This window comes from Streptacidiphilus pinicola, from assembly GCF_003258295.1.
In the GTDB taxonomy this organism is placed as follows: Bacteria; Actinomycetota; Actinomycetes; order Streptomycetales; family Streptomycetaceae; genus Streptacidiphilus; species Streptacidiphilus pinicola.
The window spans coordinates 1-47,594 of sequence record NZ_QKYN01000041.1 but is presented as its reverse complement, the minus strand read 5'-3'; the positions used below and the strand labels follow the sequence as shown (position 1 = coordinate 47,594).

The following is a 47,594-nucleotide window of genomic DNA, read 5'->3' as shown; positions in this document are numbered from 1 at the left end:
GCAGGAGTCCTTCCACCCCAACGCCTACGGCCAACAGGCCCTCGGCCAGTGCCTCGCCGACATCTCCGCCCAACCCTCCGGCGACTGGTCCTGCACCGGCACCCCCGCCCAACCCCCGTCCGCGATGACACTCAGTCAACTGCCCTGAGCACACGAAAGGGCGGCCCGGTCGGATGACCGGGCCGCCCTGTGCGTGCGACGCGCGCTACTGGTTGACGACCGTCAGCGGCAGCAGCTTCTTGCCCGTGGGGCCGATCTGAATCTGCGTGTCGAGCTGAGGACACACCCCGCAGTCGAAGCACGGGGTCCAGCGGCAGTCGTCGACCTCGACCTCTTCGAGGGCGTCCTGCCAGTCCTCCCAGAGCCAGTCCTTGTCGAGGCCGGAGTCCAGGTGGTCCCAGGGGAGGACCTCCTCGTACTGGCGCTCGCGGGTGGTGTACCAGGCCACGTCCACGCCGGTGCCGGCGAGGGCGGTCTCGGCGCAGCGGATCCAGCGGTCGTAGGAGAAGTGCTCGCGCCAGCCGTCGAAGCGGCCGCCGTCCTCGTAGACGGCGCGGATGACCGCGCCGACGCGGCGGTCGCCGCGGGAGAGGAGGCCCTCGATGAGGCCGGGCTTGCCGTCGTGGTAGCGGTAGCCGATGTTGCGGCCGTACTTGCGGTCGCCGCGGATCGCGTCGCGGAGCTTGAGCAGGCGCGCGTCGGTCTCCTCGACGCCCAGCTGCGGCGCCCACTGGAACGGCGTGTGCGGCTTGGGCACGAAGCCGCCGATGGAGACCGTGCAGCGGATGTCGTTGGTGCCGGTGACCTCGCGGCCCTTGGCGATGACGTTCTTCGCCATCTCGGCGATCTGCATCACGTCCTCGTCGGTCTCCGTGGGCAGACCGGCCATGAAGTACAGCTTCACCTGGCGCCAGCCGTTGCCGTACGCGGTGGCGACCGTGCGGATGAGGTCCTCCTCGGACACCATCTTGTTGATCACCTTGCGCAGGCGCTCGCTGCCGCCCTCGGGGGCGAAGGTCAGGCCCGAGCGGCGGCCGTTGCGGGAGAGCTCGTTGGCGAGGTCGATGTTGAACGCGTCGACACGGGTGGACGGCAGCGAGAGGCCGACCTTGTCCTCCTCGTACCGGTCGGCCAGGCCCTTGGCGATGTCGCCGATCTCGGTGTGGTCGGCTGAGGAGAGCGAGAGCAGGCCGACCTCCTCGAAGCCGGTGGCCTTCAGGCCCCGCTCGACCATCTCGCCGATGCCGGTGATGGAGCGCTCGCGGACCGGGCGGGTGATCATGCCCGCCTGGCAGAAGCGGCAGCCGCGGGTGCAGCCGCGGAAGATCTCCACCGACATGCGCTCGTGGACCGTCTCCGCCAGCGGCACCAGCGGCTGCTTCGGGTAGGGCCACTCGTCGAGGTCCATCACGGTGTGCTTGGACACGCGCCACGGCACGCCCGGACGGTTCGGCACCACGCGGGCGATGCGGCCGTCGGCCAGGTACTCGACGTCGTAGTAGCGCGGGACGTAGACGTTGCCGGTGCGCGCCAGGCGCAGCAGCAGCTCGTCCCGGCCGCCGGGGCGGCCCTCCTCCGCCTTCCAGGCGCGGATGATGTCCGTGATGTCGAGGACGGCCTGCTCGCCGTCGCCGACGACGGCGGCGTCGAGGAAGTCCGCGATCGGCTCCGGGTTGAACGCGGCGTGGCCGCCGGCCAGGACGATCGGGTCGTCCTCGGTACGGTCGGCCGCGAGCAGCGGAATGCCGGCCAGGTCGAGGGCGGTGAGCATGTTCGTGTAGCCGAGCTCCGTGGAGAAGCTCAGGCCGAACACGTCGAAGGCCTTGACCGGACGGTGGGCGTCGACCGTGAACTGCGGGACGCCGTGCTCGCGCATCAGCGCCTCGAGGTCGGGCCAGACGCTGTAGGTGCGCTCGGCCAGCACACCCTCGCGCTCGTTGAGGACCTCGTACAGGATCATGACGCCTTGGTTCGGGAGACCGACCTCGTACGCGTCCGGGTACATGAGGGCCCAGCGGACATCGGAGGCGTCCCAGTCCTTGACGGTCGAGTTGAGCTCGCCGCCGACGTACTGGATCGGCTTCTGGACGTGCGGGAGGAGGGCCTCCAGGCGCGGGAAGACCGACTCGACAGGCATCAGAGGTAGGGACTTTCGTGTGGACACCGGGGTGACCCTCAAGGTTACCGCAGGGTCTAGGGTGTGTGGTTTGACCCGATTGTCCGCACCACACCAGAGGTAGTCGCGCTGTGTCACCGATCCCCAAGGCGGAACTGCACCTGCACATCGAGGGCACGCTGGAGCCCGAGCTGGCCTTCGAGCTGGCGCACCGCAACGGGGTGGACCTGCCCTACGCGGACCCGGAGCAGCTGCGGTCCGCCTACGCCTTCTCCGACCTGCAGTCGTTCCTTGACCTCTACTACCAGCTGATGGACGTGCTGCGGACCGAGGACGACTTCACCGCGCTGGCCGAGGCCTACCTCGCCCGCGCGGCGCGCGAGGGCGTCCGGCACGCGGAGATCTTCTTCGACCCGCAGGCGCACACCTCGCGGGGCGTGGAGCTGGACGCGGTGGTGCGCGGCCTGCGGCGGGCGCTGGACGCGGCGCCGGAGCGGCACGGCATCAGCACGAAGCTGATCATGTGCTTCCTGCGGGACCTGCCGCAGGAGTCGGCGCTCGCGACCTTCGAGGCCTGCCGGCCATACTTCGGCGTGGCCATCGCGGGTGTGGGCCTGGACTCGGCGGAGGTCGGGAACCCGGCGTCGAAGTTCGCGGACGTCTACCGGCTGGCCCGCGAGGCCGGCCTGCGCCTGGTCGCCCACGCGGGCGAGGAGGGCGGCCCCGAGTACGTGCGCGAGGCGCTGGACGTGCTGGGGGTCGAGCGGATCGACCACGGCATCCGGGCCATAGAGGACCCGGAGCTGGTGGAGCGGCTGGTGCGGGAGCGGATCCCGCTGACCGTCTGCCCGTTCTCGAACGTCCGGCTGCGGTGTGTGGACACCCTCGCCGACCACCCGCTGCCGGCGATGCTCGCGGCCGGGCTGCTGGTGACGGTCAACTCGGACGACCCGGCGTACTTCGGCGGCTACGTGGACGAGAACTTCGCCGGGATCCGCGAGGCGCTGGACCTGACGGACAGCCAGCTGCGGGTGCTGGCCCGCAACTCCTTCGAGGCCTCGTTCCTGGAGGACGACGAGGAGCGGCGCAAGGCACTGCTCGCGGAGGTCGACGCGTACCGCTTCCCGGGGCAGGGCTGATCGCACGCCCCGCCCTGCCCCGCACAGACGCGGGGCAGGGCGGGGCGTGCGGAGCGCCTCGTCACTCCACGGGGCGGGCCGCCGGCAGCTCCGGCGGGATGTGCCGGACGGTCATCGGCTGCGCCGTGATCTCCGTCCAGCCGTTCGGGCAGGACACGTCCTTCGCCGGGTGCCCGGGGCTCGCGCCGGTGGCGAAGTCGCAGGTGGTTCCGTAGACGGCGCCACCGGTGGTGTAGGCCTCCACGAAGAGCGTGTTGCCGTGGTCGGACAAGCCCACGCCGCAGGGCGTGATGTTCGTCCCGATGGCCTGGGTCTGGACCCACACAGTGGCACCGCCGGGAGGCGCGTCCTTCATGTCGCCGACATCGATGTGACCGTTCTTGACGACACCGGTGTAGAGGATGGACCCGTGCACCCAGGTGTCGATGTTCTGGCAGGTGCCGGATGCACCCGTCGCGCCGGTGGCGCCCGTGGCACCCGTGTTTCCGGTCGGGCCGGTGGCGCCGGTCGCGCCATTGTTGCCCGTCGGGCCGGTGGCGCCGGTCGCACCGTTGTTGCCCGTCGGACCCGTGGCACCGGTCGCACCGTTGTTGCCCGTCGGACCCGTGGCACCCGTCGCGCCGTTGCCAGTCGGACCCGTGGCACCCGTCGCGCCGTTGTTGCCCGTCGGACCCGTGGCACCCGTCGCACCGTTGTTACCCGTCGGACCCGTGGCACCCGTCGCGCCGTTGCCAGTCGGACCCGTCGCACCCGTCACACCGTTGTTACCCGTCGGACCCGTCGCACCCGTCGCACCCTTGGGGCCGGTGGCGCCCTTCGCGCCGGGTGGGCCCTTGGGGCCGCGGGCGCCGGGCGGGCACTTGCAGTGCTTCTCGTGCTCGTGGCACTTGTGCTTCTTGGGCGGCGGCTTGCCCCAGTCCGGCGCAGGCGCAGGGACCGCCCGGTGCACGAGGACGGGCCTGGCGGGCGCGGGGGCCTTCAGGACGACGGAGGTGTGCGTCGCCGCGACTTCCGCGGCGATCGCCGTCACCTGCGGAGTCAGCAGCGCGCCCGTGAGCGCGGCGACGCCGCCGACTCCCACGGCCACTCGTGCGAACGTCCGCGGCACGGGTCTGGAGCCCTGGTGATCCGAATTCACTTCTGCCTCGCATTCACTGGTTCCGCGATGTCGAGGCGTCAGATCCCACCCGGGGCACCATCCGTATCACTATCCGATGACCACACCATTCGGTCGGGGTACAGCGGACGACCAAAGGGCCCTAGGAAGTTGAATCCGACACAGGAAGCTCGCTGACGAACCATCCGAGGTTGGCGCGCACCCTCTCCGCCTGCGGGTTGTCGCGCAGCGCGCGCACGCCTGCCTGCAGCGCCTCCTCGTGGCGGCCCGAGTTGCCGAGGCAGACGGAGAGAAAGTCCCAGGGAGCCCAGCCGTGGTCGCGGTCGCGGACGAAGCCCTCGGACGGGCGCGACCGTGCCGCCGCCGCCGCGCTGAAGAACGGCACCGCGCGGGCCCAGTCACACTGCTCGTAGGGGATCATGCCGGCCACCATCCATGCCTCGGGGCGGGTCGGGTCCAGCAGCACGGCCTGCACCGCCACCTCCCCGGCCTCCGCGCTGCGACCGACGGCCTGCAGGCACTCCGCCCGCGACATCAGCGCGAAGTACCGCTCCCAGGCGGGTTGAGACAGCGTCAGGACTTCCGCGTAAGCCACCTCCGCCTCCTCGTGGCGGCCCAGATCGCGCAGCTCGTTGGCGCGGTAGTAGAGCGTGCGGGGGGAGCGGTCGCCGCCCGCGTAAAGCTTCTCCAGGATGCGCAGATTGCGCCCCTCGTCCGCGGCGGCCTGCGCCTCGGTCCGACGGTGCTCGACCACCAGCTGCGGGACCTCGCGGATACGGGCCTGCGTGATGTCCACGACCTCGTGGATCGCCCCGGCCCAGCGCAGGCCGGCGGCACGGCGCAGCACGCGTTCGCGCAGGGTGGTGAAGGTGGGCGCACCCGTGTTCTCGTCGAAGGCGCAGTGGTACGGCGAGATCAGCGCGTCGACGTCCTCCTCCAGCTCCGCGAGCACGCGCACGAACGCCTGCTGCGCGGCCGGAGGGACGCGGTCGTCGGCGTCGAGCCAGATGATCCAGTCGCCGCCGCAGGCGTCGAGGCTGGCGTTGCGCGCGGCGGCGAAGTCGTCCGTCCACGGGACGTCGACGACGCGGGCGCCGGCGGCGCGGGCGAGCTCCTGGGTGCCGTCGGTGCTGCCGGTGTCGGCCACCACGAGTTCGTCGCAGAAGACGGAGGCGTCGGCGAGGACGGCGGCGATCGACTCCGCCTCGTCCTTCACGATCATGGAAAGCGAAACGCGGGCCATGGGACCGATTCTCGGTCGCATGGCCCGCGTGGGGTCCGGAGGCGAGGCCCGACGTCGCCGGATTCGCTCCGTTGCACTATCCCGCTATCGACCGCTGTATCTTCACCGACTGCAGCAAGCCGATCCCGATCCAGATCGCGAACATCGACGAGCCGCCGTAGCTGACGAACGGCAGCGGGATGCCCGCGACCGGCATGATGCCCAGCGTCATGCCGATGTTCTCGAAGCCCTGAAAGGCGAACCAGGTCACCACGCCCGCCGCCAGGATGGTGCTGTAGAGGTCCGTCGCCTCGCGGGCGATGCGGCAGGCGCGCCACAGGATGATGCCGAGCAGACCGATGATCACCATGCAGCCGACGAAGCCGAGCTCCTCGCCCGCGACGGTGAAGACGAAGTCGGTCTGCTGCTCGGGGACGAACTGGCCGGTGGTCTGGGTGCCGTGGAAGAGGCCCTTGCCGAGCAGGCCGCCGGAGCCGATCGCGATGCGGGCCTGCGCGGTGTTGTAGCCGACGCCGGCCGGGTCGAGCGTGGGGTCGGCGAAGGCCGCGAAGCGGGCGATCTGGTACTGCTTCAGGATGTGCAGCTGGACCACCGCGGTGGCGCCGATCGTGCCGACCACGGCGAGGCCGGCCAGCCAGCGCATGGAGGCGCCCGAGGCGAGCAGCAGGCCCAGGATGATGACGACCATGACCATGGTCGAGCCCAGGTCCGGCATCATCAGCACGATGCCCATCGGCACCGCGGCCAGGCCGAGCGCCTGGAGGATGGAGCGGCTGTTGGGCCGCTGCATCTCCCCCGCGTCGACGCGCGCGGACAGTATCGTCGCGACGATCAGGATGATGGAGATCTTGCAGAACTCCGAGGGCTGCATGGAGAAGCCGCCGCCGAGGACGATCCACGAGTGCGCGCCGTTCACCGTCGAGCCGAGTGGGCTCAGGACGGCGAGGACGCCGAGGATCGACAGGCCGTAGAGGAACGGCACGGCGGTGCGCAGCCGGTGGTGGCCGAGCAGCACGATGCCGGCGGTGAGGCCGATGCCGATCGCGAGGTTCACCAGGTGGCGAACCAGGAAGTACTGCGGGTCGCCGTGGTTGATCTCGACCCGGGAGCGCGTCGCGGACCAGACCAACAGCGAGCCGATGCCGGAGAGCGCCAGCGCGGCCAGCACCAGGACCCAGTCCATCCGCCGCAGCGGTGAGTCGCGTTCGAGCAGCCGCGCCATCCCGTCCCGTTGGGGCCGGTAACGCGGCGCGGACCAGGAGGGGTTCAGGCCTGCCATCCGTCGGCCCTCCGCTCAGGTGCGAGGGCGGCGATGTCCAGCGCGGCGAGCAGCGGCGCCTGCCGGTCGGGCTCGGTCGCCTGCGGCAGCTGCGGCACGCTGTAGTCGACCGGGCTGGTGACGGTGCCGTCGGCGTGGAAGGCCGGCAGCTGGTTCAGCGCCGGCGGGTGGATCGCCTTGCTCGGGTCGATCGAGTTGTTGGCCTGGATGCCGTAGAGCGCGTTGTAGATGTTGCGCACCGCCGGACCGGAACCGCCGGAACCCGTACCACCCTGAGAGATCGTCATCACGATCGCGTAGTCCTTGGTGTACGTGTCGAACCAGGACGTGGTCTGCTTGCCGACGACCTCCGCGGTACCGGTCTTGGCGTGCAGCTGGATCTTGTCCTGCGGCCAGCCCTGGAATTTCCAGGCGGCGGTACCGCTGGTCACGACGTTGGCGGTGGCCTGGTCGATGTAGCTGATCATCGCCGGGGTGTCCGGCAGGTGGCCCTGGACGACCGGCTGGACCGTCTGCACCTGCTTGCCGCCAGGGCTGACGATGGCCTTGGTCAGCTCCGGCTGGTAGATCGTGCCGCCGTTGGCCAGCGCCGAGTAGATCCGGGCCATCTGGATCGGGGTGACCAGCGTGTCACCCTGGCCGATCGCGTAGTTGACCTCGTCACCGGCTCGCAGCGTGGCGAAGTCGGCGCAGTCCTCGGTGGCGATGGCCTTCAGGTACGCGTCGGTCTCCGTCTTGGCCTGCTTGCACCAGGTGTCCTTCATGGCGTTGTAGTAGTCGATGTGCCACTGACGGTCCGGGACGCGGCCCTTGACCTCGCCCGGCAGGTCGATGCCGGTCACGGCGCCGAGACCGAACTGGTGCGCGGTCTTGAACAGCCAGTCCTTCGGGGCCTTCGGCTTGGTGCCGCCGTCGGAGAGCCACTGCTGGTAGGCGATGTTGTAGAAGACGGTGTCGCAGGAGACCTCGAGCGCCTTCGACAGGTTGATGGCGCCGAAGTTCTCGCCCTCGAAGTTCTTGAAGACACGCCCGCCGATGGTCATCGACGAGGTGCAGGGGAACGTCGAGTCGAAGTTGTAGCCCGCGTTGAGGGCGCCGGTCGTGCTGACCACCTTGAAGGTCGAACCCGGCGCGCTCTGGCCCTGGATCGCCCGGTTCAGCATCGGGTAGTCCGAGGACGTGCTGTTCAGGTTGGCGTAGTCCTTGGCCGAGATGCCGCCGGACCAGATGTTCGGGTCGTAGGTCGGCGCACTCGCCATGGCGATGATCTTGCCGGTGTGCACGTCCATCACCACGACCGCGCCGGAGTCGGCCTTGAAGTTCTCGTGGGTGACGGTGTCGTAGGTGCCGCGCAGGGTGATCAGCGCCTGCTGCAACTGCTGCTCGGCGATGGCCTGGACGCGGGCGTCGATGCTGGTGACCACCGAGTCGCCCGGGACCGCGGCGTTGCCGCCGGCGGTGCCGATGACCCGGCCGAGGTTGTCCACCTCGAGGTTGCTGGTGCCGTTGGTGCCGCGCAGCGCCTTGTCGTACTGGTACTCCAGACCGGCGCGGCCGACCTGGTCGGACGGGGCGAGCGACGACTTGCCGCTCGGGTCGGTGGCGGCGTTGATCTCGTCCTGGGTGACCGGGGAGAGATAACCCAGTATCTGCGCCGCGTTGGCCTTGTCGGGCGCCGGGTAGGTGCGCACGGCGGCCGGGGTGGCGGTGACGCCGGGGAAGTCCTCCTGGCGCTCCATGATCTGCATGGCCTGCTGGGTGGTGGCCGTCTGCGTCACCGGGATCGGCTGGTAGGGCGAGCCGTTCCAGCACGGCGCCGGGGTCTTGGCGTCGCAGAGCCGGACCTTCTCCTCCACCTGCTGGTAACCGAGGCCGAGCACCTGTCCGAGCCGGGTCAGCACGGCCTTGCCGCCGTCCTTCTGCCCTATCAACGAGGTGCGGGAGACGGAGACGACCAGCTTGGTGGTGTTGGTGGCCAGCGGCACTCCGTTGGCGTCGAGGATCTCGCCGCGCACGGCCGGGACGACGACGGTGCGGATGTGGTTGGACGAGGCCTGCTGGACGTACGAGGCGCCGTCACGGATCTGCAGGTACCAGAGCCGGCCACCCAGCGTGCCGAGCAGGGAGAGGACCAGCACCTGGAGCACCAGCAGCCGGCCGGTGATCTTCCGGGTGCGGCCCGTCTCCGGGATGTTGCCCACGTCGGTTCCCCTCCTGGTTCCGCGGTTCCGCTCGGACTAGTTCTTGAGTGCCTTGCCGGCCAGACGGCTGAGCCGGCCGCCGCGGCCGGGCTTGCTGCCCGTACCGGAGCCCGAGCCGAAGCCGGGGACGGTGCCGAGGCCGGAGGTGCCGCCGGTGCGGGTACCGCGGTCGGCGAAGAAGGTGCCGCGCCGGTTCAGGCCGATCCGGCGCATCTTGGGCGCGGGTCCCTGCCCGGCGCCGCCCGCGGCCGGGTCGGTGACGGTGCGTCGGGCCAGCGCCATGACGCCGGGCACGACGAACGGCGCGAGCAGCACGTCGTAGATCAGCGAGGAGAACAGCAGCCCGGTCAGCCCGACGTGCCGGGCGGCGGTGTCACCGACGAGCGCCCCGACGCCCGCGTAGAGCAGCGTGGAGCCGACGGCCGCGGCGGCGACCACCATCAGCGGCGTCAGCACCGAGCGCAGCTGGCCGTTCTCCGGCTTGAGCAGACCCGCGACGTAGCCGACGACGCAGAGCACCAGCGCGTAGCGGCCGACCGCGTGGTCGGACGGCGGGGCGAGGTCGATGAACAGGCCGCCGAAGAAGCCGATCAGGCAACCGGTGACGTGCCCGTAGACCAGCGCGAGGCCGATCACGACGAGCAGCAGCAGGTCCGGCACGGCGCCGGGCAGGCCCAGCCGGGCCAGGATGCTGACCTGGACGACCATCGCGGCCACGATGAGCGCCGCGGAGAGCAGGAAGCGCTGGATCATACCGTCACCTCTTCTTCTTCGCGGTGCCGGACGGCGTGGCGGTCGCCGACGGGGTCGGCGTGGGGGACGGCGCGGGCGGGGCCTGCTTCGGCGGCAGCACCGCGAAGCGCGGGTCCGTCGCCGGCGGCTGCACCACGACGCCGACCAGGTCCAGCTTGGTGAAGCTGACGAACGGCTGGACCAGCACCGTCTTCGTCAGCTCGCCGGGGGTGTTGACGATCTGGGTGATCGTGCCGAACGGAACGCCCGGCACGAACGGCTTGTCGTTCTCGGAGCCGAAGGTGACCAGCCGGTCCCCCACCTTGGCGGCGGCGTGGCCGTTGAGCAGCTCCACCCGCATCGGGGCGTCGCCCTCACCGGTGCCGAAGCCGACCTCGCCGCTGCCCTCCAGTCGGGCGCCGACGGTGAACCGCGGGTCCACCGCGAGCAGCACCGTGGCGGTGGTCGGCGCGACGGTGGTGACCCGGCCGACCAGGCCGTCGCCGTTGATGACGGTCTGGTCGCGCTGGATGCCGTCGTTGCTGCCGATGTCGATGGTGATGGTCCAGGAGAAGTTCTGACTGGACCCTATGGCCACGACCTGGGCGACCTTGATCGTGTACTGGCCCGCCCCCGCCAGCCCCAGCAGCTTGGACAGCTGGCCGTCGCGGGACTTCACCAGGTCGGAGGAGGACAGCTGCTGACGCAGCAGCTCGTTCTGCTGCTCCAGCGCGCGGATCCGGTCGGCCTGGCTGCCGGAGTCCCGCAGCGAGTGCAGGCCGTCGGCGACCGGGCTGACCAGCCGTGACACGCCGCTCTCCACCGGCCCGAACACCGAGGCGGCGGCGGAACGCGGCCCGTTCAGCGGCGAGTCGTCACCCCCGCGGATGTCCACGGTGATCAACGCGAACGCGACCGCCACCAGCAGGATCAGCAGGAGTCGGCTCTCTCGTGTGTCCCTCACGGTTCTCGGCGGAGCCCTTCAGGTCGTGACGCGAAGTGAGCGGATTGGCCTTGCTTGGGTTCAGCGGCGCGGCTGGGCGTCGAGGACCTGCTGGAGCGCCTCGAACTCCTCGACGCACTTGCCGGAGCCGAGCGCGACGGAGTCCAGCGGGTTCTCGGCGATGTGCACCGGCATGCCGGTCTCGCGGCGCAGCCGCTCGTCCAGGTTGCGCAACAGGGCGCCACCACCAGTGAGAACGATGCCGCGGTCCATGATGTCACCGGCGAGTTCCGGCGGGCACTGGTCCAGGGTGGTCTTGACGGCGTCGATGATGGTGTTGACCGGCTCCTCGATCGCCTCGCGCACCTCGGCGGCGGAGATGACGACCGTCTTGGGGAGTCCGCTGACCAGGTCGCGGCCGCGGATCTCGCTGTGCTCCTCCTTGTCCCCGTCGCTGGGGTAGGCGGAACCGATGGTCATCTTGATCTGCTCGGCGCTGCGCTCACCCAGGAGGAGCGAGTACTCCTTCTTGATGTGCTGGATGATCGCGTTGTCCAGCTCGTCGCCGGCCACCCGGATGGACTGCGCGGTGACGATGCCGCCCAGCGAGATCACCGCCACCTCGGTGGTGCCGCCGCCGATGTCGACGACCATGTTGCCGGTGGCCTCGTGGACCGGCAGGCCCGCGCCGATCGCGGCCGCCATGGGCTCTTCGATGATGTGCACCTGGCGCGCGCCGGCCTGCGCCGACGCCTCGATCACGGCGCGGCGCTCGACCCCGGTGATGCCGCTGGGCACGCAGACCACGACCCGCGGACGGGCCAGGTAGCGGCGGCGGTGGATCTTCAGGATGAAGTAGCGGAGCATCCGCTCGGTGATCTCGAAGTCGGCGATAACGCCGTCCTTGAGCGGGCGGATCGCGACGATGTTGCCGGGCGTGCGCCCGATCATCTTCTTGGCCTCGGCGCCCACCGCGAGGATGCCGCCGGTATTGGTGTTGACGGCCACCACTGACGGTTCGTTGAGGACGATCCCTCGGCCCCTGACGTACACCAACGTATTGGCCGTACCGAGGTCCACAGCCATGTCACGGCCGATGAACGACATGTTGTTCGCCATGGGGTGGGGGCCTTCCCGGGCTCGCGGTTTTCGGGTGCGACGGCGGCGGATGCAGGCGGAACGCCGACTCACTGGCCGTCAGTTACTGACCATGAACGAAGCTGCCGTCGGGCAGTCACCATGGTAGCGACGGGACCTTTATCGCCATTGTCCGTGCAGACGATCGGATATCCCGCCATTGGGACGCCGTGTGTCGGCGTTCGGTTCTCCACGGTCCGGGTACGGACCGTGGAAATTCCGTGAGAAAGGTGTGCGGTGACGCGGCTCAGGCGTGATCAGGCGCGATCAGGCGCGATCAGGCGTGAGCGGGAAAGAAAATCTTGATCTCGCGCGCGGCGGACTCCTCGGAGTCCGAGGCGTGGATGAGGTTCTCCCGGGTGATCGTGGCGAAATCCCCGCGAATGGTGCCGGGGCCGGCCTCGAGCGGGTTGGTCTTGCCGGCGAGGACCCGAATGCCCTCGATGACGCTCTCACCCTCGACGATCATGGCCACCGACGGACCGGAGGACATGAAGCCCATCAGCGGCTCGTAGAACGGCTTGCCGACGTGCTCGGCGTAGTGCTGCTCCAGCGTCGCGGTGTCCAGGGTGCGCAGCTCCATGGCCGCGATACGCCAGTTCGCCTTCCGCTCGATCCGGGAGACGATCTCGCCGATCAGGCCCCGGGCCACGGCGTCGGGCTTGAGCAGGACCAGCGTGCGCTGGGACGTCGAGGACATGGGACGACTCCCGGGAGTTCGTGATGTGATGATCGACACTGAGACTACCGGAGGGGTGTCACAACTTTCGCGGCGGGAGTCCTTTTGGATTCACCCGCGCGGGGTGCTGTGCTACGCCTGTGCGGCTTGGGCCGCACGGGTGGCCTTGATCGTGTCGATCTTCCGGCCGTAGTGGACGGACGCCCACCACAGACCGGCGAAGATCACGCCGAGTCCGTACATCATTCCGACAATCGCGCCACTGGCGATCAGCGCGATCTGCAGCGCCCACCCGACGGCCACCGCGCCGCGCCGACCGAGCACGCCGCACAGCAGCACGCAGAGCAGCATCGCCGCGCCCGACACCGACCACAGCGTCGCCGCGGACACATGCGAGAGCCGCATCGCGACGAGCGCGGCGAAGCCGATGACCATGGCTTCGCTGATCAGCGTGGAGGAACAGAGGGTACGCACGGAGACAGCTTAGACGCCGCCGTTCGGAGGGCGGACGCCAGGGGCGCGAGGCTCTACTTCTTGCCGAGCAGGATGCGGGCCTCGCCGACGGTGATGATGGAGCCGGTGACGAGGACGCCCGCGCCGCCGAGGTCGCCCTCCTCCTCGGCGAGGGTGACCGCGGCTTCGATGGCGTCGTCGAGGCGGGGCTCGACGTGGACGCGGTCGGCCCCGAAGACGTCGACGGCGATCTCGGCGAGGCGGTCGACGTCCATCGCACGCTGCGTGGAGTTCTGGGTGACCACGATCTCGGCCAGGACCGGCTCCAGGGCCTCCAGGACACCGCTGACGTCCTTGCCGCCCGACGGCGAGAACACGCCGACCAGCCGGGTGAAACCGAAGGACTCGCCGATCGCATCGGCCGTTACCCGGGCTCCGCCCGGGTTGTGGGCGGCGTCCAGGACGATGGTGGGGCTGCGGCGGACGACCTCGAGGCGGCCGGGCGAGCTGACGCCGGCGAAGGCCGCACGGACCTTGTCGATGTCCAGCGACCCGTGGTGCGCGGCGCCCACGCCGAAGAAGCCCTCGACCGCGGCCAGCGCGATCGCCGCGTTCTGCGCCTGGTGGGCGCCGTGCAGCGGGAGGAAGACGTCCTCGTACTCGTGACCGCCGATCCCCCGGAGGGTGACCAGCTGGCCGCCGACCGCGACGTCGCGCCGCAGCACGCCGAACTCCATGCCCTCACGGGCGACCGTCGCGTCGACCTCGACGGCGCGACGCAGGATCACCTCGGCGGCGTCCAACGGCTGCTGGGCGACGACGGCGAGGCCGCCCTCCTTGACGATCCCGGACTTCTCGCCCGCGATCGCGGCGTGGGTGTCGCCGAGGTGGTCGGTGTGGTCCAGCGAGATCGGGGTGATCACGGAGACGACCGCGTCGATGACGTTGGTCGCGTCCCAGGTGCCGCCCATCCCGACCTCGACAACGGCGACGTCGACCGGGGCGTCCGCGAAGCAGGCGTACGCCATGCCGGTGACGACCTCGAAGAAGGACATCGGGATCGGCTGCTGGGCGTCGACCATGGCGATGTACGGCTTGATGTCCTCGTACGTCTGGATGAACAGCTCGGGGCTGATCGGCTCACCGTCGAGGCTGATGCGCTCGGTGATGGACTCGACGTGCGGGCTGGTGTAGCGGCCGGTGCGCAGCTCGAAGCTGCGCAGCAGCTGCTCGATCATGCGCGCCGTGCTGGTCTTGCCGTTCGTGCCGGTGATGTGGATGGACGGGTAGGACCGTTGAGGCTGGCCCAGGATGTCCATCAGGGCCGTGATCCGCTCCAACGAGGGATCGATCTTGGTCTCCGGCCACTTGCCGGTCAGTTCCGCGGTTACCGCGTTCAGCTCGGTGTCGCTCACGTCGCAAGTTTACGGACGTCCCCGCACCTTTCCGACCAGGTGTACCCGCAGCACGCAAAAGCGCGGGGTGCTGCCGGCCGGCAGCACCCCGCGCCCTGACGGCTACGCCTTCGGGAGAGCCGCCAGCTGCGCCGTGAGGCGCTCGATGTCCTCGGTCGCCTTGGCGAGGCGGCCGCGGATCTTGTCGACCGCGGCCGGGGCCGCCTTGGCGAGGAAGGCCTCGTTGGAGAGCTTCGCGTTGGCCTGGGCCAGCTCCTTCTCCGCCGCCGCCAGGTCCTTGCCGAGGCGCTTGCGCTCGGCCTCGACGTCGATCGCGCCGGAGAGGTCCAGCGCGACCGTCGCGCCCGCGATCGGGAGGGTGGCCGTCGCGTGGAAGCCCTCCTCCGCCGGGGTGAGGCGGGCCAGCGACCGCAGCGCGCCCTCGTGGGCGACCAGCGGGGTGCCGGACAGCGTCAGCTGGGCCGCGACCTTCTGGCCGGGCTTGAGGCCCTGGTCGGAGCGGAAGCGGCGGACCTCGGTGATGACCTGCTGCAGCAGCTCGATCTCCTTCTCCGCGTCCTTGTCACGGAAGCCGCTGTCGGCCGGCCACGGGGCGATGACGACCGACTCGCCGCCGGTGAGCGTGGTCCACAGCGCCTCCGTCACGAACGGCGTGATCGGGTGCAGCAGACGCAGCGTCACGTCCAGCACCTCGCCCAGCACGCGCCGCGTGGCGTCGGCGGCAGGGCCACCGGCCGCCAGCGTGGACTTGGTCAGCTCGACGTACCAGTCGAAGACCTCGTCCCAGGCGAAGTGGAACAGCGCGTCGGACAGCTTGGCGAACTGGTAGTCGTCGTAGAGGCCGTCCACCTCGGCGACGGTCTCGTTGAGCCGCGACAGGATCCAGCGGTCGGCGGCGCTCAGCTGCTCCGCGGCCGGGAGCGGGCCCTCCACGGTCGCGCCGTTCATCAGCGCGAAGCGGGTGGCGTTCCAGACCTTGTTGCAGAAGTTGCGCGAGCCCTGGACCCAGTCCTCGCCGATCGGCACGTCCGCGCCGGGGTTGGCGCCCTTGGCCAGGGTGTAGCGGACCGCGTCCGCGCCGTAGGCGTCCATCCAGTCCAGCGGGTCGACCGCGTTCGGGTTGGACTTCGACATCTTCTTGCCGAACTCGTCGCGCACCAGGCCGGTCAGGGCGATGGTGTGGAACGGCGCCTGACCGTCCATCGCGTACAGGCCGAACATCATCATCCGGGCGACCCAGAAGAAGATGATGTCGTGGCCGGTCAGCAGCACGTCGGTCGGGTAGAACTTGGCCAGGTCCGGCGTCTGCTCGGGCCAGCCCAGCGTCGAGAACGGCCACAGGCCGGAGGAGAACCAGGTGTCGAGGACGTCCTCGTCCTGACGCCAGCCCTCGCCCGTCGGCGGCTCCTCGTTCGGGCCGACGCAGACGACCTCGCCGTCCGGGCCGTACCAGATCGGGATCCGGTGGCCCCACCACAGCTGGCGCGAGATGCACCAGTCGTGCATGTTGTCGACCCAGTCGAAGTAGCGGCGCTCCAGCTCCTTCGGGTGGATCTGGACGCGGCCGTCACGGACCGCGTCGCCGGCGGCCTCGGCCAGCGGGGCGACCTTGACCCACCACTGCATCGACAGCCGCGGCTCGACGACCGTGTGGCAGCGCGAGCAGTGGCCGACGGCGTGGACGTACGGGCGCTTCTCGGCGACGATGCGACCCTGCTCGCGCAGCGCGCCGACGACGGCCGAGCGGGCCTCGAAGCGGTCGAGCCCGAGGAAGGGGCCGTGCACGGTGATCAGGCCGCGCTCGTCCATGACCGTGAGGTTGGGCAGGTCGTGGCGACGCCCGATCTCGAAGTCGTTCGGGTCGTGGGCGGGGGTGACCTTGACCGCGCCGGTGCCGAACTCCGGGTCGACGTGCTCGTCGGCGACGACCGGGATGGTGCGGTCGGTGAGCGGCAGCTTGATCTGACGGCCGATCAGGTGCGCGTAACGCTCGTCCTCCGGGTGGACCGCCACCGCGGTGTCGCCCAGCATCGTCTCGGCGCGGGTGGTCGCGACGACGATGCTGTCGTCCCCCTCGCCGTAGCGGATGGAGATCAGCTCGCCGTCGCGGTCCTCGTGCTCGACCTCGATGTCGGACAGCGCGGTGAGGCAGCGCGGGCACCAGTTGATGATGCGCTCGGCGCGGTAGATCAGCCCGTCCTCGAAGAGCTGCTTGAAGATGGTGAGGACGGCCGCGGACAGCCCCTCGTCCATGGTGAAGCGCTCACGGGACCAGTCCACGCCGTCGCCCAGGCGCTTCATCTGGCCGAGGATCCGGCCGCCGTACTCCTGCTTCCACTGCCAGGTGCGCTCGACGAAGGCCTCGCGGCCGATGTCGTGGCGGGACAGGCCCTCCTCGGCGAGCTGCTGCTCGACCTTGTTCTGGGTGGCGATGCCCGCGTGGTCCATGCCCGGCAGCCACAGGGCCTCGTAGCCCTGCATGCGCTTGCGGCGGACGAGGGCGTCCATCAGCGTGTGCTGGAAGGCGTGGCCCAGGTGCAGCGAACCGGTGACGTTCGGCGGCGGGATGACGATCGTGTACGGCGGCTTGTCGCTCTTCTCGTCGGCCCGGAAGTAACCGCGCTCTACCCAGCGCTCGTACAGCGGCCCCTCTACCTGAGCCGGCGCGTACTGCGTCGGCAATGTCTCGAGGGCGCTGTCGACCCCGGCGTCGGCGGGGTGCTGGTTCATTTCGGTCACGACGGCAAGTTTAGAGTGCGGCGGCCCATGGTCACGAACGCTTTCGTTCGGCGAAACGGCGGCCCCTTGTGCGTGCCCCACGCCCCGCACCGGCCACACTTGTGCCCTGACAGACAGGCAAGGTCGAGAGGAAGCACACGTGAGCGAGGACCCGGGCGCCGCTCGGCGGGCGCGGATGGAGGCGCTGCGCGCCCAGGAGAAGGCCAAGGCGCGGCAGCGCAGGACGCTGGGCATCGGCGCGGCGGTGCTGGTGGTGCTGCTCGCCGTCGGCGGCATCCTGTGGGCGACACTCGGCTCGTCGAAGTCGTCGTCCAGCACGGCCGGTGGGGCGTTCTGCGGCAACGTCGCCTCGGGCAGCCCGAGCAACAAGCAGTGGCCGCAGCCCCCGGCGATGAGCATCGACACCAAGGCGACCTACACGGCCACGTTGAAGACCTCCTGCGGTGACGTCGGCCTGAAGCTGGACGCCACGCACGCGCCGAAGACGGTGAACAACTTCGTCTTCCTGGCCCAGCAGGGCTTCTTCGACCACAGCCACTGCCACCGGCTCACCACCGCCGGCATCTACGTGCTGCAGTGCGGCGACCCGACGGCGACGGGCACCGGCAGCCCGGGCTACAAGTTCGACGACGAGTACCTGAACGACCCGGCGATCCAGGGCGGCACCTACCCGGCAGGCACCCTGGCCATGGCCAACTCGGGCCCCAACACCAATGGTTCGCAGTTCTTCCTGGTCTACAAGGACAGCCAGCTCTCGGCGAACTACACCCCGTTCGGCACCATCACCTCGGGGCTGGACATCCTCAACCACATCGCCCGGGACGGGAGTGACAACTCCAACGGCCAGGGCGACGGCAAGCCGAACGACAACGTGGTGATCAACTCGGTCGCCGTCGCGAAGTAACGCGAAAGGGGGCCCGGGGCGAAGCCCCGGACCCCCTTCGGCTGCGTTCTCAGGCGCTCTTCTCGCGGCGCTCGCGCTGGGCGCGCAGGTCGCGCGGGACCAGCGTCGGGTTCACGTGCTTGAGGACCACGTCGTCGTCGACGACCACGCGGGCGACGTCCTTGCGCGAGGGCACCTCGTACATCACGGACATCAGCACCTCCTCCATGATCGCGCGCAGACCGCGGGCGCCGGTGGAGCGCTTGATCGCCTGGTCGGCGATGGCCTCCAGGGCCTCGGTGGTGAACTCCAGCTCCACGCCGTCCAGCTCGAACAGCCGCCGGTACTGCTTGACCAGCGCGTTCTTCGGCTCGGTGAGGATCTGCAGCAGCGCGTCCCGGTCGAGGTTGTGCACCGAAGTGATCACCGGCAGACGGCCGATGAACTCGGGGATCATGCCGAACTTGACCAGGTCCTCCGGCATGACCTCGCGGAACAGGTCGCTGGAGTCGATCTCGTGCTTGGAGCGGATCGGGGCGCCGAAGCCGATGCCCTTCTTGCCCGCGCGGCCCTCGATGATGCGCTCCAGGCCGGAGAAGGCGCCACCCACGATGAACAGCACGTTCGTGGTGTCGATCTGGATGAACTCCTGGTGCGGGTGCTTGCGCCCGCCCTGCGGCGGCACCGAGGCCGTCGTCCCCTCGAGGATCTTCAGCAGCGCCTGCTGCACGCCCTCGCCGGAGACGTCACGGGTGATCGACGGGTTCTCGCTCTTGCGGGCGACCTTGTCGATCTCGTCGATGTAGATGATCCCGGTCTCGGCCTTCTTGACGTCGTAGTCGGCCGCCTGGATCAGCTTGAGCAGGATGTTCTCGACGTCCTCGCCGACGTAGCCGGCCTCCGTCAGCGCCGTGGCGTCCGCGATCGCGAACGGCACGTTCAGCATCCGGGCCAGGGTCTGCGCCAGCAGCGTCTTGCCGGAGCCGGTGGGGCCCAGCAGCAGGATGTTGGACTTGGCCAGCTCGATGCCGTCGTCGCGGCCGTGCTTGCCGTTCTCGCCCGCCTGCACGCGCTTGTAGTGGTTGTAGACGGCGACGGAGAGGGCCTTCTTGGCGACCTCCTGGCCGACGACGTAACCGTCGAGGAACTCGTAGATCTCGCGGGGCTTGGGCAGCTCCTCGAAACGGACCTCGGAGGTCTCCGCGAGCTCTTCCTCGATGATCTCGTTGCACAGGTCGATGCACTCGTCGCAGATGTACACGCCGGGCCCGGCAATGAGCTTCTTCACCTGCTTCTGGCTCTTGCCGCAGAACGAGCACTTGAGCAGGTCGCCACCGTCACCGATGCGTGCCACGAGGTGCTTCCCCTTCGCCAAAGGCTCCCTAAGGGGCGGGAGCCTGGTGCTTGGTATCCGACGGTACTCCGTCAGGAGCCGCGATTCGCCGTGTTCGACGGCTTCCCACTTCCGCCCTGGGCGAATAAACGAATCGGCCGGATCAGGATGTCGGTACTGACGATGGTGCCAGGCGCCGCCCCCGGCTCCAAGAGCGGGGGGCGGTCTGGCTGCGTGGTACTGGTCTCAGCTGGGCGCCGGCGATCAGACCGCTTCGGTCTTGCGGGTGGTGATGATCTGGTCGATGAAGCCGTACTGCAGGGACTCCTCGGCGGTGAGGATCTTGTCTCGCTCGATGTCCTCGGAGATCTCCTGCTGGCTCTTGTGCGAGTGCTTGGAGAGCAGCTCCTCCAGCAGCTCGCGCATGCGCTGGATCTCGTTGGCCTGGATCTCCAGGTCCGAGACCTGGCCGCGGCCGGTCTCGGTGTACGGCTGGTGGATCAGCACGCGGGCGTTCGGCAGCGCCATGCGCTTGCCCGGGGTGCCGGCCGCCAGCAGCACGGCCGCGGCGGAGGCCGCCTGGCCCATGCAGACCGTCTGGATGTCGGGCTTGACGTACTGCATCGTGTCGTAGATCGCCGTGAGCGCGGTGAAGGAGCCGCCGGGCGAGTTGATGTACATGGAGATGTCCCGGTCCGGGTCCATCGACTCCAGGCACAGCAGCTGGGCCATGATGTCGTTCGCCGAGGCGTCGTCGACCTGGGTGCCCAGGAAGATCACGCGCTCCTCGAAGAGCTTGGCGTAGGGGTTGTACTCGCGGTAACCCTGCGAGGTGCGCTCGACGAAGCTGGGCAGGATGTACCGGCCCTCGGCGATCATGTTGTCGACGCGCGACTGCGCGGCGGACAGGCTGGGGATGTTCATCGGGTTCTTCCGTCCTCCGGGACGATGGTCGACTGGGGGGCGACTGGGTGGTGGTGCAGAGGGGCTCAGGCGCCCGTGCCGCCGCCACCGGGGACGTCCGAGGCGCTGTGCATGATCTGGTCGATCAGGCCGTACTCCTTGGCCTCGACCGGGGTGAACCAGCGGTCGCGGTCGGAGTCCTTGGTGATCTGATCCACCGTCTGACCGCTGTGCTCGGCGATGAGTTCGGCCATCCGGTGCTTCATCCGGACCAACTGCTGGGCCTGGATGCGGATGTCGGTCGCGGAGCCGCCGAGGCCGGCCGAGGGCTGGTGCATCAGGATCTCGGCGTTCGGCAGCGCGAATCGCTTGCCCTTGGCACCGGCCGTGAGGAGGAACTGGCCCATCGAGGCGGCCATGCCCATCGCGATGGTGACCACGTCGTTCTTGATGTACTGCATGGTGTCGTAGATCGCCATGCCGGCCGTCACCGAGCCGCCCGGGGAGTTGATGTAAAGGAAGATGTCCTTTTCCGGGTCCGCGGCGAGCAGCAGCAGCTGCGCGGTGATCTTGTTCGCGATGTCGTCGTCGACCTGCTGGCCGAGGAAGATGATGCGCTCGTTGAGCAGACGGTTGTAGACCTGGTCTCCCAGACCGCCACCGCCGATGTCGCCGGCGGCACGCGGGGTCACAAGCCCGGGCATGGAGATCTGCGGAATCGTCACGTATCCACCTGCTCGTTGTTGACACGACGGCTGGTCGTCGAGGGCCGCCGTCACAGCGTTTCCACCGACCCTAACGCGCGGCCCTGGTCCGGCCATCCCTCAAAACCGACCTGTTCGCTTTGAGCGTCACGCGTCGTGCTCTGCGCGAACACGCGCATACACGACAGGGCCCGGACCGCGTGGAGCGGTCCGGGCCCTGTTTCAGGTCAACGCGGGGAGGCTCAGGCCTCCTCGGTCTCCTCGGCGGCGGCCTCGACCTCGACGGTCTCGACGGCCTCGGAGACCTCGCCGTCCTCGTCCTCGTCGTCGGCGAAGTCGACGACGTTGCCCTCGGTGTCGACGACCTTGGCGGCCTCGACGACGGACGCCAGGGCCTTTCCGCGGACGACCTCACCGACGAGCAGCGGCACCTGGCCGCCCTGGACGACCTGCTGGGCGAACTGGTCCGGCGTCATGCCGGAGCCGGCGGCGCGGCGCAGCAGGTGCTCGGTGAGCTCCTCCTGGGAGACACCCAGCTCCTCCTTGGCCGCGATGGCGTCCAGCACGAACTGGGTCTTGATGCCCTTCTTGGCCTGCTCCTCGAGCTCGGCGTCGAACTCCTCGGCCGTCTTCTCCTGAAGCTTCAGCCAGGCGTCCATGTCGATGCCCATCTGGGGCAGCTGGTGGTGCTCCAGGTTGTGCTTGCGGGTCTCGATCTCGTCCGCGAGCAGCTTCTCCGGGTAGGGCATCTCGACCAGCTCGAGCAGCTTGTCGAGGACGCGCTCCTGGGCCTGGGTGGCCTGGTCGAACTCCTTCATGCGGGCGAGCCGCTTGCGGGAGTCGTCCTTCAGCTCGTCCAGGGTGTCGAACTCGCTGGCCATCTGGGCGAACTCGTCGTCCAGCTCCGGGAGCTCCTTCTCCTGCACCGCGGTGACGGTGACGGTGACCTCGGAGTCCTGGCCCGCGGCGGAGCCGCCCTTGAGCTCGGTGGTGAAGGTCGCCGTGCCGCCGGCCTCCAGGCCGATGACGGCCTCGTCGATGCCGTCCAGCAGGCGGCCGGAGCCGATCTCGTAGGTCACGCCGGTGGCGGTGCCGTCCTCGGGGACCTCACCGTCGACCTTGGCCTCGAGGTCCACGACCACGACGTCGCCCTCGGCGGCGGCGCGCTCGACGGCCTTGACCGAGGAGAAGCGCTCGCGCAGCTGCTCCAGGCTCTTCTCGACGTCCTCGTCGGTGACCTCGATCGGGTCGACCTCGATCTCGATGCCGTCGAACTCGGGCAGGGTGATCTCGGGACGGATGTCCACCTCGGCGGTGAACTTCAGGTCGCCGCCGTCGGCGAGCTTCTCGACACCCTCGATCTCGGTGATCTCCGGCTGGCCGAGGACGTCGATCTTGCCCTCTTCGACCGCCTGGCCGTAGAACTTCGGCAGCGCGTCGTTGACGGCCTCCTCCAGCACGGCACCGCGGCCGAAACGCTGGTCGATGACGCGAGCCGGGATCTTGCCCTTACGGAAACCCGGAACCGTGACCTGCTGGTTGATCTTCTTGTACGCCGCGTCGAGGCTGGGCTTGAGCTCCTCGAAGGGCACCTCGACGGTGAGTCGAACCCGGGTCGGGTTCAGAGTCTCCACGGCGCTCTTCACGGTTGGGTCTCCTTGGGGGCTTTACGGTCGGGTTGTCCGCCACGGCCCGGTCTTCGGGCACACGGCGAGACGGGTGATGCGTCCTTGTGACTAATCGCCCGCCGGGCTGGTCGGTGGACCCCGCGCACCCGCGATCTCGCCGCGGTGCGCAGACGCCACCAGCGACCCATCCTACCGGTACCACAATCAGCCTTCGCCCCGACGGCCCCGGCCGCTGTTCTCGCAGCTCAGGACGGGTGCGTTCGCCCGTGAATGGTCGGGGTGACCGGATTCGAACCGACGACCTTCCGCTCCCAAAGCGGACGCGCTACCAAACTGCGCCACACCCCGTTCGTCTCGCGAGACGTAGCGTACATGCTGCACGGGCGCCACCCATGCGAATTCTGCTTCGACGCCGCCCAGGTCAAGTGGTGTGCATCCGGCGGCCTGCGTCCGCTACCCTGATCCCCGGCGCAAGCCCCGCGGGCGTAGCTCAATGGTAGAGCCCTAGTCTTCCAAACTAGCTACGCGGGTTCGATTCCCGTCGCCCGCTCCAACAGTCCGGCCCCAGCTCAGCGACTCGGTCGCAGAGCTGGGGCCGTTCTGCGTTCCGGCGGCGTTCGGCGCCCACCCGGGGGCGGCCCCGGGAGTGGGGGCAGACCTTAGCGCTCCATCAGGGTCCGTGGGGACGTATGCGCGGTACGCTCAGCGCGGCTTCACAGGGGCTTCACGAGAGGCGGCAGGGTGCGGGCCGAGCAGCGGCTGGACGTGATTCGGCGCAGCGTGGTGCGGGAGATGGCCGCGCTCGGGCGCCGGTTCCGGGTCGAGGAGCAGGTCGTGCGCGGCCCCGGGAGCACCGCCGTGGCCGTGCGCGAGCACCGCGATCCCGGCTCCGCCCCGCACCTCGACCTCGGCTACGTGCTGCGGCTGGGCGACGGCGAGGGGCCGGTCGTCTGGGACTGCGTGAGCGGGCTGGGCCGCACCGAGGAGCAGCGGCTGGAGAACGGCGTCCGGATGTGGCGCACCACGACCGCCGGCGCGGTCGTCGAGCTGCTGGAGCGGCGCGGCGTGCACGGTGACGTCTTTCCGCCCGGGGTGCCCGCGGGGGTGCCCGAATGGCATTCGGTGCAGGGCCCGGCGGCGGTCTTCGGCTTCCGCAGCGAGCCGCTCAGTGCCTGGGTGGAGGGCAACCACCTGCTGCCCGCGCTCGCCGCGGAGGTGCTGCCGCACCTGGGCGCGCACTCGCTGCACGGGGTGCGGGTCTTCTTCGGGGGACGCGAGGGCGACGAGGTCGCCGAGGTACGCGTCGACGGCGAGCCGGCGCCCGCCGCCTCCGCCGCGCTGCGGGCGCTCGGCTGGCCGCGCGGGCAGCACCTCGCCTGGGCGCGGTGCTTCCTGCTGCTCACCCGGGACCCGGACGCGTTGCGGGACGCAGAAGCCGCGCCGACGGCGACGCCCTCCGTTCCGGCGCCCCCTGCGGGCGCACGGACGCGGAGTCAGTCGCCCGCGCCCATGGCCCTGCTGCGCCGGCTGCTCTGACCGCTCTGACCGCTGCTCAGGTGGTCAGTGCGTGATCTGGTTGACCGTGTTGGCGATCTGGGTGAGGAAGGTCTGGATGGGGGCCGCCGCCGAAGTCTTCGCCAAGAAGAAGCCGAAGAGTATGGCCAGAACCGTGTAGCCCAGTTTCATGCTCTTGTTCCTGATGAACACGATGAGCAGAATCCCCAACAGGACCACAGCGGAGATGGAGAAGGTTGTCACGGGCCCCACTTCCTCGCTTCGAGCGTGACGACGGCTACGTCAACAGCTGAGGGACGCCCGGCGCCGGAGCCACACCGCGTCACCACGGCATCACCCCCAGCTCACGCTCGCCCGCTTAGTCAGTCTCTCCGGATCAACGGGCTCCGTAAAGCGGTTCTGGCTCACAGTGCACTGCCGGAGTGCACTATCAGCCGAGATTGTCCGAAGATCGTGTGACGGATGGTACAAGTGCGCCCTGGGATACGCCTATTCGCGCCAGAGGAGCAGGAGGGCGCGGTCGTCGCTGCGGTCCTTGGCGACGCGCTCGATCAGCCGCCAGGCGGAGCCGGCGAAGGCGCTGCCCACCAGGCGGTCGGCCTCTCCCATGAGGCGGTCCATGCCCTCGGAGAGGTCCCGGCCGGGTGCCTCGACCATGCCGTCCGTGCACAGCATCAGCACGTCGCCGTGGGCCAACACCCCGCGTACGCCCTCGAACTTGGCGCCGTCGTAGATGCCGAGCAGCGGGCCCTCGGCCTCCTTGGTCTCCCAACGGCCGGTGCCGTGCACCCGCTGCATGCCCGGCAGGTGGCCGGCCGACAGCAGCTCGTACTCGCCGGTGTCGAGGTCCAGCACCAGGTGCACGGCGCTGGCGAAGCCCTCCTCCCAACCCTGGCGCAGCAGGTAGCCGTTGGCGGCCGGGAGGAAGTCGTGCGGGGGCAGCGAACCGAGCAGTCCGCCGAACGCCCCGGAGAGCAGCAGGGCACGCGAGCCGGCGTCCATGCCCTTGCCGGAGACGTCCGCGAGCACCGCCTCCAGCACCCGCTTGCCGGTGCCGGTGCGGGCGGCCACGACGAAGTCGCCGGAGAAGGACTGGCCGCCGGCGGGCCGCAGCGCCATCTCGACGTACCAGCCGGCCGGGAGGGCCGGGATCCGGCTCTGCACCTTGAGCCGCTCGCGCAGGTCGAACAGCATCGAGCCGCCGCGCCGCCAGGGCACCCCGACGCGGCTGCGGAACTGCGCCAGCACCAGCCCGACGGCCGCGACCGCGCCGACCGTCAGCACACAGCCGGGTGTCACCCGCGCGGGGTCGCCGCTGCCGGACGGCCCGAGCAGCACGCCTTCGACGGCGAGGGCGGAGGCCGTGGCGGCGTAGAGCAGCACCAGACTGCTGGGGCGCAGCAGCAGCGCACCGGAGATCACCGGCAGCACCAGCGCCGTCGGCGGGAACCACATCGGCAGCGAGACGGTGGCCAACGTGAGCAACGGCACGAAAATCAGCAGCACGACGAAGGCGATCCAGTCGGCGCCGTCACCACGGAAGTAGTCGACGGCGGCCCGGCGCACCCCTCGCCAGGCCCGCAGCTGCGCCCGGCGCAGGCGGACCACAGGGGTGTCGTCCGGGTGTCCCCCGGCGTCGCGGCGTGCCATGTTCCGGAGACCCTACCGAGCGTCCCGGCCACCCGTCGACGTGTCGCGGATGCGCGCTGCAACGATCGCGCCAAATTGCGCGTGCCTCGCGCCCCCGCGGGTAGGTGGCCCTGATGACCGTTCCGCACCTGGTTCGGGATAGCGTCGGCGCATGTCTACCGCGACCGACCGGACGGCCCGTCCGGCACAGGTGAGGGCCGGCCTGCCGCTGCTGCTCGTGATCTCCGTCATCGGGCTGGGGCTGCTCGTGCTGGGCGGCTACCGCGGCGCGTACGCCGCCGGGCTGGCCGGGACGCCGGGGACGCTGACGGTGGTCTCCTGCGGGCAGCCCGCGGGCGTCGACGGTTGCGTCGGTGTGTTCCGTGCCACGGACGGGTCGGTGACCGACCCGGGGGCGTCCGTCGCGACCTCCGCGCGTCCGGCGGCGGGCAAGAAGCTGGACGTGGACCGCCGGGGAGCCGGGGACTACGGCCCGATCAGCCTCGCGCACTCGGTGGGCTGGCTCGCGCTGATCCTGTTCGCGCTGATGCTGACCTGCTCGCTGCCCTCCGCCCTGCTGGGCCGCCGCGCCGCCGACAGCCCACGCGCCGCACGGGCCGCGGGCCGGCTCGGGTTCGCGGTCTTCGCGCTGTGCACCGGCGCCGGCGTGTTCGGCCTGATGGCGCTGGTGCTCTCCTTCACCTCGTCGTAGCCCGACCGCCGGGGCTGACCAGGCCGGACTCGTAGGCCGCGATCACGAGTTGGGCGCGGTCGCGGGCGGCCAGCTTGGTCAGCCTCCGCGACTTCGGCCGCCGCGCGCTGCGCTGTCCGGTCCCGCAGCACGGCCGCGTAGCGACGCTGCTGCCCGACCACCAGGCCGAGCGCCCAGGCTGCGGCGGCGAGGCTGAGCTGCGCGAGCGCCGGCCCGGGACTGGAGAAGACCGCCCGGTGCGGTCGGAACGACAGATGCCCCGTCAGTCCGGTGGCCGCGATCGCCAACGTGCCGGCGAGCAGCCACGCGGACTCCCGCAGCGGCAGCCGCTGCGCCGCCAGGTACAGCACGAAGGCGAGCGCGACCAGCTGCAGCACGAAGATCGTCAGTGCCGTCGTCAGGGCCAGCAGCAACGCGCCCCAGATCAGCATCGGTTCCGGCCAGAGCCGCCGGGTGGCGATCGCGCCCGTGCCGAGCAGCACGGCGAGGGTGACGCTCCACGGCGGACCCTCCAGCATGCCTCGTCCCCGGAGGGAGACGAGGCACGCAAGGACGGCCACGGCGCAGTCGAGCGCGATCCGGTGGCGGGGTGTCAGCCGTCTGAGCAGGGGCGGTCGCGGGGGGTTCATGACCGAAACGGTAGACAGCTGCTCGTGCCCCCCGCGTCGGACCACGGTCCGACTCCCGACGTCGTACCTGGGTGCGCTCAGGCCTGGCAGCGGGGGCACCAGAAGAGGTTGCGGGCCGCGTGCTCCTCGGTGCGGACCTCCGTGCCGCAGACCAGGCAGGGTTGACCTGCGCGGCGGTAGACGTAGACCTCGCCGCCGTGGTCGTCGACGCGGGGCGGGCGGCCCATCGCCTCGGGCGTGTGCTCGGGACGGACGGTGTCGATGCGGTTCAGGCGGACGCCCTCGCGCATCAGCGGGCGCAGGTCGTCCCAGATCGCGTCCCATTCGGCGCGCCGCAGGCTGCGGCCCGCGCGGTGCGGGTCGATGCCCTGACGGAACAGCACCTCGGCGCGGTAGACGTTGCCGACGCCGGAGAGGACCTTCTGGTCCATCAGCAACGCGGCCACCGTGGTGCGGCTGCCGCTGATCCGCTTCCACGCGGCGTCGCCGGTCTCCTCCGCGCGCAGCGGGTCGGGGCCGAGCCGCGCCTCGACCTCCAGCTTCTCGCCGGGGGTGATCAGCGCGCACTTCGTGGGCCCGCGCAGGTCCGCGTGGGCGTCGTCGGTGGCGAGCCGCAGCCGGACCTGGCCGACCGGCTCGGGCACCGGGCCGTGGCCCCAGAAGACCTTGCCGTAGAGGCCGAGATGGATGTGCACCCAGCCGGCCCCGGCGAAGCCGAGGAAGAGGTGCTTGCCCTTGGCGTCGGTCCCGGTCAGCTCGCGGCCGTCCAACCGCGCCGCGGCCTCGGCGAACGGGCCCTGCGGACTGGAGACGCCAACAGCCTGGCCGCCGAACACCCGGTGGTATTCGGCGGCCAGTCGGTGGATGGTGTGACCCTCGGGCATCGGCTGCGGCGTCAGCCCTGCGGGTGGTGGGCCGGGACGGGCGGCAGCTCGCCGGTCATCTCGTACTCCGTCAGCATGTCGATGCGGCGGATGTGCCGCTCGCCCTCGGAGAACGGCGTGGCGAGGAAGGCCTCCAGGAAGGAGGTGGCGTCCTCGAGGCTGTGCATCCGGCCGCCGATGGAGACGACGTTGGCGTTGTTGTGCTCGCGGCCCAGCTTGGCCGTGTCCACGCTCCAGGCCAGCGCGGCGCGAACGCCCTTGACCTTGTTGGCGGCGATGGCCTCGCCGTTGCCGCTGCCGCCGATGACGACGCCGAGCGCCTCCGGGTCCGCGGCGGTGCGCTCGGCGGCCCGCAGGCAGAACGGCGGGTAGTCGTCGTCGGCGTCGTAGATGTGCGGGCCGCAGTCGATCGGCTCGTGCCCGGCCTCGGTCAGCCACTTCACGAAGTGCTGCTTGAGCTCGAAACCGGCGTGGTCGGATCCCAGGTAGACGCGCATGGCGCGATTATGTCAGCCCGGCCGCCGCCCGGCGCGTCAGCCCTCGTGCGAGCCCCGGCCCGCCGAGGCGGGGTGACCTGCGAGCCTCCAGGCGGCGGGCAGCAGACCCGTCGCGAGAGCGATCTTGACTGCGTCACCCAGCAGGAAGGGGTACAGGCCGGCCGAGGCGGCCTGCGACAGGTTGAGGTGCGCGGCGACCGCCAGCCACGGCACGCCGACGGCGTAGATGACGAGGTTGCCGAGCACCATCGCACCGGCCGTGCGCAGCGGGCTGCGGTCCGCGCCGCGGCGGGCCAGCGCGCCGACGAGGGCGCCCGCGACCACGAAGCCGACGGCATAGCCGATGCTGACGCTCAGTCCGGAGGCACCGCCCGCGAGCCACGGGACACCCGCCAGGCCGGCCAGCAGGTAGAGCGCCATCGACGCGGCGCCGCGGCGCGCGCCGAGCGCGGTGCCGACGAGCAGTGCGGCCAGCGTCTGTCCGGTCACCGGCACCGGCGAGCCGGGGATCGGCACGGACAGCTGGGCGGCGAGCCCGGTGAGCGCGGCACCCCCGAGGACCAGCGCGGCGTCGCGGACCAACGCGCGCCCGCGGGTCGCCCCGGCGGCGGGCAGCAGGTCGGCGAGGACGGCCCCGGGACGGACGATGGGTGCGGCGAGACTCACGGCGGGCTCCTGTGGGTGAGGGAGTGAACGATCGTGAACCTATCCGCCCGACGATCCGTCCGTTGTGCGTGCTTTCCACAAAACCGCAGATCAAGGCTTAGGCGAGCCCGACTGCGCGGCAACGGAGCGCAGTCGGCGCGCTGCGCTTGGTGATCCGGTCGTTCGCATGGTGACCGCGCGGGCCGGGTTCTCTGCGGACGCAGGCACCATTGCCCGAATACTGAGCACGCCGGTTCAGTATCCGAACACCACCCGCAGGACAGATGAGCACCACGACGTCACCTCAGCCCCCGCATTCGACCGCGCCGTCGACCGCGCCGCAGACCGAGCAGCCGCAGGCTGCGGGCCTCTCCCACGGCCTGCGGCCGCGGCACCTCTCGATGATCGCCCTCGGCGGCGTCATCGGCGCCGGCCTCTTCGTCGGCTCCGGCGCCGGCATCGCCGCCGCCGGGCCCGCCATCGTGCTGGCCTTCGCCGTCTCCGGCGTGCTCGTCATGCTCATCATGCGGATGCTCGGCGAGATGTCCGCCGCGCGCCCCGCCTCCGGCTCGTTCTCCGTGCACGCGGAGAAGGAGATCGGCGTCTGGGCCGGCTTCACCTCCGGCTGGCTCTTCTGGCTGCTGCTCTGCGTCGGCGTCTCCGCGGAGGCGACGGGCGCCGGCGGCATCATGACCAGCTGGCTGCCCGGCACGCCCACCTGGATGTGGGTCGCGCTCTTCATGACCTTCTTCTGCGTCAGCAACCTGGCCGCGGTGAAGAACTTCGGCGAGTTCGAGTTCTGGTTCGCCGCGATCAAGGTCGCCGCGATCGTCGGCTTCCTGGTGCTGGGCGTGTTGGCCGTCCTCGGCGTCATCGGCAAGGGCGCACCCGGCCTCACCAACCTGACCGGCCACGGCGGCTTCCTCCCCCACGGCGTCAACGGCCTGGTGACCGGCCTGCTCGCCTCCGTCTTCGCCTACGGCGGCCTGGAGACGGTCACCATCGCGGCGGCCGAGTCCAAGGACCCCGTCCGCAGCGTCGGCAGCGCGGTGCGCACCGCGATGTGGCGGATCGCCGTCTTCTACGTCGGCTCGATGGCCGTCATCGTCACCCTGCTGCCGTGGAACAACCCGTCCGTGGTGAAGCACGGTCCGTACGTCGAGACGCTCAGTCTCATCGGGGTGCCGGCGGCCGCGCAGATCATGAACGTGGTCGTCCTGATCGCCCTGCTGAGCGCGATGAACGCGAACATCTACGGCTCGTCACGGATGGCGTACTCCCTGGTCCAGCGCGGCCTCGGCCCGAAGGCGCTGGCGCGGGTGAGCGGCGGCGTGCCGCGGATCGCGGTGCTGGCGTCCTCGGCCTTCGGCTTCTTCGCGGTGCTGCTCAATTTCTGGTGGCCGACGACGGTCTTCGCCTGGTTGCTGAACGCCGTCGGCGCGGCGGTCCTGGTCGTCTGGGCCTTCGTCTGCGTCGCCCAGCTGCGGATGCGCCGGCGCTTGGAGCGCGAGGCGCCGGAGCGGCTCACCGTACGGGTGTGGGCCTTCCCGTACCTGACGTGGGTCGCCCTCGCGGGCGTCCTCGCCGTCCTCGCACTGATGCTGCTGAGCCACGGCAACCGCGTGCAGTTGGCGACGACACTGGGCGCGACGGCCGTCCTGGCCGTGCTGGGCCTGGCCTGGTCCCGCAAGCGGTAGGGGCGCGGGCAACCACCTGCGGCAGCTCAGCCCACGGTGGTCGCGCCCGCAAAGCGGGCACAGCCTCGCGCCCCTCCGTAGGGCAACTGACCGTCAGTCGAAGATCGGACCCTCGGTCCTGGTGCGCTTGATCTCGTAGAAGCCCGGGGTGGAGGCCACCAGGAGGGTGCCGTCCCAGAGGCGGGCCGCCGCCTCGCCCTTCGGGGCGGGGGTGACGACGGGGCCGAAGAAGGCGACGCGCTCGCCCGTCGTGCCGGGGACGGCGATGACGGGGGTGCCGACGTCCTCACCCACGAGGCTGATGCCTTCCTTGTGGGAGGCGCGCAGCGCGTCGTCGTACTCGGTGGAGTCCATCGCGTCCGCCAGCGACGTCGGCAGGCCGGCTTCCGTCAGCGCGGCCTCGATCGTGGCCCGGTCCCGCGGCTGGCCGCCGTTGTGGAAGCGGGTGCCCAGCGCGGTGTAGAGCGCGCCGAGGACCTCGTCCCCGTGCTCCTGCGCAGCAGCGATGCAGACGCGGACGGGGCCCCAGGCCTCCTCCATCAGCTTGGCGTAGTGCTCCGGCAGCTCGCGGCCCGAGTTGAGCACCGCGAGGCTCATCACGTGCCACTTGACCTTGACGGGGCGCTGCTTCTCGACCTCCAGCATCCAGCGGGACGTCATCCACGCCCACGGGCACAGCGGATCGAACCAGAAGTCTGCGGTGACGGGCGCTGCTGCTGCGTCTGCTGCGTCCACGGACATAAAACATGCTCCCTTGTCCTGCCTTGTCCTGGTCGGTCCAGGACCCGATTCCCCTCACCACGAACGTGCGGACCCACGTCGCCATTCCCAGCACCCCGCGCCGTGACAAGATGCGAGGACAAGCGATCCACGGTTCAGCGGCGCGACCACCCACACCGCGCCCCGTCTGCACGAGGAGTACCGACGTGCCCGGCACCAATCTCACCCGTGACGAGGCCCGCGAGCGGGCAGGCATCCTCGCGGTCGACGGGTATGCCGTCGAGCTCGACCTGCGCAGCGCGCTCGGCGACGGCGGCACCTTCCGCTCCCGGACGACCCTGCGGTTTCGCTGCTCCGAGCCGGGCGCGGACTCCTTCGCGGACCTGCTCGCCCCGCATGTCCGCACGGTCACCCTGAACGGACGCGAGCTCGACCCGGCCGAGGTCTTCGACGGCTCGCGGGTCGCGCTGCCGGGCCTGGCCGCCGAGAACGAGCTGGTCGTGGACGCCGACTGCGCCTACAGCCACACCGGCGAGGGCCTGCACCGATTCGTCGATCCGGTCGACGGCGAGGTGTACCTCTACACCCAGTACGAGCCGGCCGACGCGCGCCGCGTCTTCGCCAACTTCGAGCAGCCGGACCTGAAGGCGCCGTTCACGTTCACGGTGACCGCGCCCGCGCACTGGGAGGCGTTCTCCAACTCCGCCGCCACCGGCGCGCCGCAGCGCAACGAGGACCGGTCGCTGACCTGGTCGTTCGCGCCGACGCAGCGCATCTCCACCTACATCACCGCGATCGTCGCCGGCCCGTACCACGTGGACCGCGACCACTACACGCGCGAACTGCCGGACGGCACCACGCTGGAGATCCCGCTGGGCGCGCTCTGCCGCAAGTCGCTGGCGCAGTACTTCGACTCGGACGAGATCTTCACCGTCACCAAGCAGGGCCTGGACTTCTTCCACGAGGAGTTCGACTACCCGTACCCGTTCGGCAAGTACGACCAGGCCTTCGTGCCCGAGTACAACATCGGCGCGATGGAGAACCCGGGCTGCGTCACCTTCCGTGAGGAGTTCATCTACCGCTCCAAGGTGACCGAGGCCGCGTACGAGAGCCGGGCCAACGTCATCCTGCACGAGATGGCGCACATGTGGTTCGGCGACCTGGTCACCATGCAGTGGTGGGACGACCTGTGGCTGAAGGAGTCCTTCGCCGACTTCATGGGCGCGTTCTCGCAGGTGGCCGCGACCAAGTACCAGTCCGGCTGGATCACCTTCGCCAACCGCCGCAAGGCGTGGGCCTACCGCCAGGACCAGCTGCCCACCACGCACCCGATCACCGCGGACATCCGCGACCTCGAGGACGCCAAGCTCAACTTCGACGGCATCACCTACGCCAAGGGTGCGGCCGTGCTGAAGCAGCTCGTCGCGTACGTCGGCCGGGACGCCTTCTTCGAGGGCGCGCGCCGCTACTTCAAGCGCCACGCCTTCGGCAACACCACGCTGAACGACCTGCTCGTCGTGCTCGCCGAGACCAGCGGACGCGGGGACGAGGCGATGGCGGGCTGGTCGCGCGCCTGGCTGGAGACAGCGGGCGTGAACGCGCTCACCCCCGAGCTGACCGTGGACGCCGAGGGCCGGATCACCGACTTCGCGGTACTGCAGGACGCCGCCGAGGGCTACCCGACGCTGCGTCCGCACCGCGTCGCCGTCGGCCTGTACGAGCGGATGGAGGACGGCCGGCTGGTGCGCAGCAAGCGCGTCGAGCTGGACGTGCGCGCGGAGGCGCGCACGTCGGTCCCCGAGTTGGTCGGGCTGCCGCGCCCGGCCCTGGTGCTCGTCAACGACGACGACCTGACGTACTGCAAGATGCGCTTCGACGAGCAGTCACTGGAGACGCTGCGCACCGCGCTCGGCGACGTCCAGGACCCCCTGGCGCGTGCGCTGTGCTGGTCGGCCGTGTGGAACATGACGCGTGACGGCCTGATGCCGGCCCGCGACTACCTCGACCTGGTGGTGCGCTTCGCCGGTCGGGAGAGCGACATCGGCGTGCTGCAGCAGCAGCACGCCCAGGCCAAGCTGACGCTGGAGCAGTACGTCGCCCCCGAGGGGCGCGAGGCCGCGGCGCTGGCACTCGCCGAGGGCGCGCTGATCGAGCTGCGGGCGGCCGCGCCCGGCAGCGACCACCAGCTGGCGTGGGCGCGCTTCTTCGCGCAGGCCGCGCACGGCCCGTCCGACCTGCAGCTGGTCGGCGGGCTGCTGGCCGGCACCGCCCGGATCGACGGCCTCGACGTGGACCAGGAGCTGCGCTGGGCGCTGCTGCAGACCCTCGTCGCGGCGGGGCTGGCCGGGGACACCGAGCTGGCGGCGGAGCTGGAGCGCGACAACACCGCCAGCGGCAAGCGCCTGGAGACCGCGGCCCGGGCAGCCGCGCCCAACGCCGAGACGAAGGCCCGCACCTGGCACGTCGTCGTCGAGACGGACGAGCTGCCGAACGCCCTGCTGGAGGCGGAGATCGTCGGCTTCCAGCAGGCCTCGCAGCGCGAGCTCGTCGCCCCGTACGCGGAGCCGTACTTCGAGGTGCTGGAGAAGGTCTGGGCCGGGCGCTCGATCGAGATCGCCATGCGCATCGTCAACGGCCTCTTCCCGCGCCTCGTCAGCACGGACGCGACGCTGGCCCGGACGGACGTCTGGCTCGCCGAGCACGAGGACGCGGCCCCCGCGCTGCGCCGCCTCGTGCGCGAGTGCCGCGACGACCTCGCCCGCGCGCTGCGCGCGCAGGCCTGCGACGCGCGCTAGTCCCAACTTGCGGAGGGGTTTCGCCCCCGTCTGTCCGGCCCCGCTAGGCTGGCCGGTCGGGGGCGTGGCGCTGCATGCTCCCGCGTTGGCTGATCGTCAGTCGACGGTGGTGGAGAGGCGCGGGGATGACTGACCACAGTTCGGGCTCGGACGACAGAGACGACTACCGCCTGTCCGCGGGCACGCCGCAGGACGCGGTGCCGCCGGGCGCGCAGGCCGCGCAGGGCGGCGCGGGCACGGGGAACGGCGGCACGGACGGGCCGCCGCCGCAGCTCTCCGGGCAGCCGGGCTGGGCGTACTCGCCGACGGAGATGGCGGCGCCTCAGATCCCGCAGCCGGGTGGGCCGGGCGTCGGCTACTCCCCCACGGAGTTCGCCCCGCAGGTCCCGCAGGTCCCTCAGCCCGGCGGTGCGGGTGGGCCGGGCGTCGCATACTCGCCCACGGAGTTCGCTCCGCAGGTCCCTCAGCCGGGTGGCCCGGGCGTCGCGTACTCGCCCACGGAGTTCGCTCCGCAGGTCCCGCAGCCGTCAGCCGGTCAGACGCCGCAGCCCGGGTACGGCTACCCGCAGCCCCCACAGCCGGCGCAGCCGGCACAGGGCTACGGCTACCCCAGCCCGCAGGCCGCCGCTCCGGCTCCGGGCGACGGCGCGGCGCAGGCTCAGCCGTACCCGCTGCCGCCGATGGCCCAGCCGGTCCCCGGCCTCATGCAGCAACCGATGCAGCCGATGCCGGGACAGCCTTACGGTTCGGGGCAGGCGCCCTACGACCCGCAGCAAGCCGCCTACGCGCAGCAGCAGCAACCCTTCCCGCAGCAGGCCCCGTACGGGCCGCAGCCCGACGCCCAGGGCCAGTGGCCGCAGATGCCGCCGCTGCCGACGGAGGGTCAGCCCGGCTACCCCTACCCGGGCGCCTACCAGCAGCCGACCCCGCCGCGCAGCGGCCTCAGCCGCGGCGCGATCGGCGGCATCATCGCGGGCGCCGTCGCCCTCGCGATCGTCGCGGTGGTCGCGATTCTGCTCATCCCGGGTGGTGGCGGCAGCAACGGCGGTGGCGGCGGTGGCTCCGTGCCCACGCTGGCAGCCAGCTGGTCGGTCAAGGGCAAGACCACCGACCAGCAGGTCGGCACCTGGGTCACGGACAAGTACTTCGTCCGCGCCAGCTCGTCCGGCGTCCAGGCCTACAGCCTCACGGACGGTTCCGTGGCCTGGACGGCGCAGCCGCTCTCCGGCCCCGGCGTCCCCTGCGCGATGTCGCCCACGCTCTCCTCGTCCGGGATCGGCACGATCGGCTTCGGACCTGACACCACCAGTTGCACCACGCTCGTCGGCGTCGACACCCACACCGGCAAGACGCTGTGGTCGACCGCGCTGACCAACTCGACGCGGAGCATGGCGTCCGGCACGACGACGTTCATCGACGGCAGCGTCGGTGTCATCGTCAACGGCACCGTCCTGGGCGGCGTCGACCTGACGACGGGCAACGCCGTCTGGGGTTACAAGGCCCGCGGCCAGTACTGCGACGCGTACCCCTACGGCGGCGCGGGCGTCGTCCTCGTCGACGACTACTGCGCTGACGTCCAGCCCTCCTACACGCTGAGCGCGCTCGACGGGGCGACCGGCAAGCAGCTGTGGCAGAAGACCGAGACGGACAACGTCCAGTTCAACAGCGTGCTGAGCGGCTCGCCGCTGATCGCCACCACCGAGGACAGCGGAGACCCGGTCGCGCAGCGCTTCGACAGCTCCGGCAACGAGACCCCGATCTCGCTCACGGACAAGATCCAGCTCACGACGAACGGCAATCCCGGCACGCAGCTCCTCGGCTCGTCCGCGCTGCTGATCCCGACCAGCAACAGCAGCTCGAAGCCGGACGTCAGCGCGGTCAATCCGAGCACGGGTTCGCCCCTGTGGACCTACGACGGCACCACGCACGGCGGCGGCGCTCTCCTCCGCGACGCGACGCAGAGCGCCGCCTCGGGCGGCACGAGCGGGGGCAGCAACATCTACGCCATGTCGCTCGTCCCGGGCTACAGCTCGTCGAACGGCCCGACGGTCGTCTCCCTCGACCCCTCGACAGGCAAGCCGACCGACATCGCCCACCTCCCCGCCTCGGCCAACACCATCGAGTACGGCGAGGGCGAGGTCTACCTGCTGCCCAACCACGAGGTCCTGATCGCCTCCATGGACTTCATGAGCGGCAAGGTGATCCAGCTCTTCAAGTAGCCCGTCGGGGCGGCAACATGAGCGAGGGCTCCAGCGGGCATGGCCCGCTGGAGCCCTCGCTCATGTTCCGGCGCGTCGGGTTATCGACCCTGCTGGCCGCCGCCGTAGCCCTGCTGCGGCGGGTACTGCTGCGGGTTGGGCGCGCCACCGTAGGGGTTCTGCTGCTGCGGAGGCTGCTGGCCGTAAGGGCTGCCTCCCTGACCGTACTGACCCGTCGGCGGCTGGTACGCCTGCTGCGGCGGCTGCGCCTGCGGGTACGCCGGGTACGCCGGCTGCCCGCCACCGCCACCGTTCCCGCCGCCACCGCCACCACGACGACGGCTGCGGATCACGACCACGATGATGATCACGACGATCACGACGCCAGCGAGAACACCGAGGATGAGCCCCATCGAGCTGCCGCCGGAGGAGGAGCTGGAGGCGGTGGTGGTCGTGCTGGGCGCAGAGCTGCTGGTGCTTCCGCCGGTCGTTGAGGCAGAGCCGGCCGTCGCCTGCGGCAACGGTCCGGCAGCGGGGCCCGGGGCAACCGACATGTTGAGGTCAGGAGACGCGATCCCATAGCCCAGACCGGGGTCCGGGGCGGTGTGGCCCTTGGGCATAATCGCCGTCTTGATGATGTAGTTGACGATCTGCCCCGCAGTCAGATTCGGGTGAGCAGATCGGTAGAGCGCGGCGATGGCGGAGACGTAGGCACAGGCGAGGCTGGTCCCGTCGCCCATCCGGTACCCGGTGTCGCCGTCGGCGAGGACCTGAACCCCCGGGGCAACAACGGTGACCCCCCCGGTGTTCGAATTGCTCCAGAGCTTGGCGTTCTGGTCGACAGCGCCAACCTTGATAACTCCCGGATACGAGGCCGGGTACTGCGGCACGCTGACGCCGTCGTTCCCGGACGCCGCCACCAAGACGACGTTGTGCTCTTCGGCGTAGGCCATGTCCGCTTCGGTTACCGCATCGTTGTCCGGCCCACCGATGGACATGTTGATGACCTGCGCACCGTGGTCGACGGCCCAGCGGACGGCCTGGCCGGTGTAGTCAGTACCGGCGACCGCAAGGCCCGGACCGACCCCGACAGGGAGAATCTTCGCTCCAGGGGCAAGCCCCATGATGCCGTCCTCGCCGTTGGGACCGTGCCCGTGTCCGGCGATCAGGCTTGCGATGCCCGTTCCGTGATATTCGGGCGAATGATCGGTCTGACCATTACCGCCGAACTGGAAGTCCTTGCCAGGCAGCACCTGGCCCGTCAGGTCGACCTGGGTAGCCCGCACCCCGGAGTCAATGACGGCAACGATCACGCCCTTGCCAGTGCTCTTCGGCCAGACGGCATTCGTTGCCTGGTAGTCCTTGAGTGCCCACTGAGTGTTCCGGGCGTCGTCGGCGTGCGCCACGGGGGTCACGCCAACGACAAGGGCTCCAGCGAGCGCTGCCCCTCCCAAACTTCGCAGTGCTCGACTGAAGCCCATACCGTCACCCCGCTCGTCTAAGTTCGTTCGACGAGCAGGACACTACTTGACTCTCAGAACTCAATCACGCCCGGGTTGGACGCGCCCTTGTCGGTCCAGGTCTCCTCATCCTCGACCAGGTAGCCCGCGCGAGCCTTGCGCTCCTTCTTCTTCTTGTTGCCGGAACCCAGGCCGCCGGCACCGCCCATGCCCATGCCGCCCTCGCCCTCACCGGCGCCGGCACCTTCACCCTCGCCCAGGCCGGCCTTTTCCTTCAGGCCGCCTTCGCCCGAGCCGGTGCCCTTGCCGAGAGCGCCTGCGCCCAGACCGCTCATGCCGCCCATACCACCGGCGAGACCGCCACCGCCGAGGCCGCCACCGCCAGCACCGAGGCCGCCCAGACCGCCGGCACCACCGCCGCCGAACCCGCCGCCGCCACCGCCGACCCCGCTGTGCAGGCCGCCGACGCCGTCGAGCTTGCCGTGACCGATGGGCGTGACGGGGCCGCCGGTGTGAATCGGCCCAGGGTTGTGGATCGGGCCGGTGTGAATCGGCGTCGGGCCATGGATCGGGTTGATGTGGATGGGGTGCGGTTGCGGGTTGGTGCCGCCGCCGATCGGCTTGATGGGGACGTTGCCGCCACCGTTCGGGCCGGTGGGCGTGGGGCCGGTGGGACCGACCGGGTTGGGGTTCACGTTGCTCGGCGGCGGCGGCCAGACAGTGGAATGGTCCTGGGAGCCGGGCACATTCTTCATCTCGGAGGCAGACGCGTTGTACTGCGTACCCAACTGCTGCATGGCGACGACAGCCTGCTGGTGCACTCGCTCCCACGCGCTGAGCTGGCCGCCGTCCATCTGCACGGCCTGCTCCAGGCCGTACTTCAGTGCGTCCTGGTGGAACTGGGCGTCGCTGCCGCCCGTGTGCTCCAGCTTGTCCATGTTGCTCGGCGGGTGCGGGAAGTTGTCCAGGGTCTCGGACAGCGCGGTGCTCGCCGTGCTCATCGCGTTCTGGGCGATCGTGGCGTACGACGAGCCATTCGACAGGCTGGTGAGGAGGTCGTTCGCGTTCTGCCGGAAGGCATCCGCGCTCTGGCCGCTCCAGTGCCCCAACATGTTGGTGACGTGAGTCTTGAGCTCGTCGGCGGTTTCCGAGAGCATCGTGGAGATCGAGCCCCAGTGCTGGGAGACGGTCATCATCGCCGCAGGATCGGTCGACTCGATCATCTGCTTGAGGTTGTAGTAGCCCGGCACCTCCTCCCAGGCCGTGGTGCCCTGGCCGCCGGACTGGCCGCCGTTGGTCTGGTCGAGGTAGGTCTTCCAGTCCTTGTTGCCCTGAGCCTGCGAACTCTGCTGCGCCTTGTTCGAGTCCTGAGCGTCCTTGCGGTCCTGCTTCGCGTCAGCCATCAGGAAGCCGCTCCCCTCGAGAAGTCCTGGCTCGTCTGGGTGTCCTGCGCCGAGTACGAGTCGTGAGCCGCACCGGTCTTGTCGGTGAACTCCTGGATCATCGTCTGCAGCGTCTTGATCATGTGTGCGAGCTGCGTCTTCATGTTGTCGTGGGCGGTGTGCAGGTTTCCGGACTCGATGAACTGATCGCCACCGAGCTGCGTACGCGACAGGTTCGTCTGGTACTGCGCCTTCGCGTTCGTGTCGTCCATGCCGTCCGCGACACCCTGCAGTTTCTTGACGGTGTCCCGCAGGTAGTCCAGATCTACATCGTATCCACTCATCGAGTGCCTCCCCGTTATGGCTGACAGCCCGTACACATCATAGGGATGACCACGGACAAGGTCCCTACCGGATCTGCCCTTGCAGCCAATCCGAGACAGCACGGACGACTTCTGGCAACACGTCAGGTTCCAACTTCCTTACCGCAAAAGCATGGTTGCCCGCTTCGAGCCCCACAAGACGGTGCGTCCGACGCGGCAGCGCAGGGAACTCCGACGGGGCCCCGAAGGGGTCGCGGGCGCCCTGCACGACCAGCGTCGGGAGGCCGGATTCGAGCAGCTCATCGACTCGCGAACGCTCGGGCTTGCCCGGCGGGTGGAGCGGGAACGCCAGTGCGACGACGCCCGCCGCCCCCGACTGACTCCCCGTCCGGCACGCCACGCGTGCCCCCGCGCTGCGGCCGCCGACGAAGAGCGGCGTCGACTCCCCTACCGCGGCCCGCACATGGGCCACGACGGGGAGCCAGCCGACGTCCAGCGTCTTCGGCGCGGGCGCGAGCCGCTTGCCGGCCACCCGCCAGGGCTGTTCGACCAGCGCGACCGCCACCGCGTCGACCCCGGCCGCGATGGCCTGGAGGTCGGGAGCCTCGATGCCGCCGCCCGCGCCGTGGCCGAGCAGCAGCACACCGTGCTGCGCGCGGTCGCGACGGTGCCAGGTGACGCGGGCGTCGCCCGCTTCCGTGGGAACGAGATCAACGTGCGGAGCGGAGGGCATAAGCCCAGCTTAGAGCCCCTCGCGCCGCCGCTTCTCCTCCTGCATCCGGCGGTTCTCCGCTTTGTTCCTGTTGCGGAAGGGGTTGGTCGCCAGGGTGATCAGGCTCTGGCGCGGGTCCCCGTCCGAGGTGTCGTTGAAGCGCTCGACGAAGGCGAGGACCAGCAGCCGCGAGACGTTGGGGTCGTGCACGGCGACGTCGTACGTCGCCGTGACGCCCGCCCGGCGGACCAGCTCGAAGCCCGCCGATGTCGGCCCCGCGCAGCGGATGTGGGCCGAGAACATCTGGTCGTCCTGGCTCTGGTCTCCTCGGAAGCTGGACCAGACGAGGTCGTCGATCAACCCGAGCGCACCGCGCACCACGCGCTGCTTGCCCGTGAGGGCCTGCCGCTCGGGCTGGAGCGTGCCGAGGCCGTGCTGGACGATCGGGCCCTGCTGCATGCCCCGCTCCGGCGCCATCTTGCCGACGGTGCCGATCTCGACCTGCTGCGCGTCCCAGGCCTTGCCCATCTTGACGTAGCCGAGCAGCAGTTGCGGTTCGGCCACCGGGTGGACGTAGAACGGCCGGACGAACACGTCGTGCGGATAGTCCTTGTGCATCCGCACGATCGGCTCGGCGGAGCCGGCCGGGGTCACCAGGAAGGTGGTGTGGTCCCGGCCGTAGTCGGCGCGGACGGAGAAGGCGGTGAGCGACTGCAGGTCGAACGTCATGGTCAGTAGCCCGCCCTCGACCGGCGGCGGAAGTCGTCGACGCCGGTCTTGTGGATGTCCTTGATCAGGTGATCGATGTCCTCGACCTCCGCGCCCTCGCGCAGGCGCTGGAAGATCGAGCCGGCGAGCTGGCGCTGCTGCGGACTGCGGCCCTCGAGCAGCTCGCGGGACATGCGCTCGGCGACGGCCTCGCGGCGCTCGTCCGAGATGCCCTGCGCCGGCGGCTGCAGCGGCGGCGTGTTCATGCGGCGCGGCTCGGGGGCGTTGTTGCCGTAGGAGAACATGACGGCTCCTTTCAGGGAGAGGGTATCGGCCGACTACGCGGACGGAAGCATGGCGATGCGTCCGGCGCCGAGCACCGGGGACCAGCCGCCGTTCTTCTCGAAGTCGAAGCCCCGCTGCTCGACCTGGTCGATGAGGCTGCCGATCGACGGCATCGGCGCGGTGATGGCGGACCAGATCGACTGCACGGCCTTCTCGATGTCCTTCACGGCCGCCTCGATGGCATGGAAGGTCGTGATGATGATCCCGATCGAGTTGATGATCGCGCGGACGATCTTGTAGATCTTGTACAGCTTGTAGATGGAGAAGCCCACGGCGACGACATCGGCCACCGGGTCCTCCGGGCCGCCGCCGACGGCCTCGACCGCCGCGTCACCGGCCAGCATCTCGCCGGCCTGCTCGGCGAGGTCCTTGATCTCCTTCTCCACCAGGTCGATGATCGCCTTCACCGCCGCGCGGGCCAGGGGGATCATCGTGTCGTAGCCGATCTTGAACGCCTTGGAGACGTCCTTGGCGGCATCGCCGATGCCGCCGATGCCCATGGTCCACATGAACAGATACTGGTCGAACGCGCTGGCGGTGTCGCCCTTCCACTCGCTGCCGAGCTTCCACGAGGCCTTCCGCAGCGTGCCGGCCACGGTGTAGAGGCCGTCACCGAGCTCGTCGTAGGCGTCGGCGAGGTAGCGCAGCCGGCCGAACTCGCCCAGGATCGGGGTGACGATGAGGTCGTAGAGGCTCTCGCCCGTGCACCACTGGAACAGGTGGTTCGCCATCTTGACGTCCGGCGACTTCTTGACCGTCAGCATCGCGAGGGTCAGCGCGTGCGCCTGGTCCTCCTCCGCGCTGGGGGGCTCCTTGAACTGGACGGCTTCGTCCGTGAAGTTGCCGACCAGGCCCGCGCCCGGCAGGTCGCCGATGCCCAGGCCGCCGAGCGCGCCGCCGCCGAAGGCGACGGGGTAGAGCTTGCGCAGGTCCGCCGCGTTCGACTCGTCGGTGCGGGTGTACTCGGCGCTGGTCTCGTGGATCTTTCCGGATATCAGCTGCATGCCGCGCTGCGCCTGGGCCATCTTGCCGTCGAAGAACTGCGCGAGCTGCGGCACGACCTCGAGCATCGGCAGGAGTAGCAGGCCCTCGTCGAACCCCTGCGTGTTGCTGCACTGTCCGGCACCCCACTGCCCGCAGCTGCTCAGATGGTCGCCCTGGTGACCCACGAGGCCCTCGTAGGAGCTGAAATCGCCCGCCGAAGGTGCGCGGAACCCGTCCATGTACTTCCCCCATTCATACGCACGTACGGCCAAACACCCTACCGAGGGCGCATCCTCCGTCACCATCGGCCCGATGTGCAGGAAGCGTGGAAGGCGAACCGACCGACGCCCGGTGCGCACTGCGCGTAATGCACTCAGACAACGCCACCGGACGTGCAAAGATGCCAGCGAATAGACAGTCGACGAAGGAGTCACCCAGCGTGCCTGGCACCAACCTGACCCGTGAGGAGGCCCGCACCAGGGCAGCGCTCCTCCACGTGGACGCCTACGAGATCGAGCTCGACCTGAGCACGGCCGCGGAAGGCGGCACGTTCCGCTCCACCACCGTGGTGCGGTTCACCGCCGGCACGTCGGGCGCCTCCAGCTTCATCGACCTGGTCGCTCCCGCGGTGCGGGAGGTGACGCTGAACGGCGTCGCGCTCGACCCGGCCGAGGTGTTCGCGGACAGCCGGATCGCGCTGCCGGACCTCGCCGCCGAGAACGAGCTGCGGGTCGTCGCGGACTGCGCGTACAGCAGCTCCGGTGAGGGCCTGCACCGCTTCGTCGACCCGGTCGACCAGCAGACCTACCTCTACACGCAGTTCGAGGTGCCGGACGCGCGTCGCGTCTTCGCCTCGTTCGAGCAGCCGGACCTCAAGGCCACGTTCCAGTTCACGGTGGCGGCGCCGACGGGCTGGAAGGTCATCAGCAACGAGGTCTCCCCGGAGCCGGAGAAGGGCGCCGCCGAGGGCACCGAGGTGCACCGCTTCCCGGCCACCCCGCGCATCTCCACCTACATCACCGCGCTGATCGCCGGCCCGTACCACGGCGTCTTCAGCGAGTACGTGAGCCCGGACGGCGAGCAGCGTGTGCCGCTCGGCGTCTACTGCCGCCCGTCGCTCGCCCAGTACCTGGACGCGGACCACATCTTCGACGTGACGCGGCAGGGCTTCGACTACTTCCAGGACAAGTTCGACTTCGCCTACCCGTTCTCCAAGTACGACCAGCTGTTCGTGCCGGAGTTCAACGCGGGCGCGATGGAGAACGCGGGCGCGGTGACCATCCGCGACCAGTACGTCTTCCGCTCCAAGGTGACGGACGCCGCCTACGAGGGCCGCGCCACGACCATCCTGCACGAGCTCGCCCACATGTGGTTCGGCGACCTGGTCACCATGGAGTGGTGGAACGACCTCTGGCTGAACGAGTCGTTCGCGACCTTCGCGGAGACCGTCTGCCAGGCCGAGGCCGAGGGCACCCGCTGGCCGAACATCTGGACCACCTTCGCCAACCAGATGAAGACCTGGGCCTACCGCCAGGACCAGCTGCCGTCCACCCACCCGATCATGGCGGAGATCAACGACCTGGAGGACGTCCAGGTCAACTTCGACGGCATCACCTACGCCAAGGGCGCCTCGGTGCTCAAGCAGCTGGTCGCCTACGTCGGCCAGGACGCCTTCTTCGCGGGCGTGCAGGCGTACTTCAAGCGGCACGCCTGGGGCAACACCCGCCTCTCCGACCTGCTGACCGCGCTGGAGCTGACCTCCGGCCGCGACCTGAAGGCGTGGTCCAAGGCGTGGCTGGAGACGGCCGGCATCAACATCCTGCGCCCGGAGCTGGAGGTCGGCGCCGACGGCGTGATCACCTCCTTCGCCGTCCGCCAGGAGGCCCCGGCGCTGCCCGCCGGCGCGCGCGGCGAGGCCGTGCTGCGGCCGCACCGCATCGCCATCGGCCTGTACGAGCTGGAGGGCGATGCCCTCAAGCGCGTGGAGCGGATCGAACTCGACATCGAGGCCGCCGAGCTGACGGAGGTTCCGCAGCTGGTCGGCCGCGACCGTCCGGCCGTGGTGCTGCTCAACGACGACGACCTGTCCTACGCGAAGATCCGTCTGGACCCGTTCTCGCTGGCCAACGTCACCTCCCACATCGCCGACTTCGCCGAGTCGCTGCCGCGTGCGCTCTGCTGGGCCGCGGCCTGGGACATGACCCGCGACGGCGAGATGGCCACCCGCGACTACCTGGAGCTGGTGCTGCACGGCGTGGGCCGGGAGTCGGACATCGGCGTGGTGCAGTCGCTGCAGCGTCAGGCCAAGCTGGCGATCGAGCTCTACGCCGCGCCGGAGTGGCGCCCCACCGGCCGGGCCCAGTGGGCCGACGCGGCCGAGCAGCTGCTGCGCGCGTCCGATCCGAGCAGCGACCACCAGCTCGCCTGGGCCCGCGCGTTCGCCGCGTCGGCGTCCACGGAGGAGCACCTCGCGCTGCTGACCGGCCTGCTGGACGGCTCGGTCGAGATCGACGGCCTGGCCGTCGACACGGAGCTGCGCTGGGCGCTGCTGGAGCGCCTGTCCGCGACCGGCGTCGCCGACGAGGCCTCGGTGATGGAGGAGCTCGAGCGCGACCCCACCGCCGCGGGCGAGGCGCATGCGGCCACCTGCCGGGCGGCGCGCCCGACGGAGGCGGCCAAGGCCGCGGCGTGGGCCTCGGTGGTGGAGGCGGAGACGCTCACCAACACCGTGCAGGAGGCCGTGATCGGCGGCTTCGTCCAGACCGAGCAGGCGGACCTGCTGGCGCCCTACACGGCGAAGTACTTCGCCGCGATCAAGGGTGTCTTCGAGGAGCGCTCGCACGAGATGGGCCAGCAGATCATCGTCGGCCTCTACCCGACGATCCAGGTCTCGCAGGAGACCCTGGACGCGACGGACGCCTGGCTCGACGCGAACGCGCCGGCCCCGGCGCTGCGCCGCATGGTCGTCGAGTGCCGCAGCGGCGTCGAGCGCGCGCTCAGGGCGCAGGCGGCGGACCGGGCGGCCGCGAAGAAGTAGGTGACGGAGGTGGCGCCGGTGCCCGTGGGCACCGGCGCCACCTCGTGTCACGGACGCGGGATCAGTGCCAGGTCTGGTCCACGTAGTTGCCGCAGTAGAACTCGGTGACCGGGGTGGCGGGCGCGGTCTTGGCGGCGTCCACCGACAGGCACATGCCGCTCTGCTCGTTGACCATGGTGCCGCCGCCGGAGTACGGCACGACAGCCCACAGCTGGTTCGGGCTGCTGGTGCAGCGGTACTCGGCGAGGCGGGCCGCGGCCCAGTCGCCGGGCGCGCCCAGGCACAGGCCGCTGTACTTGTTCTGGATGCTCGCCCACTGGCCGACGTGCGTGTTGAACTGCACCCGGCGCCACTCACGGTCCGGGTTGCCGGTGCAGCCCTCGATGACGACGGGCGCGCCGGAGGTCTTCCGGCCGGAGACGCCCGCGCACATGCCGCTGTGGTTGTTCGTCAGCTGGTAGTACGTCCCGCTCGCCGCCAGCGGCAGCGGGGCGGCGCTGGCGCTCGTCCCGGAAACCGACGCCACCAGCGCCAGCCCGGCCGCACACCCCGTCAGCGCGAGCCCCGCCTTGCGGTTGATCTTCATGCTTCTCCCTCTCCCCCTGTTGCCGCCGGTCCGGCGGCGACAGAACACTACGGGCCGACCGAGATCGCCTGCACGGTTTTCTCCGCATCTGACAGGACCGCGGCACAGCCTGCCCGTTGGGCTGCGGGGGTGGGTCAGGAGCTGACAGTGGACCGGGACGGCTCACTTCCCGGACGCCCTCACTTCCCGATCGCGGTCAACACCTCGCGCCGCGTCGCGCAGGTCCCGGTACTCGTCGAGCGGGAGTCCGAAGCGCTCCGCGGTCGCATGGTCGGCGGCGAGGCCTTGCAGGAAGCGGAGTTGGGGCGTGCGGGCCATGGCGGACTCCTGGGCCTGAGGGCGGGCGACGCGGTCGCGGAAAGGGTCGCGCCGTCCGGGCCCCGCTCCGGCATGGGCAGGACGTCGCGCTCTCGGCCCAGGAGTTGACGTCATGTCAGTTCTCTTCGGGGCGCGCCTCCTGCATCACCGTCGCGAACTCGGCGGTCCGCTCGGCGGCGGCCAGCTGCTCCAGCGTGGCCGGCTTGCCGTTCGCATCGGCGATCGGGAGGCGCCAGTTGGGGTACTCCGAGGAGGTGCCCGGCAGGTTCTGCGGGCGGGGATCGCCCAGCACGTCCGGCAGCCAGACCCCGACCAGCTCGGCCGGCGTGCGCAGCAGGTAGCGGTGCAGGGCGGCGACGGCCTCCGGCAGGTGCCGGCCGTCCACGGGCTCCAGCAGGTCGGCGGCCGGGCCCTCCCCGTACGGGGGCACGGTCATCAGGCCCTCGCGGGCCAGCTCGCCCAGCCACTCCTCGCGCTCCTCGTCGTCCTCGGCCTGCTCCTCGGCGAGCGGCCGCGACAGCAGGCCGAGCCGGTGCCGCAGCTCGACGTGGTCGCCGCTGAGCCGCGACGCGGTCGGCGGCAGGTCGTGGGTGGTCAGCGTGGCCAGGCAGTCCGCGCGCCAGCGGTCCGGCGGCAACGGGGAGCCGCCGCCCTGCTCGGACCAGTCGCGTTCGAACCAGAGCACCGAGGTGCCCAGCACACCGCGCGCGGACAGCTGTTCACGCACGCCCGGCTCGACGGTGCCGAGGTCCTCGCCGATCACGATCGCGCCCGCGCGGTGCGCCTCCAGCGCGAGCACGCCCAGCATGGCCTCGTGGTCGTAGCGGACGTAGGTGCCCTCCGTCGGCGGGCGGCCCTCCGGCACCCACCAGAGCCGGAACAGGCCCATCACGTGGTCGACCCGCAGGCCGCCCGCGTGCCGCAGGTTGGCACGCAGCAGCTCCGCGTAGGGCGCGTAGCCGGCGTCGGCCAGCGCGTCGGGACGCCAGGGCGGCAGCCCCCAGTCCTGGCCGTGCGCGTTGAACGCGTCCGGCGGCGCGCCCGCGCTGATGCCCTCGGCGAGGCAGTGCTGCAGCGCCCAGGCGTCCGCGCCGTCCGGGTGGCAGCCGACGGCGAGGTCGTGGACCAGGCCGACCGGCATACCCGCGGCGCGGCCCGCCTCCTGCGCGGCGGC

The 47,594-nt window shown here is 70.3% G+C and carries 40 protein-coding genes, 2 tRNA genes and 1 pseudogene; 9 read left to right on the top strand and 34 right to left on the bottom strand.

Annotated features, from left to right (window positions below; translation table 11 throughout):
• Nucleotides 1-205: 205 nt before the first annotated feature.
• Complete coding sequence (locus DN069_RS11840; RefSeq protein ID WP_111500884.1) at nucleotides 206-2,137, bottom strand: TIGR03960 family B12-binding radical SAM protein; 1,932 nt, start codon at nucleotides 2,135-2,137, stop codon at nucleotides 206-208.
• 110 nt (nucleotides 2,138-2,247) lie between these two features.
• On the opposite strand from DN069_RS11840, the gene DN069_RS11835 reads away from it, so the two are divergent.
• Nucleotides 2,248-3,255 (top strand): adenosine deaminase, encoded by a 1,008-nt coding sequence (locus tag DN069_RS11835; RefSeq protein WP_111500883.1) that lies wholly within the window; start codon nucleotides 2,248-2,250, stop codon nucleotides 3,253-3,255.
• 61 nt (nucleotides 3,256-3,316) lie between these two features.
• On the opposite strand, the gene DN069_RS40890 is transcribed toward DN069_RS11835, so the two are convergent.
• From DN069_RS40890 to DN069_RS11780, 11 genes are all read right to left on the bottom strand, one after another.
• Nucleotides 3,317-4,342, bottom strand: coding sequence for a collagen-like domain-containing protein (locus tag DN069_RS40890; protein WP_207892125.1), 1,026 nt, complete (start codon nucleotides 4,340-4,342; stop codon nucleotides 3,317-3,319).
• 172 nt (nucleotides 4,343-4,514) lie between these two features.
• On the bottom strand, nucleotides 4,515-5,615 hold the full coding sequence (locus DN069_RS11825) for a glycosyltransferase (protein ID WP_165845472.1): 1,101 nt from the start codon (nucleotides 5,613-5,615) through the stop codon (nucleotides 4,515-4,517).
• 76 nt (nucleotides 5,616-5,691) lie between these two features.
• On the bottom strand, nucleotides 5,692-6,894 hold the full coding sequence (gene rodA, locus DN069_RS11820) for a rod shape-determining protein RodA (RefSeq protein WP_111500881.1): 1,203 nt from the start codon (nucleotides 6,892-6,894) through the stop codon (nucleotides 5,692-5,694).
• Nucleotides 6,882-9,095: a penicillin-binding protein 2 gene (mrdA, locus tag DN069_RS11815; RefSeq protein WP_111500880.1), complete on the bottom strand. Its 2,214-nt coding sequence runs from the start codon at nucleotides 9,093-9,095 to the stop codon at nucleotides 6,882-6,884. Before mrdA ends, rodA begins: the two co-directional genes overlap by 13 nt.
• Before the next feature lie 36 nt (nucleotides 9,096-9,131).
• Complete coding sequence (gene mreD, locus DN069_RS11810) at nucleotides 9,132-9,848, bottom strand: rod shape-determining protein MreD (protein WP_111500879.1); 717 nt, start codon at nucleotides 9,846-9,848, stop codon at nucleotides 9,132-9,134.
• A gap of 4 nt (nucleotides 9,849-9,852) precedes the next feature.
• Nucleotides 9,853-10,791: a rod shape-determining protein MreC gene (gene mreC / locus DN069_RS11805; protein ID WP_111500878.1), complete on the bottom strand. Its 939-nt coding sequence runs from the start codon at nucleotides 10,789-10,791 to the stop codon at nucleotides 9,853-9,855.
• Between the two features lie 60 nt (nucleotides 10,792-10,851).
• Entirely contained in the window at nucleotides 10,852-11,877 is a 1,026-nt protein-coding gene (locus DN069_RS11800) for a rod shape-determining protein (protein WP_111500886.1), read from the bottom strand.
• 307 nt (nucleotides 11,878-12,184) lie between these two features.
• The gene (gene ndk / locus DN069_RS11795; RefSeq protein WP_111500877.1) at nucleotides 12,185-12,607 is read right to left on the bottom strand and encodes a nucleoside-diphosphate kinase; all 423 of its coding nucleotides are present in this window, start codon (nucleotides 12,605-12,607) and stop codon (nucleotides 12,185-12,187) included.
• 111 nt (nucleotides 12,608-12,718) lie between these two features.
• Nucleotides 12,719-13,060, bottom strand: coding sequence for a DUF4233 domain-containing protein (locus tag DN069_RS11790; protein WP_111500876.1), 342 nt, complete (start codon nucleotides 13,058-13,060; stop codon nucleotides 12,719-12,721).
• Between the two features lie 53 nt (nucleotides 13,061-13,113).
• Complete coding sequence (folC, locus tag DN069_RS11785) at nucleotides 13,114-14,454, bottom strand: bifunctional tetrahydrofolate synthase/dihydrofolate synthase (protein ID WP_111500875.1); 1,341 nt, start codon at nucleotides 14,452-14,454, stop codon at nucleotides 13,114-13,116.
• 102 nt (nucleotides 14,455-14,556) lie between these two features.
• Nucleotides 14,557-17,184 carry a valine--tRNA ligase gene (locus DN069_RS11780; RefSeq protein WP_111500874.1) on the bottom strand — a complete coding sequence of 876 codons (2,628 nt, stop codon included), beginning with the start codon at nucleotides 17,182-17,184 and terminating at the stop codon, nucleotides 14,557-14,559.
• Nucleotides 17,185-17,332: 148 nt separating this feature from the next.
• Between DN069_RS11780 and DN069_RS11775 the strand changes: the two genes are divergently transcribed.
• Entirely contained in the window at nucleotides 17,333-18,097 is a 765-nt protein-coding gene (locus tag DN069_RS11775; RefSeq protein ID WP_243639114.1) for a peptidylprolyl isomerase, read from the top strand.
• Between the two features lie 49 nt (nucleotides 18,098-18,146).
• Here the strand turns inward: DN069_RS11775 and clpX are convergent, their stop codons facing one another.
• The 5 genes from clpX to DN069_RS11750 all read right to left on the bottom strand — a co-directional run bounded on the left by clpX (nucleotide 18,147) and on the right by DN069_RS11750 (nucleotide 22,992).
• Nucleotides 18,147-19,430 carry an ATP-dependent Clp protease ATP-binding subunit ClpX gene (gene clpX, locus DN069_RS11770; protein WP_042425335.1) on the bottom strand — a complete coding sequence of 428 codons (1,284 nt, stop codon included), beginning with the start codon at nucleotides 19,428-19,430 and terminating at the stop codon, nucleotides 18,147-18,149.
• Nucleotides 19,431-19,673: 243 nt separating this feature from the next.
• The gene (locus DN069_RS11765) at nucleotides 19,674-20,333 is read right to left on the bottom strand and encodes an ATP-dependent Clp protease proteolytic subunit (RefSeq protein WP_111500873.1); all 660 of its coding nucleotides are present in this window, start codon (nucleotides 20,331-20,333) and stop codon (nucleotides 19,674-19,676) included.
• Nucleotides 20,334-20,398: 65 nt separating this feature from the next.
• Nucleotides 20,399-21,016, bottom strand: coding sequence for an ATP-dependent Clp protease proteolytic subunit (locus DN069_RS11760; protein WP_042370496.1), 618 nt, complete (start codon nucleotides 21,014-21,016; stop codon nucleotides 20,399-20,401).
• A gap of 242 nt (nucleotides 21,017-21,258) precedes the next feature.
• Nucleotides 21,259-22,662 (bottom strand): trigger factor, encoded by a 1,404-nt coding sequence (gene tig / locus DN069_RS11755; protein WP_111500872.1) that lies wholly within the window; start codon nucleotides 22,660-22,662, stop codon nucleotides 21,259-21,261.
• 253 nt (nucleotides 22,663-22,915) lie between these two features.
• Nucleotides 22,916-22,992 (bottom strand) — tRNA-Pro (locus tag DN069_RS11750).
• A 131-nt stretch (nucleotides 22,993-23,123) separates the two neighbouring features.
• Here DN069_RS11750 and DN069_RS11745 point away from each other — a divergent pair.
• Nucleotides 23,124-23,197: transfer RNA gene (locus DN069_RS11745), tRNA-Gly, on the top strand.
• A gap of 188 nt (nucleotides 23,198-23,385) precedes the next feature.
• Complete coding sequence (locus DN069_RS11740) at nucleotides 23,386-24,180, top strand: DUF6348 family protein (protein WP_111500871.1); 795 nt, start codon at nucleotides 23,386-23,388, stop codon at nucleotides 24,178-24,180.
• 24 nt (nucleotides 24,181-24,204) lie between these two features.
• Here the strand turns inward: DN069_RS11740 and DN069_RS11735 are convergent, their stop codons facing one another.
• Both DN069_RS11735 and DN069_RS11730 read right to left on the bottom strand, forming a co-directional pair.
• The gene (locus tag DN069_RS11735; protein WP_111500870.1) at nucleotides 24,205-24,402 is read right to left on the bottom strand and encodes a hypothetical protein; all 198 of its coding nucleotides are present in this window, start codon (nucleotides 24,400-24,402) and stop codon (nucleotides 24,205-24,207) included.
• Between the two features lie 246 nt (nucleotides 24,403-24,648).
• Nucleotides 24,649-25,809, bottom strand: a complete 1,161-nt coding sequence (locus DN069_RS11730; protein WP_111500869.1) for a PP2C family protein-serine/threonine phosphatase — start codon at nucleotides 25,807-25,809, stop codon at nucleotides 24,649-24,651.
• A 151-nt stretch (nucleotides 25,810-25,960) separates the two neighbouring features.
• Between DN069_RS11730 and DN069_RS11725 the strand changes: the two genes are divergently transcribed.
• Entirely contained in the window at nucleotides 25,961-26,500 is a 540-nt protein-coding gene (locus DN069_RS11725) for a hypothetical protein (protein ID WP_111500868.1), read from the top strand.
• On the opposite strand, the pseudogene DN069_RS41480 reads toward DN069_RS11725, so the two are convergent.
• The 4 genes and pseudogenes from DN069_RS41480 to DN069_RS11705 form a co-directional block, all read right to left on the bottom strand.
• Nucleotides 26,487-26,591: pseudogene (locus tag DN069_RS41480) on the bottom strand (DNA-binding response regulator); the annotation flags it as partial. The gene DN069_RS11725 and the pseudogene DN069_RS41480 sit on opposite strands and share 14 nt — an antisense overlap.
• 615 nt (nucleotides 26,592-27,206) lie before the next feature.
• On the bottom strand, nucleotides 27,207-28,013 hold the full coding sequence (locus DN069_RS11715; protein ID WP_111500867.1) for an Fpg/Nei family DNA glycosylase: 807 nt from the start codon (nucleotides 28,011-28,013) through the stop codon (nucleotides 27,207-27,209).
• An 11-nt stretch (nucleotides 28,014-28,024) separates the two neighbouring features.
• Complete coding sequence (locus DN069_RS11710; RefSeq protein ID WP_111500866.1) at nucleotides 28,025-28,510, bottom strand: ribose-5-phosphate isomerase; 486 nt, start codon at nucleotides 28,508-28,510, stop codon at nucleotides 28,025-28,027.
• A gap of 36 nt (nucleotides 28,511-28,546) precedes the next feature.
• Complete coding sequence (locus tag DN069_RS11705; RefSeq protein ID WP_111500865.1) at nucleotides 28,547-29,176, bottom strand: biotin transporter BioY; 630 nt, start codon at nucleotides 29,174-29,176, stop codon at nucleotides 28,547-28,549.
• Between the two features lie 263 nt (nucleotides 29,177-29,439).
• Here DN069_RS11705 and DN069_RS11700 point away from each other — a divergent pair, with 263 nt between their 5' ends.
• Nucleotides 29,440-30,852 carry an amino acid permease gene (locus DN069_RS11700; protein ID WP_111500864.1) on the top strand — a complete coding sequence of 471 codons (1,413 nt, stop codon included), beginning with the start codon at nucleotides 29,440-29,442 and terminating at the stop codon, nucleotides 30,850-30,852.
• Between the two features lie 93 nt (nucleotides 30,853-30,945).
• Here the strand turns inward: DN069_RS11700 and DN069_RS11695 are convergent, their stop codons facing one another.
• A complete protein-coding gene (locus DN069_RS11695; protein WP_111500863.1) occupies nucleotides 30,946-31,593 on the bottom strand; it encodes a DsbA family oxidoreductase in 648 nt (215 codons plus the stop codon).
• Between the two features lie 185 nt (nucleotides 31,594-31,778).
• On the opposite strand from DN069_RS11695, the gene pepN (DN069_RS11690) reads away from it, so the two are divergent.
• Nucleotides 31,779-34,367 carry an aminopeptidase N gene (pepN, locus tag DN069_RS11690; protein WP_111500862.1) on the top strand — a complete coding sequence of 863 codons (2,589 nt, stop codon included), beginning with the start codon at nucleotides 31,779-31,781 and terminating at the stop codon, nucleotides 34,365-34,367.
• 125 nt (nucleotides 34,368-34,492) lie between these two features.
• Entirely contained in the window at nucleotides 34,493-36,586 is a 2,094-nt protein-coding gene (locus DN069_RS11685) for an outer membrane protein assembly factor BamB family protein (RefSeq protein ID WP_111500861.1), read from the top strand.
• An 80-nt stretch (nucleotides 36,587-36,666) separates the two neighbouring features.
• On the opposite strand, the gene DN069_RS11680 is transcribed toward DN069_RS11685, so the two are convergent.
• The 7 genes from DN069_RS11680 to DN069_RS11650 form a co-directional block, all read right to left on the bottom strand.
• Complete coding sequence (locus DN069_RS11680) at nucleotides 36,667-37,971, bottom strand: S8 family serine peptidase (RefSeq protein WP_243639111.1); 1,305 nt, start codon at nucleotides 37,969-37,971, stop codon at nucleotides 36,667-36,669.
• A 128-nt stretch (nucleotides 37,972-38,099) separates the two neighbouring features.
• A complete protein-coding gene (locus tag DN069_RS11675; protein WP_111500859.1) occupies nucleotides 38,100-39,428 on the bottom strand; it encodes a WXG100 family type VII secretion target in 1,329 nt (442 codons plus the stop codon).
• Complete coding sequence (locus DN069_RS11670) at nucleotides 39,428-39,751, bottom strand: hypothetical protein (protein ID WP_111500858.1); 324 nt, start codon at nucleotides 39,749-39,751, stop codon at nucleotides 39,428-39,430. Before DN069_RS11670 ends, DN069_RS11675 begins: the two co-directional genes overlap by 1 nt.
• Before the next feature lie 64 nt (nucleotides 39,752-39,815).
• Entirely contained in the window at nucleotides 39,816-40,463 is a 648-nt protein-coding gene (locus tag DN069_RS11665; RefSeq protein WP_111500857.1) for an alpha/beta hydrolase family protein, read from the bottom strand.
• Nucleotides 40,464-40,472: 9 nt separating this feature from the next.
• A complete protein-coding gene (locus tag DN069_RS11660; protein ID WP_111500856.1) occupies nucleotides 40,473-41,171 on the bottom strand; it encodes a hypothetical protein in 699 nt (232 codons plus the stop codon).
• A 2-nt stretch (nucleotides 41,172-41,173) separates the two neighbouring features.
• Complete coding sequence (locus tag DN069_RS11655) at nucleotides 41,174-41,455, bottom strand: hypothetical protein (RefSeq protein ID WP_111500855.1); 282 nt, start codon at nucleotides 41,453-41,455, stop codon at nucleotides 41,174-41,176.
• Nucleotides 41,456-41,488: 33 nt separating this feature from the next.
• Nucleotides 41,489-42,718, bottom strand: a complete 1,230-nt coding sequence (locus DN069_RS11650) for a hypothetical protein (protein WP_111500854.1) — start codon at nucleotides 42,716-42,718, stop codon at nucleotides 41,489-41,491.
• 200 nt (nucleotides 42,719-42,918) lie between these two features.
• Here DN069_RS11650 and pepN (DN069_RS11645) point away from each other — a divergent pair, with 200 nt between their 5' ends.
• Nucleotides 42,919-45,516, top strand: a complete 2,598-nt coding sequence (pepN, locus tag DN069_RS11645; RefSeq protein ID WP_111500853.1) for an aminopeptidase N — start codon at nucleotides 42,919-42,921, stop codon at nucleotides 45,514-45,516.
• A gap of 61 nt (nucleotides 45,517-45,577) precedes the next feature.
• Here pepN (DN069_RS11645) and DN069_RS11640 read toward each other — a convergent pair whose 3' ends face one another.
• The 3 genes from DN069_RS11640 to DN069_RS11635 form a co-directional block, all read right to left on the bottom strand.
• Nucleotides 45,578-46,102 (bottom strand): RICIN domain-containing protein, encoded by a 525-nt coding sequence (locus DN069_RS11640; protein WP_111500852.1) that lies wholly within the window; start codon nucleotides 46,100-46,102, stop codon nucleotides 45,578-45,580.
• Nucleotides 46,103-46,264: 162 nt separating this feature from the next.
• Nucleotides 46,265-46,420, bottom strand: a complete 156-nt coding sequence (locus DN069_RS40005) for a hypothetical protein (RefSeq protein WP_165845471.1) — start codon at nucleotides 46,418-46,420, stop codon at nucleotides 46,265-46,267.
• A 115-nt stretch (nucleotides 46,421-46,535) separates the two neighbouring features.
• Nucleotides 46,536-47,594, bottom strand: a 1,059-nt coding sequence (locus DN069_RS11635) for a 4-alpha-glucanotransferase (RefSeq protein ID WP_133259895.1), incomplete at its 5' end; no start/stop codon positions are given.

What these genes read in the sequence shown, in the direction of transcription:
- DN069_RS40005 (WP_165845471.1), bottom strand. Translation starts at nt 46,420, where the DNA reads ATGGCCCGCACGCCCCAACTCCGCTTCCTGCAAGGCCTCGCCGCCGAC.
- DN069_RS11765 (WP_111500873.1), bottom strand. Translation starts at nt 20,333, where the DNA reads ATGAACATCCCCAGCCTGTCCGCCGCGCAGTCGCGCGTCGACAACATG.
- DN069_RS11640 (WP_111500852.1), bottom strand. Translation starts at nt 46,102, where the DNA reads ATGAAGATCAACCGCAAGGCGGGGCTCGCGCTGACGGGGTGTGCGGCC.
- DN069_RS11840 (WP_111500884.1), bottom strand. Translation starts at nt 2,137, where the DNA reads ATGCCTGTCGAGTCGGTCTTCCCGCGCCTGGAGGCCCTCCTCCCGCAC.
- DN069_RS11695 (WP_111500863.1), bottom strand. Translation starts at nt 31,593, where the DNA reads ATGTCCGTGGACGCAGCAGACGCAGCAGCAGCGCCCGTCACCGCAGAC.
- DN069_RS11710 (WP_111500866.1), bottom strand. Translation starts at nt 28,510, where the DNA reads ATGCGCGTCTACCTGGGATCCGACCACGCCGGTTTCGAGCTCAAGCAG.
- DN069_RS11730 (WP_111500869.1), bottom strand. Translation starts at nt 25,809, where the DNA reads ATGGCACGCCGCGACGCCGGGGGACACCCGGACGACACCCCTGTGGTC.
- DN069_RS11700 (WP_111500864.1), top strand. Translation starts at nt 29,440, where the DNA reads ATGAGCACCACGACGTCACCTCAGCCCCCGCATTCGACCGCGCCGTCG.
- DN069_RS11660 (WP_111500856.1), bottom strand. Translation starts at nt 41,171, where the DNA reads ATGACGTTCGACCTGCAGTCGCTCACCGCCTTCTCCGTCCGCGCCGAC.
- DN069_RS11670 (WP_111500858.1), bottom strand. Translation starts at nt 39,751, where the DNA reads ATGAGTGGATACGATGTAGATCTGGACTACCTGCGGGACACCGTCAAG.
- rodA (WP_111500881.1), bottom strand. Translation starts at nt 6,894, where the DNA reads ATGGCAGGCCTGAACCCCTCCTGGTCCGCGCCGCGTTACCGGCCCCAA.
- DN069_RS11715 (WP_111500867.1), bottom strand. Translation starts at nt 28,013, where the DNA reads ATGCCCGAGGGTCACACCATCCACCGACTGGCCGCCGAATACCACCGG.
- DN069_RS11780 (WP_111500874.1), bottom strand. Translation starts at nt 17,184, where the DNA reads ATGAACCAGCACCCCGCCGACGCCGGGGTCGACAGCGCCCTCGAGACA.
- DN069_RS11675 (WP_111500859.1), bottom strand. Translation starts at nt 39,428, where the DNA reads ATGGCTGACGCGAAGCAGGACCGCAAGGACGCTCAGGACTCGAACAAG.
- DN069_RS11800 (WP_111500886.1), bottom strand. Translation starts at nt 11,877, where the DNA reads ATGTCGTTCATCGGCCGTGACATGGCTGTGGACCTCGGTACGGCCAAT.
- DN069_RS11685 (WP_111500861.1), top strand. Translation starts at nt 34,493, where the DNA reads ATGACTGACCACAGTTCGGGCTCGGACGACAGAGACGACTACCGCCTG.
- DN069_RS11725 (WP_111500868.1), top strand. Translation starts at nt 25,961, where the DNA reads ATGTCTACCGCGACCGACCGGACGGCCCGTCCGGCACAGGTGAGGGCC.
- ndk (WP_111500877.1), bottom strand. Translation starts at nt 12,607, where the DNA reads ATGTCCTCGACGTCCCAGCGCACGCTGGTCCTGCTCAAGCCCGACGCC.
- mreD (WP_111500879.1), bottom strand. Translation starts at nt 9,848, where the DNA reads ATGATCCAGCGCTTCCTGCTCTCCGCGGCGCTCATCGTGGCCGCGATG.
- DN069_RS11650 (WP_111500854.1), bottom strand. Translation starts at nt 42,718, where the DNA reads ATGGACGGGTTCCGCGCACCTTCGGCGGGCGATTTCAGCTCCTACGAG.
- DN069_RS11655 (WP_111500855.1), bottom strand. Translation starts at nt 41,455, where the DNA reads ATGTTCTCCTACGGCAACAACGCCCCCGAGCCGCGCCGCATGAACACG.
- DN069_RS11665 (WP_111500857.1), bottom strand. Translation starts at nt 40,463, where the DNA reads ATGCCCTCCGCTCCGCACGTTGATCTCGTTCCCACGGAAGCGGGCGAC.
- DN069_RS11760 (WP_042370496.1), bottom strand. Translation starts at nt 21,016, where the DNA reads ATGCCCGGGCTTGTGACCCCGCGTGCCGCCGGCGACATCGGCGGTGGC.
- DN069_RS11825 (WP_165845472.1), bottom strand. Translation starts at nt 5,615, where the DNA reads ATGGCCCGCGTTTCGCTTTCCATGATCGTGAAGGACGAGGCGGAGTCG.